The sequence below is a fragment of the Nonomuraea sp. NPDC049750 genome, from assembly GCF_040659625.1.
In the GTDB taxonomy this organism is placed as follows: Bacteria; Actinomycetota; Actinomycetes; order Streptosporangiales; family Streptosporangiaceae; genus Nonomuraea.
Genome location: NZ_JBFANB010000018.1, coordinates 54473 through 112143, shown reverse-complemented (window position 1 = coordinate 112143; position 57671 = coordinate 54473). Strand labels below are relative to the sequence as shown.

Genomic DNA, 57671 nt, shown 5'->3' with positions numbered 1-57671 from the left:
TGGCCGCGTACGTCCGCGACAAGCGCATCCCCCTGGAGATGTGCCCCACCTCCAACCTGCAGACCGGAGCCGCCGACTCCATCGCCGACCACCCGATCGGGCTGCTGCGCCGCCTGCACTTCAGGGTGACGGTCAACACCGACAACCGGCTGATGAGCCGCACCAACGTGTCGCTGGAGTTCGACAAGCTGGTGGAGGCGTTCGGCTATGGCTGGGATGATCTGCAGTGGTTCACGGTCAATGCGATGAAGTCGGCGTTCATCCCCTTCGATGAGCGGCTGGCGCTGATCAACGGTGTGATCAAGCCCGGATTCGCGCGGATGAAGTGGCAGCCGTGAAAGAGACCTACCGTTCTAAGACCGCCTTCGTGCTCGGCTGGGTGTGGCTGGCGTTCGTCGCCTTCAACATCTGGGATCTGACCGCCCGCTACAACGGCAAGCCCTCGCTGGTGGCGGGTGCCGTGCTGGGCGCGCTGACCGCCGTGGTCTACCTGGTCGCGCTCCGCCCCGCGACCGTGGTGACCGAGGAGGGGCTGGTGGGGCGCAACCCGCTCCGCTCGACGTTCGTGCCGTGGGCCTCGGTGAACGACGTGGTGGTCTCCCACACCATCAACGTCCGCTACGGCGCCGAGCAGGTGTTGCGCCTGTGGACGCCGATGAGCACGGCGCGCGAGCGGGCCAGGGCGCAGCGCCGGGCCACGCCCAGGCAGGAACGCGGTCGCTTCAAGACCGAGCCCACGCTGAGCAAGGCGGAGCAGGCGGCCGCGGAGGCGTTCGCCGGGAAGACGCACGCCGACTGGGTGGGGCAGCAGATCACCGAGCGGGCGGAGTCGGCCAAGCGCCGCGACGTGCAGGTCCCGCCCGCCCGCGCCAGCTGGGCGATCGACTCGTTCGCGGTGCTGGCCGCGGCGATCGCGCTCGTGGTGATGGCGGTCGTGATCGGCTAACGGTGGTGATCGGCTGACCCGGTCGAGCCACGGTCGTGATGGGGTGAGCCGTCGAGCCACGGTCGTGCTGGGGTGACCGGCCGAGGTTGTTGACCCTGACACCGTGTCAGGCCCTACACCTGGAGGGGTCATGTTCAGTATTGGAGACTTCGCCAGGCTCGGGCTCGTGTCCGTGCGCATGCTGCGCCACTACGACGCGATCGGACTGCTGCGCCCCGCGCACGTGGACCCGGCCACCGGCTACCGCTCATACCAGGCGGCGCAGCTGTCCAGGCTCAACCGCATCGTCGCGATCAAGGACCTCGGCTTCACGCTGGAGCAGGTCAGGGCGATCCTCGACGACAAGGTCAGCACGGAAGAACTGCACGGCATGGTACGCCTGCGCCGCGCCCAGTTGGAGGCGCGGATCAGCGCCGACCTGGCCAGGCTGCGCGGTGTCGAGGCGAGGCTCCGGACCATCGAGACGGAGGGGCACATGCAGACGGATGAGGTCGTGCTCAAGGAGATCGCCGCGACCAGGGTCGCCGAACTCAGCGCGCGGGCCGCCAGCTACGAGGGCGAGGACATCGGGCCGGTCATCAAGCCGCTGTTCGTCGAGCTCTGCGGGCGGCTGGAGGCGGCGCGGGTGACCATCGCGGGTCCCGGCATCGCGTACTACATCCCCGAGGACGACGGCGCGGTGATGGTGCACGTCGCGTTCCCCTTCACGGCGGAAGAGAAGGACGAGTACGACGTCCAGTTCGTCACTTTGCCGCGCATCGAGACGGCGGCGACGATCATCCATCATGGCCCGATGGAGGAGGTGGGCCCGACGTTCCAGGCGCTGGCGCACTGGATCGAGGCGAACGACTACCGGTCGAGCGGCCTGGCCAGGGAGATCTCCCTGCACTGCCCGGACGACCTGGCCGAATGGGTGACGGAGCTCCAGATCGAGGTGTCCCCGGCCTAGTGGAGAAGGACATAACAATGCCGAACATCATTGACCACCCCGACCGCCCCTACGTGGGGGTCCGCGGGACCATCAGCATGACCACCTTCGGTCTGGTGGCCGACCGCATCGGCGAGCTGATCGGCTGGCTGGCCGAGCGTGGCGTGGCACCCGCCGGGGCGCCGTTCCTCAGGTACCTCGCCATCGACATGCCGGCCGACCGGCTGGAGGTCGAGGCGGGCGTGCCGGTCGCGGCCCCGGTGGCGGGTGAGGGGGACATCTTCGCGGCTCACCTCCCGGCCGGGCGCTACGCGACGGTACGCCACCACGGCCACCCCGACCAGCTCAGAGGCGTCATCGAGAACCTCCTGACCTGGGGCTCCGAGCAGGGCCTCAAGTGGGACATGACGCGGGACGGCGACACCGAGCTGTGGGGCTGCCGCCTGGAGCTCTACCAGACGGATCCCCGAGTCGAGTCCGACCTCAACAACTGGGACACCGACCTGGAGCTCCGCCTGACCTGAGCGCTTCAGGGCGTGGGGGCGCCTAGAGGCCGAGTGCGGCGCCGACGTCCGCTTTCAGGGCGTCGAGCTCTCGTACGGCCAGCGCTCGGGCATCCCCCACCGGGCCGGCCACCGGAACGACCACCTCCAGGTAGCACTTGAGCTTGGGCTCGGTCCCCGAAGGCCGGACCACCACCCGGGCGTCACCGGACAGCACGTACCGCAGCCCGTCGGTGGGCGGCAGCCCGCCGTCACCCAGGCTCAGGTCGTCAGCCCGTTCGACCGCCCGGCCGCCCAGCGCGGCCGGGGGGTCGGCGCGCAGCCGGGCCATGGCATCGGAGATGAGCGACAGGTCCTCGACCCGGACGGACAGCTGCGCGGTGGCGTGCAGCCCGTAGCGCCGGGCCTGCTCGTCGAGCAGGTCGAGCAGGGTCCGCCCGGCGCGCTTGGCCGCCGCGGCGATGCCGGCCACGGTCAGCGCGGCGCCGATGCCGTCCTTGTCGTGGACGGGCAGCCCGGCGTCGGAGCCGACGCTGTAGCCGATTGCCTCCTCGTAGCCGAAGACCAGCCCGGGGCCCGCTTTGATGATCCACTTGAAGCCGGTCAGCGTCTCGCCGTAGCGGACGCCGTGGGCGGCGGCGATCTTGCTCAGCAGCGTCGAGGAGACGATCGTGGTGGCCACCAGGCGATCGCCGGACGTGTGCGTGATGACGTGCTCGGCCAGCAGGCCGCCCACCTCGTCGCCGGTCAGCATGCGCCAGGAGCCGTCGCCCAGCGGCACGGCCACGGCGCATCGGTCGGCGTCGGGGTCATTCGCCAGGACGAGATCGGCGTTGATCTTCCTGGCCAGCGCCACGGCCAGGTCGATCGCGCCGGGTTCCTCCGGGTTGGGGAACGCCACCGTCGGGAAGGCCGGGTCGGGGTTGCGCTGCTCCTCGACGGCCATCGGGGTCTCGAACCCGGCGGCCAGGAATGCCCCGGTCAGCGTGCCCGACCCGACGCCGTGCAGCGGCGTGTAGGCGATCCGCAGCTCGCGGGCGTCGCCGAGCGGCAGCGCGGTCACCGCGTCGATGTAGTCGTCGATGATGCTCTCGCCCAGCTCGGTCAGCGTGCCGGGCGTGTTGAGCGGCAACCGGTCGACGCGGCCCACCGCCTCGATGGCGGCGGAGATCTCGGCGTCGATCGGCGGCACGATCTGGGAGCCGTCGCCCCAGTAGACCTTGTAGCCGTTGTCACGGGGCGGGTTGTGGCTGGCGGTGACCATCACACCGGCGTCGGCGCCGAGATGGCGGACGGCGAAGGCGAGAATGGGCGTCGGCAGCGGGCAGGGCAGCAGCGAGGCGTGCAGCCCGGCGCCGGTCAGCACGGCCGCGGTGTCCCGGGCGAACACGTCGGACTTGTGGCGGGCGTCGTAGCCGATGACGACGTGCCTGCCGGGGCCGAGCACCTGGGCCAGACCGGCCGCGGCCCGCATGACGGTCACCCGGTTCATCCGATTGGGGCCCGCGCCCAGCTCACCGCGCAGACCGGCCGTACCGAACGCGAGGCCGGCACCGAAGCGGTCGCGCAGCGCCTCGAGGTCGCCGGAGTCGAGCAGGGCGGACAGCTCGGCCCGGGTCTCAGGATCAGGATCCTGCGCCAGCCAGAGACGGGCCTCCTGGACCAGGTCGGCGGCTGTGCGAGCGTCGGCGGACACGGAGGCGTCCGCGGTCGGCTCGGCGGTCGCGGAGCCGTCGCCGGTCGGGTCGCCGGCCGCTGGGGACGAGGGTGCCGGGTCGCCGGTCACAGACGCTCCACGATCTTGGCCAGCAGGGTGCCCATGCGGGCGGCCGTCGCGCGGCCGACCTGGAGGACCTCCTCGTGGTTGAGCGGCTCGTCCGCCAGCCCCGCCCCCGGGTTGGTGACCAGGGAGACGCCCAGCACCTCGAGACCGGCCTCGCGGGCCGCGATGGCCTCCAGGACGGTGGACATGCCGATCATGTCGCCGCCCAGCGTGCGCAGCATGCGGATCTCGGCGGGCGTCTCGTAGGTGGGGCCGCGGAAGGCCACGTAGACGCCCTCGGCGATGGTCGGGTCCACCTCCTGTACGAGCGCGCGCAGCCGCCGCGAGTAGACCTCAGTGAGGTCGATGAACGTGGTGCCGGTGATCGGGTTGGCCCCGGTCATGTTGATGTGGTCGCTGATCAGCACCGGGTCGCCGACCTGCTGCGTCTCGGGGCGCAGCCCGCCGGCCGCGTTGGTCAGCACGATCGTGCCGACCCCCGCGGCGGCCGCGGTGCGTACGCCGTGAACGACGGAGTCGACGCCCCGCCCCTCGTAGAGGTGGCTCCGACCGAGGAAGACGAGCGCGTGCCGCCCACCGGGGGTGCGGAGGACGCGGATCTTGCCGCCGTGCCCGGCCACGGCCGGAGCGGAGAAGCCGGGCAGGTCGGTGAAGGGGATCTCCGTGACCGTCTCGCCGATCGCGTCCGCGGCCGGCACCCAGCCGGACCCCATGACGAGGGCGACGTCGAAGGTGCCGAGGCCGCAGGCGCTCTTCAGCGCCTCGGCGGCGGCTCTGGCCAGGGTGTACGGGTTGTTGGTCACCATGCACCTCCAGCGTGGATGCCTCGTCCGTCCGGGTAGCGAGGAAATGTAGAACGGTCGGGCACGATGGTCTCCTGGTTTTGTCGGTGACAGTCGGTAGTTTGATCGGCGTGTCCCGTTACCGCCTCCAGCCGTCGCCTGGCCAAGAGAGAGCGTTGCTGGAGCACTGCGCGCATGCCCGATTCGTCTGGAATCTGGCGGTGGAGCAGCACGCCCATTGGAAGGCAGGCCGCGTGTCCGCTCCGGGGTTCGCCGAGCACTGCCGCCAGTTGACCGAAGCGAGGGCGGCCTTCGAGTGGCTGCGTGCCGGGTCGATCATCGTGCAGCAGCAGGCGTTGAAAGACTTCGCCCAAGCGATGGCGAATTTCTTCGGCAAGACGCACCGCCGCCCGACCTGGCGCAGGCGCGGCCGCGATGAGGGTTTTCGGATCGTCGCGGTGAAGACGAGTGAGGTGCGTCGCCTGTCGCGGCGGGTGGGCGAGTTGCGGGTGCCGAAGATCGGCTGGGTCCGCTTTCGCTGGTCGCGGGCTGTGCCGGAGGGGGTGAAGTCCTACCGGGTCACCCGTGATGCGCTGGGCCGCTGGCATGTCGCGTTCGCCGTGATCCCTGACCCGATCCCAGCACCAGGGACGGGCGCCGTGGTAGGCGTGGACCGGGGCGTGACGGTGGCGGCGGCCTTGTCCACCGGCGAACTGCTGACTGTGCCAGCCCTGCGCGAGGCAGAGCAGACGCGCCTGCGGCGACTGCGGCGCAAGCTGGCCAAGGCGAAGCGCGGATCCAACCGGCGCGGCAGGGTCAAGCAGGCGATCGCCCGATTGAGAGCCCGCGAGAGCGACCGACGCAAGGATTGGGTGGAAAAGACCAGCACCGACCTGGCCCGCCGCTTCGATGTGATCGCAGTGGAAGACCTGAAGATTGCCGCCATGACGAGGTCGGCAAAGGGCAGCATGCAGGAGCTCGGCCGCAACGTCCGGCAGAAAGCCGGGCTGAATCGGGGCATTCTCGCCAACGGGTGGGGTGCTCTGGTGAAGCGGCTGGAGCAGAAGGCTCCGAGCCGCGTCCGAAAGGTTAACCCGCGCTACACGTCGCAGACCTGCAACGGCTGTGGGCATCGCGCGGCGGAATCGAGAGAGAGCCAATCTCGCTTCCGCTGTGTCGCCTGCGGTTGGCGGGACAACGCCGACGTGAACGCGGCCAAGAACGTCCGAGATACCGCCGCAGGGCATGCGGTGGCTGCGCGGGGAGGTTTGCCGCTGGGCGAACCTGCGAACCGTGAACCTCAGCGTGACCTCCTCCTCGTGGAGTAGACACCGTTGGAATCCCCCACTTTCAAGCGGGGGAGGATGCCAAGTCAGTAGTTTAGGAGGAGCCTGTCGAGCACTCGTACCCCGAACTGGAGCGCGTCCACCGGCACCCGCTCGTCCACGCCGTGGAACATCGACGCGAAGTCCATGTCCCCGGGCAGTCGCAGCGGCACGAACCCGAACCCGCGTACGCCCAGGTCGGCGAAGAAGGTCTTGTTGTCGGTGCCGCCGGACATGCAGTACGGCACGGCCCGCGCCGTGGGGTCCTCGGCCTTCAGCGCCGCGATCATCGACTCGACCAGGGCGCCGTCGAACGTGGTCTCCAGCGCGATGTCGTGGTGCACGAACTCGCGGCGGACGTTCGACCCGATCAGCGAGTCGATCGTCTTGAAGAACTCGTCCTCGTGGCCCGGCAGGAAGCGGCCGTCGATCACGGCGGTGGCCTGGCCGGGGATGACGTTGGACTTGTAGCCGGCGTTGAGCTGGGTCGGGTTGGCGGTGTGGCTCAGCGTCGCGCCGACGAAGCGGACCAGCGGCCCGATCTTGTCCAGGATGGGCGCCGGGTCGTCCTCGTCGAAGGGCAGGCCGAAGGCATCCGCGACCTCGGTGAGGAACTGGCGGACCGTCGGGGTGAGGGTGATCGGCCACTCGTGGGCGCCGACCCTGGCCACGGCCTTGGCCACCTCGGTGACCGCGTTGTCGGTGTTGAGCATCGAGCCGTGCCCGGCGGTGCCGTCGGCGATGAGCTTCATCCAGCCGAGGCCCTTCTGCGCGGTCTCGATCAGGTAGAGCCGCAGGGACGGGTCCACCTCCAGGGAGTAGCCGCCGACCTCGCTGATCGCCTCGGTGACGCCCTCGAACAGCTCCGGGTGGTGCGCGGTGAGGTGCTTGGCGCCGTAGTTGCCGCCCGCCTCCTCGTCGGCGACCCAGGCGAAGACGAGGTCGCGGCGCGGCTTGCGGCCCTCGCGGGTGAGCTGGCGGAGTACGGCCAGCATCATCGCGTCCATGTCCTTCATGTCCACCGCGCCCCGGCCCCAGATGTAGCCGTCGCGTACCTCGCCGCCGAACGGGTCGACGGACCAGTCGGCCGCGTTGGCGGGCACCACGTCGAGGTGGCCGTGGACCAGGAGCGCGGGCAGCGACGGGTCGGTGCCCGCGACGCGGGTGATGACGTTGCCCCGGCCCGGCTCGCTCTCGATGTAGGTGGCCTCGATGCCGACCTCGTCCAGCCTGGCCATGACGGCCTCGGCGGCGGCCCGCTCGCCGGGGCCGGTGCCGTCCCCGTAGTTGCTGCTGTCGACGCGGATGAGTTCGGCGCAGAGTTCGGCGACTTCGTTCTCGGCGGGCGTCATGGTGTCCTCTCCAGGGTGAGCAGGCCGGATTTGTGGAGGTGACCGCGTTTGTAGGCGCGGGTGATGAGGGTGACGTCCATGTCGGTGACCTCGTCGAGCGGGCCGACGACACCCGTCAGGAAACGGTAGAGGTCGGCCTCATGGGCCACCGCGACCTGGACGATCAGGGAATGGGTGCCCGAGGTGGCCGCGCAGTAACGCACGCTGGGGTGCGCGGCGAGCCGCTGGCCGACCAGGTCGAGCCCGTGCGGCCGTACCTTGAGCCAGAGCTTGCCCTCCACCTCCAGGCCGAGCAGCGCGGGCTCGACCTCGGCCCGCAGCAGCAGGAGCCGCCGTTCGAGCAGCGAGGACACTCGCCTGCGGGCGGTCGGCACCGAGATGTCGAGCCGCTCGGCGATCGCCGTGAACGCGATCCTGCCGTCACCGGCCAGCAGCTCGGCGATCTCCTGCTCCAGAGGCGAAAGACCGTCCTCGTCGGGAAGGAGTTCGAAGACCGGGGGCGGACGCAGCTGGGCCGTCTCCTGCTCGCTGAGGTAGGGCGCGTGCCACTCGGCGACCGTCCTGAAGGTGTGCAGGACGACCTGGGTCTGTGTCTGCAGCACCCCGTCGATCTCGCTGATCTCCGCGGTGAGGATGTCGTGCAGCTCCTCCCGCGACCGGGCGACCAGCTCGCAGGCGAGGTCGGCCGCCCCGGTCAGCGAGTAGACCGAGCGCGTGTCGGGCCGGTCGGCCAGCGCCTTGGCGACCTGCGCCGCCGTACCCGGACGAACCTGGACATGCAGGTGCACGGGCCGGCCGTGGCCCGAGCGCAGGTCGTCATAGATCGCGGTGACGCGCACCATCCCGTCGGCGATCAGGCGCTGTAACCGGCGCGCGACCGTGCGCTCGTGCTCGCCGACGGCCCTGCCGATCTCGCCCCACGACGCGCGGGGGCTGATCTGGAGGGCGGCGACCAGGCGCCGGTCGAGAACATCCACGGGGAGCCGTCTCTATGTCGGGTTTGTAAATATGTTGCCAGAAATTTGACTGTTTCGGTCGTCCGAATGCACAGTAGGCCATCATCGCAGTTGTCAGCAAAGGAGCCCCCCGTGGCGACCTCCCCCGTGGCGCCATCGCCACTCGGCATCCCCAAAAGCCGTGTCCGACAGCTCATGGCGGCCAGCATCGGCAACGTCGTCGAGTGGTTCGACTGGTACACCTACAGCTTCCTGACCGTCTACTTCGCCGACCAGATCTTCCCCAAGTCCGGCACGAACAGTCTGGTCCCGGTGCTGAGCGCCTTCGCGGTGTTCGCGGTCGGCTTCTTCATGCGCCCGCTGGGCGGCCTGGTGGTGGGCGCGTTCGCCGACCGGTTCGGCCGCAAGTCTGCGATGACCTTCACGATCATCCTGATGGGTGGCGGCTCGCTGCTGCTGGCGATCACGCCGACCTACGAGGCGGCGGGTGTGCTCGCGCCGATCATCCTGACGCTGGCGCGGTTGATCCAGGGCCTCTCGGTCGGCGGTGAGTTCGCCGCGGCGACCACGTTCCTGGTCGAGTCGGCCCCTCCCGGGCGTCGCGGGTTGTTCTCGAGCTTCCAGTACGTCAGCACCACCATCGGCCAGCTCTTCGCCTCCGGCCTGGCCGCCCTGCTGGCCGCCAACCTCGCCGAAGCCGACATGAGCTCCTACGGCTGGCGCATCCCGTTCGTGGTGGGCGCGGTGATCAGCCTCGTGGGCCTGTGGATCCGCAAGGGCGCCGAGGAGACCAGCGCCGTGGTCAGCGAGATCCAGGAGGGCAAGACCGAGCGTCCGGGCATGTTCGAGTTCCTGGTCCGCTACCCGACCAAGGCCGCCATGATCGTCGGCATCACCGTGGCGGGCACGGTCGCCTACTACACCTGGACGACCTTCCTGCCGACCTACGCCCAGCAGAACGTGGGCTTCGACAAGGGTCAGTCGCTCACGGTCAGCACGATCGCGCTGGTCTTCTTCATGATCCTGCAGCCGCTGCTCGGCATGCTGTCGGACCGGGTCGGGCGCCGGCCCATGCTGATCACCTTCGGCCTGGCGTTCACGATCCTGCCGGTGCCGCTGCTCGGCATGCTGACGAACTCCTTCTCCAGCCTGCTGCTCATCCAGTGCCTCGGCATGATCTTCCTCGGCTGCTTCACCTCGGTCTCGGCCGCGGTCAACTCCGAGTTGTTCCCGACTCGGGTGCGGGCGGCGGGGGCGGGCTTCCCGTACTCGCTGACCGTCGCCATCTTCGGCGGCACCGCGCCGCTCATCGGCACGGCGCTGAAGGACGCGGGTAACTCGGGGCTCTTCCCGTGGTACATGTCGGCGCTCGCCCTGGTCTCCACACTGGTGTACGTCTTCGCGCTGAAGGAGACCAAGGACCAGCCGCTCAGCTAGTCGCCGATCGATTTGCAGGGGCGTCCCCGCAGCTCCTTGACGTAGTCGTCGGGGGCGCCCGCCCGCTCGGCGGCGTCGGCCAGGATGCCCAGGTAGCGGGCGGAGGGCAGGCCGCCCTCGTAGCCGTCGAGCACGTAGAACCAGGCCACCTGCTCGCCGTCGAGGGTCTGCACCCGCAGCCGCACCTTGTGGTAGAGGCCGCGGACCGCGCCCTCCCACTGGTCGAGCGAGTTGGCGTCCCACTCGGGCACGTCATAGAGGACGACGAAGACGTGCTCGTCGGGGTCTTCGACGATGGTGGAGAGCGCGCCCTCCCAGCCGAAGTAGTCGCCGCCGAACGTCAGGCGCCAACCCTGCAGCCAGCCCACGCCCCGGATCGGGGAATGAGGGGCGCGCATGGCCATCTGCTCGGGGTCCATGTTGCTGCCGTAGGCCGCGTATACAGGCACAGCAGATAAGAGTAGCGCGCGACCGGCCGCCCCGTTCGTCGTCAGCGCGCGCCATGCGGGACAATAGGCACGTGACGAGGATCGTGATCATCGGTGGCGGGCCAGGCGGCTACGAGGCGGCTCTGGTGGCGGCGCAGCTAGGCGCGCAGGTCACCATGGTCGAACAGGACGGGCCTGGCGGCGCCTGCGTGCTGACCGACTGCGTGCCGTCCAAGACGCTCATCGCCACCTCCGTGCGTAAACAGGCCCTGCTCGACGCGCCCTCGCTGGGCGTCGGATTCACCGGCGGGCTCGATGGCGACGTCGGCGTGGCGAGCGTCGATCTGCCGCTGGTCAACAAGCGGGTCAAGGAGCTGGCGCAGGCCCAGTCGGCCGACATCGAGACCCGGGTCGCCGCCGAGGGCGTCGAGATCATCAAGGCCCGCGGGCGGCTGGTCGACCCGCAGCTGGTCAAGGCGGGCGACCGCGCGATCAAGGCCGACGTGGTCATCGTGGCGACCGGCGCGACGCCGCGCATCCTGCCGGGGGCCGAGCCCGACGGCGAGCGCGTCCTGACCTGGCGCCAGCTTTATGACCTCGACGCGCTGCCCGAGCACCTGATCGTGGTCGGCTCCGGGGTGACGGGCGCCGAGTTCGCGGGCGCCTACCGCTCGCTGGGCGCCGAGGTCACGCTGGTCTCCAGCCGCGACCGGATGATGCCCAACGAGGACGCCGACGGCGCCGAGGTGCTCGAAGAGGTCTACCGGCGCCGCGGCATGAACGTCATGGGCCGCTCGCGTGCCGCCTCCGTCAAGCGGACCGCCGACGGCGTCGTGGTCACGCTCGAAGACGGCCGCACGGCCGAGGGCTCCCACGCGCTGATGACGGTCGGCATGGTGCCCAACACGGGCGGCATCGGCCTGGAGGAGGCCGGGGTCCAGCTCGACAGGAACGGCTTCATCAAGGTCGACAAGGTCTCCCGCACCTCCGCGCCGGGCGTCTACGCTGCGGGTGACTGCACCGGCGTGCTCATGCTCGCCTCGGTCGCCGCCATGCAGGGCCGCATCGGGGTCTGGCACGCGCTGGGCGAGGCGGTCCAGCCGCTCCGGCTGGCCACGGTGGCCTCCAACATCTTCACCGATCCGGAGATCGCCGCGGTCGGCGTGGCACAGCGCTCGATCGAGGCCGGCGAGATCGAGGCCAACGTGGTCAAGCTGCCGCTGGCCACCAACGCCCGCGCCAAGATGCAGGGGTTCAACGACGGCTTCGTCAAGCTGTTCTGCCGTCCGCACACCGGCATCGTGCTGGGCGGGGTCGTGGTGGCGCCGCGGGCCTCCGAGCTGATCCTGGCGCTCTCGGTGGCGGTGCAGCAGCGGCTCACGGTGGATCAGCTGGCCCACACCTTCGCGGTTTATCCGTCTTTGTCGGGATCCATCACCGAGGCAGCCCGGCGGTTGATGCAGCCTGAGGCGCAGATCGGGATCTGACCGAGCTTCGACGGCTTCCACGAAAACGGGCGCGCCCCCCGAAGGGAACGCGCCCGGTCATTCGCTGGTCGCTTTACCAGTCGCCGCCGCCGAAGTCGCCACCACCGAAGTCGCCGCCGCCGCCGAAGTCGCCCCAGCCGCCGCCACCTCCGCCGCCGAAGTCGCCGCCACCACTGAAGTCGCCACCGCCACCGCCGTCGGAGAAGCCCTCGGTGTAACCGGCGCCGTAGCCGCCGAAACCGCCGCCGAGCATGCTGCCCATCATGGTGCCGATGAACATGCCGGTCATGATGTCGCCGAAGCCGCCGTAGTAGCCGTAGGCGTAAGGCTGGTAGGCCGGGCCCGCGTCGTAGTAGGGACGCCGCTGGCCGTCGACCATGACCTCGCGCATCTGCGGGTCGAAGCCGCGCTCCACGGCCTCGGCGTCGCTCGCGCAGGCGGGTACGTCGCGCACCGCGCCACCGGGCGGCGCCCAGCGCACGTCACGTACGGACGGGCCGTGCTGCGGGTTGAAGAAGCAGGGCGCCCGCCGCTCGGGGATCGGCTGGTTGTTGACCTTGGCCTTCACCACGGCCAGCGCGTAGCGGCCGTCCTCCAGCGTCTGGGTCACCTCGCGGACCTGGTCGGCCCGCTGCACCGCCGCGAGCTGCGTCTTGGCCTTCTCGTAGGAGTCGAGCGCCTGCTGCCACTCGGTGATGTGCTGCCCGCTCTGGCCGGAGAGCGCGACGTCGGTGTCCAGCGCGGTGATCTCCTCGCCGAGCTTGGTGACGTCCTCCTCCACGGTCTGCTTGACCGCGGCCAGGTCCTTGGCGTCCTGGATGGCCTGCTTCTTCTTCTTGTTCTTGGAGTAGACGAAGTAGCCGCCGCCGCCGACCACGACGAGCGCGCCCAGGGCGATCAGCGCGCCGCTGCCGCCGCCACTGCCGCCCACCGGGCCGGAGTCGAGCGCGGCCTTCTTGCCCTGGGAGGCGAGGTTGATGCGCTCGACAAAGTCATTCATGCCGGACACGACGTCGTCGTGGTTACGCACCGCGAGCTGGGACAGCCGGTTGGTGAGACCGGGCTTGCCGAAGTTGGACTCCGCGAACAGGGAGTTGCCGTCGAGCACCGCCACGGTGACCTGGCCCCCACCCTTCGCGGCCGCGGTGGCCTCGCCAAGGGAGGTGACGTACTGCTTGGCGTTGGCCGCCGTCAACGTGCCGTCGGGCAGAGCCGCGACGTAGATGTCACTCTTGGAACCCTTCAACGTGTCGCGGATCTCGGACTGCTGGTCCGAGGTCAGCGGCGATCCCGACTGCACGAATAGCGGATCCTTCTTGTCCTTCCAATAGGACACAACGCTCGATGCGTCAGGGGGTGCGGCCGCCGCGTTGGCGGCAGGGGACAGCGCAAGGACGACGAAAAGACCGGCGATCAGAGCCGCGATCGCGGCCCCTGCTCGGCGCAGCGAATGGGTCATTGGCAGCAAGCCTCCTTCGCCCAGGATGACGAACGGGCACTCGACAAAGTTCCTCTACAGCGCACGTTACCCGTATGGAGTCGGTCGAGCGCGGGGCGTGGTCAAGGATCTTCGAGACTCCGGCACGATCAAGCGAGAGGTCGAGCGACGTCAAGCGACGTCAAGCGACGTCAAGCGACGTCAAGCGACGTGAAACATCGTCAGGCGTCCTTGATCTCGCAGATCGTGGCGCCCGACGTGACGGTCTGCCCGACCGCGGCGGTCAGGCCCGTGACGGTGCCCGCCTTGTGCGCGGTCAGTGGCTGCTCCATCTTCATGGCCTCCAGCACCACGATCGCGTCGCCCTCGGCCACCGTGTCGCCGTCGGCCGCGACGATCTTGACGATGGTGCCCTGCATCGGGCTGACCAGCGCGTCGCCGCCCGCCGCGGGCTTGTTCGCGCCGCCGCGTCTGGGCTTCCTGGCCGCGGGCGGCGCGGAGCCTCTGGCGGTCGTACCGAGGCCGGAGGGGAGGACCACTTCGAGGCGCTTGCCGCCGACCTCGACCGTCACCGACTCCCGGGCGGCGGGCTCGTCGGCGGAGCCGTCGCCCGAGTAGGGCGGGATCGTGTTGTCGAACTCGGTCTCGATCCACCGGGTGTGGACGGCGAACGGCTCGGCGGTGAAGGCCGGGTCCGACACGACCGCGCGGTGGAAGGGCAGCACGGTCGGCATGCCGTCGATCTCGAACTCGGCCAGTGCCCGGCGCGAGCGCTCCAGCGCCTCCGTACGCGTACGGCCGGTCACGATCAGCTTGGCCACGAGCGAGTCGAACGTCTGCGGCACGGTCATCCCGGCCTCGAACCCCGAGTCGAGCCGCACCCCGGGACCCGACGGCGGCCGCATGACGGTGAGGGTGCCCGGAGCGGGCAGGAAGTTGCGGCCGGCGTCCTCGGCGTTGACCCGGAACTCGATCGAGTGGCCGCGCGGCCGCGGGTCGGCGTAGCCGAGTGTCCCGCCGTCGGCGATGCGGAACATCTCACGGACCAGGTCGAGGCCCGAGACCTCCTCGCTGACCGGATGCTCGACCTGCAGACGGGTGTTGACCTCCAGGAAGGAGATCGTGCCGTCCTGGCCGACGAGGAACTCGCAGGTGCCCGCGCCGACGTAGCCGGCCTCGCGCAGGATCGCCTTGGAGCTGGTGTAGAGGATCTCGACCTGCGACTCGGACAGGAACGGCGCGGGTGCCTCCTCCACCAGCTTCTGGTGGCGGCGCTGGAGCGAGCAGTCGCGGGTGCCGACCACGACCACGTTGCCGTCGTGGTCGGCCAGGCACTGGGTCTCGACGTGCCGCGGGCGGTCGAGGTAGCGCTCCACGAAGCACTCGCCGCGGCCGAACGCGGCGGTCGCCTCGCGTACGGCCGAGTCGTAGAGCTCGGCGACCTCCTCCAGCCGGCGGGCGACCTTGATGCCCCGGCCGCCGCCGCCATAGGCGGCCTTGATCGCGATGGGCAGCCCGTGCTCCTCGGCGAAGGCGACCACCTCGGCCGCCCCAGACACCGGGTCCTTGGTGCCGGCGACCAGCGGCGCGCCGACCTTCTGCGCGATGTGCCTGGCCTGGACCTTGTCGCCGAGCGCGGCGATGGCGGCGGGCGGCGGCCCGATCCAGATCAGGCCCGCGTCGATGACGGCCTGGGCGAAGCCGGCGTTCTCGGCCAGGAAGCCGTAGCCGGGGTGCACGGCGTCGGCGCCGGAGCGCCGGGCGATCTCCAGCAGCTTGCCGATGTCGAGGTAGGTCTCGGCGGGGGACCGGCCGCCCAGCGCGTACGCCTCGTCGGCGATCTTCGCGTGCAGGGAGTCGAGGTCCTGGTCGGCGTAGACGGCCACACTGCCGATCCCGGCGTCCTTGCATGCCCGTGCGATCCGGACGGCGATCTCACCCCGATTGGCGATCAGAACCTTCTGCACTGACCTAAGTCCTTCCGACGCCCTTCCTCGACAAGGCCCGTCTTCCACAAGCACTGAACGGAGTGTAGGTGCTCGTTGTCGGCCGATCCTCAGCGACCCAAGTACGCCCCGCCGTTCACATGGAGCACCTGCCCCGTCAGGTGCCGCGCACCCGGAGTGGCGAGGAACAGAACAGTGTCGGCCACGTCAGATGGGGTGCCGGGGCGGCCGTTGCGGGTGTTCTCGACGCGGGCCCTGATGCCCTCCTCGGTCAGGCGGCCGCGGAAGAACTCGGTGTCGACCACCAGGCCGGGGGAGACCACGTTGGCGGTGACACCTCGGGGGCCGAGCTGGGCGGCCAGGTCGGCGGTCCACGCCTCGACGGCCGCCTTGGCCGCGCCGTACGAGCCGGAGCCCGTACCGCGGGCGGCGATCGAGCCGATCGTGATGATCCGCCCGCCCTTGGCGAAGCGCGGCAGCAGCGCGGTCGTGACGAGCACGGCGGACAGCAGGTTGGCGTTGAGGTTGGCCAGCCATCCCTCGGCCACGTCCAGCAGGTCGTCGGACTGCCGCCGGTCGAGGTTGGTGTTGCCGCCCGCGTTGTTGACCAGGACGTCGACGCGCTCGGGCAGGCGGCCGGCCGCCTCCCTCACGGCGGCGGGGTTCGCGGCGTCGAAGGGCAGGAAGTCGGCGCCGAGCCGGGACGCGGCCTCCTTCAGCACATGCTCGCGACGCCCGGTGATCGTGACCCGGTCGCCCGCGGAGACGAACGCCGCCGCGACCGCGTAGCCGATCCCGGTGCCACCGCCGGTGACCACAACCTCGCGCATGGCCGGCTGCTCCTTAGATCCGAATATTCCTCTGGAAGACCATAGCCGCTCGGCATAACAGGAGCGAGGTGTGAGTGACGCGTCTATGTTGAGGGCGCTTTCAGTCGATCCAGGAGGTATGCATGAGCCAGAGCCTGCTCGGTGGCGACCCCGCGGAAATGCAGCAGATGGCCACCCAATTCACCCAGCAGTCCGAGGCGGTGCGCACCACGATGACCGCGCTGGACCGCGAGGCCGCCAAGGTCGGCACCGCTTGGACGGGTCCGGGAGCCGAGCGCTTCCAAGGGGCCTGGCAGAACTACCGGACGGCCTTCCAGCGCATGACGGAAGAGCTCCAGGAGGCCTCCCGGGTGATCAACACCTACCGGGGCAACATCGAGTCCGCGACCCGCTGAGTCTCGCGGAGGGGCCCCGGCCTGAACGCCGGGGCTTCTTTCGTTCAGGGGCGACCAGGACATTCAGGGACGACCAGGGTGTTCAGGGGCGACCAGGGCTTCTTTCGTTCAGGTCGGCAGGCTACGCTCTTCCGCCATGATCGGACGGACTCTCGCGGCGGTCGTGCTCGCCCTGCAGCTCACCTCGGCCCCCGCCCTCGCCGCGGTGCCGGCGGAGAGGTCAGCGCCTGTCGAGTGCAAGCCGCGCAAGGGGACGACGCAGTTGCCCGGCACCGAGCCGTGGGCACAGCGAAGGCTCGACATCAAGAACGTGTGGCGCCTCACCCGGGGCGCGGGCGTGAAGGTCGCCGTCGTCGACAGCGGCGTCGACTACCAGCACCCGCAGATCCAGATCTCCAAGTTCATCGACATCACCCACACCGGCTACCGCGACTGCGTGGGGCACGGCACCGCCGTCGCGGGCATCATCGCCGGCCGCTACCTCGCGGGGGTCCCCTTCCACGGCGTCGCCCCCGAAGCCCAGCTCATCTCGGTGAAGCAGAGCAACAGCGAGGAGGGTGAGGTCGCCGATCTGGTCAAGGGGATCAAGGAGGCGGTGGACCGCAAGGCGGATGTGATCAACGTCTCGGTGCGGGCCGCCGACCATCCCGACCTGAGGGCGGTCATCCAGTACGCGCTGGACAGGGACATCGTGGTCGTGGCCGCTGCCGGCAACATCACCAAGGAGGACGGGCCGCCCGAGCCCGCCTACCCCGCGGCCTACGACGGCGTGCTCGCCGTCGGCTCCGCCAACAGCAACGGCCAGCGCGCCGACTCCTCCAACACGGCCACGCCGGTCGGCGTGCTCGGGCCGGGCGTGGACATCACCGCCCCGTGGACGGGCAAGAGCTACATGCGCGGCCTGGAGGGCACCAGCTTCGCCGCGCCGTACGTGGCCGGGGTCGCCGCGCTCGTCCGCGCCCGCTTCCCCAAGCTCGACCAGGAGCAGGTACGCCACCGCATCACCGCCACGGCCGACGGCTCGGTGGGCACGGGCACCGGAGCCGGGATGGTCAACCCGCTGCTCGCCGTCACCGCGACGCTGTCCTTCGACCCGGCCGGCGCCCCGGTGGTCGCCGCGCCCCCGCCCTCGCCGCTGCCCGCCGACGTGGTGGCCAAGGTCCCGGCGCCCGACGAGCACGCGACGAACGTCTCTCTCCTGGTGACGGTCGGCGCTCTGGCCATCGCCGCGGTAGGGGCGGCCTGCGTGCTGCTCGTCCCGCTGGGTCGACGGCGCGGATGGCGTCCCGGTCGTCCGGCGGCCTGATGTCCTGACGGTTAAATGTCAGGTTGCGTCCGAAACTACTGATGCAAAAGTGACAGGTTTGGTTGAATGTACTGCAGATCGCGTTTTGAGGTGAAGGGAAAGAAATGCACCCTCTGCAGCCGGGTGATCCAGAGCGTTTAGGAGCTCACACCCTCTTTGGACGGCTGGACGAGGGCCCGCGCGGAGTCGCGTACCTCGGCAAGGAGTCCGAGGACGGACCCACCCGAGTGATCAAGCTGCTCCCGGCCGTTCCGGACGCGGGGCCGCAGGACGCCGAGCGGTACAAGGGCGTCCAGCGCATTTCGAGTGTGTACGTCGCCAGGACCCTGGACGCCGGCATGCACGGCGAGCAGCCGTACATCGTGCGCGAGCACATCGAGGGCCGCAGCCTGGCCGAGACGGTGGCGGCCGAAGGCCCGCTCGACGGCGACACCCTGGAGCGGGTGGCCGTGGGCGTGCTGACCGCCCTGACCGCCGTCCACCTCGCCGGGGTCACGCATCGCGGGCTCACCCCGCACAACGTACTTCTCGCCGCCGACGGCCCGCGTGTGACGGACATCGACCTCGGCGAGGCCGCCGGCGAGCTGGGTTACCGCTCGCCCGAGCAGCTCAGCGGCCTGGGTTACGGTCCTTACGCCGACGTGTTCGCCTGGGCCGCGACGATCGTCTTCGCCGCGACCGGGCAGCCGCCCTTCGGGCACGACGCCCAGGCGGTGCTCAACGAGGAGCCCGAGGTCGGCGCGCTCGCCGAGCCGCTGCGCCGGGTGGTCCTCTCCGCGCTGTCCAAGGACGTCACCCAGCGGCCGACCACGTACACGGCGCTGCTGCAGCTCCTGGGGGACAAGAGTGGCGGGGCCGCCGCGCCGCGGGTAGGCGTTGTCGCCACCGTGTCGCCGCCGGAGCCGATCCCGGCACCGCAGGACGAGCTCTTCCCGCCGCAGACCATCCAGCTTCCGCCGCTGCAGGTGCCGGTCGAGCACCAGCAGCCGCTGGAAGGGGTGCCGGTCCCGCAGCAGACGTGGGGCCCGCCGCCCGTGCCGCAGCAGGGAGCCACGTGGGAAGGGGCGCCCGGCGGGCAGCCGCCTGCCCAGGTGTGGCAGGTACCGGCCCAGGGCGGCGCCGCCGCCCCCCGGCGCAAGTCGTTCCCCATCGGGCTCGCCGCGGCCGTCATGGCCGTCATGCTGCTGTCCGGTGTGGGGCTGTGGGGCGCCGGCCACTACGCCAAGCTGGAGCCCGTCTCCAACTCCGCGTCGGAGGCCACGAAGAGCGGTGGCACCCTCGCGATCGGCGGTGGCGGCGGTGACTCCTCCACGCAGCAACAGCAGCAGCAGCCCGGCCAGCCCGATCCTCAGCCGTCACAGGCCGATGTGACGGTGCCTTGGGCGTCGGCCAGCCCCGACCCGACCGACGTGGTCCCGCTGGTGCTGCCGACCGACTATCCCTCGCAGGCGCCCACGGCTCCGGAGTTCAGCACGGTCCCGACGCCGCAGCCGATCCTCACGCAGCCGGTGACCCAGCCGACGGTGACGCAGCCCGCCACCCAGCCGACCGCGACGCAGCCCGCCGCGACCGAGCGCAAGAGCAGGAAGCGCCACACGCCGACGCCGACCCCGACCGAGTCGAAGCAGGAGCCGACGCCGACGCCGACGCCGACGAAGACCAAGGAGCCGGAGCCGACGCCGGAGCCGAGCAAGACCAAGGAGCCGGAGCCGGAGCCGACGAGGACGACTGAGGCGCCGAAGCCGACGCCGACGAAGACCACTCAGAAGCCGACGCCGAAGCCGACCACTCAGTCGCCCAAGCCGACGCCGACGAAGACCACGGCCAAGCCGACGCCCACCAAGACCACCGCCAAGCCGACGCCGACGCCGCCCAAGACGAACCCCTACACGCCGACGCAGGTGTGCGGATCCGGGTTCAGCGTGCAGCGCAGCGGTTCGTTCGCGGGCGGGGTGACCTACCAGCTCTACAACAGCGGCAGCGGTGAGAACTGCGTGGTCACCATGAAGACCACGAACGTGGGTGTGAAGAGCCAGGTCAGCGCCACCCTCGACGTGCAGGGCGGGGGGAGCAGGACCGACTCCGGCAGCTACGACTACTACGCGGGCCCGGTCAAGCTTCCCGCCAAGGGCAAGTGCGTGAAGTTCTCGGGCAGCACCGCCTCGGGCAGCACCAGCGCCCCGTACGGCAACTGCGGCTGAGACAGCGCGAAAAGCGGGGCCGGTGAGGATCACTCCACACCGGCCCCGCTGCTGTCCGGGGGTCAGCCCTCCCAGGCGCGCTGGGTGCGGCGCATCCCTTCGAGCCGTTCGCCGGTCTCGCGGGCGTAGGCGTCCTGCAGCTCGTCCAGGTCGCGCTTGAACGTGCCCAGCAGATCCTGCTCGCCGGGCACCGTCCCGAGCCCGAGCAGGTCGCGGGCCTGCCGCTCGTGGTCCTCCTGAGCCGCGCGTACGGCCTCGACCACGTCACGCCCCAGCTCCTCCGGGTCCAGCCGCATGGCCCGGTGGGTGATCCGCACGTCGACCAGCCTGCTGTCGGCGTCCACACGCGCGGAGACCGTTCCGCCACGGCTCTCGCCCGAGCCGCTCAGCTGACGTAGCTCCCGCGTGGCCTGTTCGAGCTCGCGCATCGTCCGTTCGCTGGCCTGTACGAGCCGGTCGAGCTCCACGAGGCGGGGGTCACTGGAATCCATGCGCCCCACGCCACCGGCAGCAGGTTAACGAATGCCAATCGGGAGCCGTCCAGTCGTCTAACTGATCATTAAGAGTGCCATGAGAGTGGGGAGACCAGACCCGACATCAGGAAGAATTCGTACATATGACGATGAAAGCGGCTGCGCCGGGGCAGGAGATCTATGTCACCTCCACGGCCATCGGTCACCTGCGTGATCGGGTGGACGACGAGCTGAAGGTGGCTATGTCCTTCGTCAGGAGCCTGGTCGGCACGGTCGGGGTCGAGTCCCCGGGCTTCGGCGTACTCGGGGAGATGGTGCTGGGCGGCACCTACGACGGCATGTGCCGGTGGGCCGACAGCACGCTGGGCGAGGCGGAGAAGACGATCGACAGCTGGTCGGGGGCGCTCGCGCAGGGCGAGCGCAACTGGCGCGCCGCCGAGAAGGCCAGCGCCGTGAGGTACCGCAAATGAGCGAATACGGGAACCTGCGGCACCCCGCCTACAACCCGCCCTCCACCGCGAACTCCGGTTACTCGCCCTACAGGTATCCCGGCTACAACGCGCCCAACACACCGGGCTACAACGCCTACAAGCCGCCCACCTTCGGCCCGCCTCCGCAGATGCCGGAGCCGATCGGGCCCAAGGTGCTGGAGTCGATCAAGAAGCTGGGCCGGATGTCGGCTTGGCTGGTCCCCGCCGTGATCGTCGCGGGTACGGCCATCGCCAACGAGCCGGGCATGGCGCAGGCGGCCGCGAACTGGAAGAACGGCATCTCCAACCGGCTCGACGACGGGGTCAAGCAACTGCTGCCCCAGCTCGTCGCCACGTCGCGGAGCGGCTGGATCGCCCTCGACCAGCAGGAGTTCGAACGGGTCGTGTGGATCTTCCACCGGGAGATCGGCGCGCTGCGCGGTGTGCTCGGCGACGTCGGCGGCATGGTCGACGAGGTGGCGGCGGGGTACCGGAGCTACTGGGTCAAGCTGGCCACGCTGGGCGTGACGACGGCCACTCTGCTTCTGTTCGCCAAGCAGCTGCAGGCATTTCCCCACACCAAGCTGTATGGCGGCCTGCTGGAGAAGTTCATCGCCTCAGGCACCAACGGCGCGGTGGCCGTGCTGACCTTGACACTGGTGTCGGGCCTGCGCGGGGCGGGCGACATCATGTCCACCGTGATCAAGAAGGAGCACCAGTTCGGCTACATCAAGCCGGGCGGCGCCGCCGCGATCGACTTCGAGCAGGCGACCATCAACGCCGCGAAGTTCCCGCCGTTCCAGGCCCCGGCCAAGCCCGGTCAGCTGCCTCCGGGCGCCGACAAGTTCGACTGGGTGGAGCCCAACCAGGAGACCACTTAGTAGGCGAGGTACCCGCCGCCCCTCGCCATTGAGGCGAGGCCCCGGTGCTGGGCGAGCGATCCGTACTCCTTGTACGTGTACAGGACCCCGGCGATGATGTTGTCCACCGGCTCCAGGATCTGCTTGTGTCCCGGCAGGCTGTTGGCGTTGAATACGGGCGGGATGGTCTGCATCAGTCCCTGCGACGGTATGCCGTTCTTGGCGTTGATGTCCCAGTTGTTGATGGCGCTCGGGTTGCCGCTGGACTCGTGGTAGATGATGGTCCAGATCTGCTGGATGTCGTTGGGGTCGTCTGGGTCGAGTTCCTGGATCTTCTCCAGCAGCCCTCTGGCCCGCAGCGTGTCGGCCATCTCCGGTGACTTGATGATCCGGAGGGCCTCTTTGATCCACCCCACCACTTCGGCCTTGGGCGCCGGCGCGTTGCCGGCCGAGGAGACGCCGCCGCTGTAGGCGTAGCCGGCGCCGCCGCTCGCACCGCCGCCGTCGCTGCCGCCGGCGGCGGCCGCCGACTCCAGCGAGGTGCGCTTGTCCTCGAACGGCGTCCTGACCCACTCGACCTTGTGGTCGCCCGGCTCGAAGTCGGCCCCGTCCGGCTGGGGGACCTTGGTGAAGAAGCCGAACTCGCCGTCCTCGCCGAGCTCCTTGGCCAGCGCCTTCTTGGCGTCCTCCAGGTCGCCTTCGGCCTTCTCGACCAGCTTCTCGGCCTTCGTGACGTTGCCGCTGACGATCGTCGTCTTGGCCAGAGCGTCCTCGGCGTCCTGGGCGGTGGCCTTCGGGTTCAGCTTCGCGTACTGGGTCTTGTACTCCGCCGCGCGTTCGACCGCGTCCTGGCAGAGGGCGTTCACCTTGCCGTGGGCGTCCTCCAGCGAGGTGGCCGCCTTGTCGAGAGCGTCGGCGCAGGCCGACAGCGCGTCATTGAGACCGGTGCTCGCCCGCGGGTAGGCGGCCATGTGCTTGGTGAAGGCGTCGGCCGAGCCGCCCTGCCAGGCCTTGTCCACCTCGCCGACGGACTTGGTCAGGGAGTTGGTCGACCTGGCGACGTGACCGGCGGCCGTCCGCCACGCGTTCGCGGTGCTCCTGATCGCCTGCGGATTGCCGGTCACCTTGGCGAGGAGCGCGGCCAGCCGGCCACCCCCGGGCAGATCGCCGACGCCGCTCATCCGCCGGAGGCCTTCGAGGCCTTGCGCAGATTGGTCTCCACCTGGTCGATCGCCTTCTCGACGTTGTTCAGCCGGCTCTTGCCCGCCTGCAGTTCGTCCTTGAGCGCCCGCCAGACCTTGTCGACGTCCGTGGCCAGGCCACCGGAGTCCTTGAGATCACCGAAGGTCTTCGACGAGGTCCCCCCGGTCGGCGCGGCGGACTTGGTGCCCTCGAACGCGTCGTCCAGGTCGAACATGTTCGCCACCTTGCGGGCCCGTCTCCCACATTCTTCGAGCGCCTGGTAGTGCACATCGACCCAGCCGCTCATGGGACCCCCAGACGTATTGCTGCGAAGTGCACGAAACATGAGCATAGTGGACAGTTATCGGGGATGTCCCTGAGGAAGGAGAAACTATTGGGGCAGCAAGACGGCTACTCCGCGCAGTGGACAAAAATCCGTCGCGGGGCCGAAAAGGCGCGGGAGGAGGCCGAGCACGTGCGCGAGGTGCGTGAGGAGCTGCGCCAGGTGTTCGCCGCCGAAGGCCGGCCCATGGGTGACGACCAGTACGGCGCGGAGTTCGAGAAGAGCTTTCCCAACCGGACGAAGGCCATCTTCAAGGGCTTCGACAACTACATCGACGAGCTGGAAGGTACCCGGGACGGGATGCACGTCACCGCCAACACGTACGAGGTAGCCGAAAACGACACTCGAGGCTGACGTTCGTGCTGCTCGATGGGATACCCGTGCCCGCTTGGGCCCGTCCGTGGGCGGGCTGGGTGCTGGGGACGGACTGGCCCAAAGGCGATGAGGGCGGTCTGTTCAGGCTCGCCGACGCGCTGGTGAAGGCGGCCCGGGGTGTGGCCCGCGGAGCCGACGGGGACGGGATCCGGCTGTACGCCGACGGGTGGGACGGGCCCGCGCTGCGGGCGTTCACCCGCAAGGTGTCCCAGGAGGTGGGCGGTCGCCAGGCGGCTCTGGTGCGGTCCCTGGTGGACCTGGCGTTCGCGTGCAACGAGCTGGGCGTGCAGCTCCAGTTCACCAAGCGGATGATGCGGCTGGCCGTACTGCTGCTGGTGGTGCAGCTGGCGTGGCTGACGTGGGCGCTGGTGTCGCCCGCGGGCGGCCTGGCGCTGCGGCTGATCGGCGTACGCGCGCAGGCGGCGCGGTGGACGGTACGCCAGTTCGCCCGCCGGCTGATGATCAACATCGCGCTGTTCGGCGGGTTGCTCGGCGGGATGGACCTCCTGGTCCAGCTGACGCAGTCGCGCCGCGAGGGGGTGGACTGGCGGCAGGTGGGGACGTCGGCGGCCACCGGAGCGCTGACCGGCGGGTTGCTGACCGGGCTGGCGTGGGCGTTCCCGACGCGCTCACTGTGGATGCTGATGGGCCAGTCAGGGGTGGCGAACGCGGGCGCCGTGCTGGGCACGGAGCTGTGGAGCGGTGACGGGTCGGTCGATTGGACGCTGGTGCTGAAGGGCCTGTCGTCGGGCGTGGCGGGCGGCGCCGACGCGCATTGGGCGAGCTGGAGCCCGGGCGGCGGCCACCCCGGGCCCAGGGGGCTGGACGAGCACGCGCGCTTCGACGATCCGGGCGACCACGGCCCACGGAACGGCACGGGGCCGGACGACGCGGACGGGAACGGGCGGACGAGGCTGGCCGACGCCGGCGATACCCGTGCCCTGGCCGACGGTGAGCAAGCCCGGCCGCGCCCGTACGAGGAGCGGAACATCTTCCGGCGCAGCGTCGACCAGCTGATCAACTGGGCGCGCCCGGCCGAGACCGGACCCGTCCGGCTCAGGGACCACGCGACGTTCGCCGAGAGCGCCCGTCGCGGGGTGGTCGCGCGCGAACCGCTGGCCGGCGCGGGCGGCGAGACGGTGAAGGTGGAGAAGGTCCGGCTGGCCGACGGCAGCCACGCCGTCGACAAGGAGTTCTCCGGGACGGATCGGCGGGACCGCGACCATCTCAGCTCACGGCTCGGCCGCGCGATCGGCGCCGACGTCGCCGCGACCCACATCGTCGGCGAGCGACGACTGCTGATCGACTGGGTCGACGGCAAGCAGGTGCCGGTCCAGCACGGGCCCGACGGCAAGTGGCATCTGTCGCGGCTGCACAACACCCGCGAGGGGATCCTCCTCGGCCTGCTCGACGCGCTGACCGGCAACCACGACCGCTTCTCCCCGAAACGCGCCCACCAGGACTTCCTGGAGGGCGTCGACGGCAGGGTCAAGGGCTACGACGGGGACAAGGCCTTCTCCGGGCTGTTACCCGACACGAACAGCCCCTTCAGCCGCCACTTCTTCCGGGACAAGGGCGAATCGGCCGACTGGGCGCCCAACCCGCTCAGCAAGGCCGACATCGAGGCGCTCCGGCCACGCGTGGAGGCGCTGCGGCAGGAGTTCCGGGCGCTCGGGCACACGGACTGGTACAGCAGCGTCGAGTTCGCCTTCGAGAAGATCGCGAAGAACGCCAGCGGCACGGTCTCGGTGCTGGACGCGCCCCCCGGGTCCGTGATCGTGGAGCCGCGGGCGGCCTGCCCGACGTTCGGGGAGCGGCCTCGGACGTTCGAGGGAGCCGCCCCGCCGCGTGCAGTGGAGCCTTTGCCGCAGAACGCTTCCGGCGAGATGAGGGCGCACCCGGCACGCAGCCAGGAGCTCGACCCGGATTATCGGACGCCGCTCCTGCCGATCCACGGCGACAGCGTCACCAGCGGAGTGATGGCCAATGTCATCGACCCGAGGCAGGCGGTCAGGGCGAGCGAGTGGGCCCACCTCAGGAGCAGAGCGACTGCCCACCTGATCGAGAACCGCGTGGGGTACCCGGATCTCGACGCCAGTGCCCGCGTAGAAGCACGCCGCTTCGCGATCCGGGGTGACGGTGGCCAGGTTCGGCGGGTCACCGAGTTCACGGTCACGATCCGGTACGTCGCCAAGGAAGGCATGACGGCCGAGCAGGTGACGCGGCTCAAGTCCAACGCCCTCGACGGCATGGACCTGTACTACAACCACCAGCACCGGCTTTCCGACGGCAGTCAGTTGCATGTCCGGCTCAAATTCGAGGAGGTGCGCACCGCACGGCCCGGCGACCCCGGCGTGGTGACCTTCCGCGCCGGCGGCCATCCCGACATAGTGAACTGGTGCGCCAACACCGACGCGCACCTCCACGCCCACGAGCTCGGACACCATCTCGGGCTGCCGGACGAGTACCGCGACCACCGGACTCAAGGTCGCAGGACGCTCACCGACCAGGGCCTCGAACCAGGCGCCAACCTGATGGGTGACGCGTCCCGCGTGCGCTCGGCCGCCGAAAGCGTCCTGATAGATCACGCGGGCCACGAGGTCCCGCCACGGGCAACGCTGCTCGACCACCACCTGGCTCACTTCTCTGACCTGCTGCCCCGCTCCGACCGCTTCGCCGAGGGCGACGCGGGGTTCCGGCAGCCGGCCGACGAATGGACCCGGCCGGTCCACACCCCCGAGACGCTGCGCCTTCCCCGGTACCTGCGCGACCTGCTCGTCCAGTTCCCCCATCGAGGCGGTGACCTGCTCGACCACGTGCAGGTGCTGGATCGCGCCTACTCCCTGTTCGGCGATCGGGTCACCCAGCGCCACATCGCCTACACCGGCGCGCTCTTCGACGCCGCCCACTCGCTCTACGGCGCCGTCATGGACGCCCCGACCGTACGAGACCTGCGCCGCCTGCACGGCCTGGTCAAGTTCCTCGGCAGGGGGCCGGACTCGGGGTTGCCCGACGCGGCGTGGCTCAAGGCGGAGACCGAGGCGGTCCTGGGCCACAACCAGGTCGCTCCGAGGACCGTCGAGGGCCTGTCGAGGCTCGCGGAATGGTTCGCCTACACCGGCGGACAGCCGCATCCCGGCGAGGCAGGAGCACCGGCCCTGCGCAGGGCGGCCGGAGAGTTCCTCGGCGAGCCCCCGAGCGAGGCCGCCGTCCGCCGCGCCTCGGCCGTGTTCAGCTACGCGGCGGAGCACTCGCCCGTACTGGCCAGCGGATCCGTGGACTTCGTCCGCGTCACCACCGAACTGCGGACCCTGCAGGCGGGGGAATGGCACGGCCTCGCGTTCGACGGTGCGGACTTCGCCCGGCTCGTGGAACGGCTGCACGACGACCCAGGACCCGGGCAGCCCGCCGGGCCGCCCAAGGCTCTTGGGGAGTTCCCGCATACGGGCTCGCACAAGAAGGGGGAGACACGGGACGCGCGAAGGGTGGGCGAGGCGGTCACCGACTGGGGGGCCACACCGCACGGGGGGAAGCCGTACACCTTCCGTCCGGCCGATCTGGTGGCCGCGCGCAAGCGGGCCCTGCCGGTGAACATGGGGGCACGTGACCCGGGGGTCGCGGCCATCGAGCGTCGCGACATGACTGTCAAGGCACGTGACGGAGTGATGTGGCCCGTCACGGAGTACACCGTCAGGTTCGCCTACCGTTCCGATATGTCGCGGGCGGACTTGGGCTACTTCGGCAGGCGCGTGCGGGCGGCTCTCAGCCGGTTCGTCGACGGCGGGTACGTGCTGCCGGACGGCTCGGTGCTGCTCGTCCGGGCGGAGTTCGTGCCTTCAGAACACCGGGGTGTGACGATCGGACACCGCGACGAGGCACCTGGCAGTAGGCCGTTCGACTTCCCCTACGAGGCGTCACACGTCGAGCTGGCGCTCAAGGTCCTCGATCAGCTGGGCGTGGACGACGTGCTCGGCCCACCGCGGACGGCCGAGGCCGCCTCGACCGAACCGGTTCCCCAGCCGGACGTCGTAGCCGCGCGCGAGCGGGCGGCATGGGACGCGCGAAGGGCGGGCGAGGCGGTCACCGACTGGGGGGCCACGCCGCACGGGGGGAAGCCGTACACCTTCCGTCCGGCCGATCTGGTGGCCGCGCGCAGGCAGGTCCAGCCGGTGAACATGGGGGCACGTGACCCGGGGGTCGCGGCCATCGAGCGTCGCGACATGACTGTCAAGGCACGTGACGGAGTGATGCGGCCCGTCACGGAGTACACCGTCAGGTTCGCCTACCGTTCCGATATGTCGCCGCTGGGCCACCTTGGCACGCGCGTGCGGGCAGGTCTCGACCGGTTCGTCAACGGCAGACACGTGCTGCCGGACGGCTCGGTGCTGCTCGTCCGGGCGGAGTTCGTGCCTTCAGAACACCGGGGTGTGACGATCGGACACCGCGACGAGGCACCTGGCAGTAGGTCGTTCGACTTCCCCTACGAGGCGTCACACGTCGAGCTGGCGCTCAAGGTCCTCGATCAGCTGGGCGTGGACGACGTGCTCGGCCCACCGTAGACGGCCGAGGCTGCCTCGACCGAACCGGGCGTGGGACGGTTCGGCCCGTTCTGGGTCACTGCGATTCTGGGGGCGTTAGGCGGCTCAGCCCGTTATGGGTGACCGCGTACAGATCGCTGGACAGGGCGAGCGGGACGTCCCCCAGCCGGGTCCCGCCGACCTGCTCGCCGTCCGGCAGGCGCCACAGCCGTACGGTGCCGTCGTCGCAGCCCACGGCCAGCACATCGGGTCCGTCGGGTCCGTCGGGACTGAGGAAGCGCAGGCACCGGACCGTGCCCGGGTTGCCGCCGAGCACGACGACGTCCTCGCCCGTCTCGGCGTCGCGCACCGGCACCAGCCCGTCATAGCTGCCGGCGGCGAGTACGGCCCGGCCGCCGACCGTGCCGAACGCCAGCGCGTACACCGGCAGCGGATGCCCGTGCACCACCGACAGCGGCCGGCCCGTCGCCGCGTCCCAGGTCCTGACCGCCCGGTCGTACCCGCTGGACGCGATCACGACCCGGCCGCCGACCCGGCCCGTGGCCAGGCACGTAATGCCCGCCGTATGGCCGATCAGGCGGCGCAGCGGCCGGCCCGAGACCGCGTCCCAGGTCCTGACCGTGCCGTCCATGCCGCCCGAGACCAGCAGGTCGCCGTCGAGGGCGAGGGCGAGCACCTGACCGGTGTGCGGGGTCGGCACCGCGACCACGCCGTCCCCCGGCTGATGTACGCGGACGGTGCCACTGTCGGTGCCGCAGACCAGGTTGCCGCCGTCGAACGCCAGACCCGTGACCCCGCCGTCCCCGGAGGCGGCGGCCGTCTCGGGCAGGAAGCCGCCGTCGGCCAGCCGCCAGAACCACGGCGTGCCGCCAGGGGACCCGGCGGCCACGAGCGCCCCGTCGCTGGCGACCGAGGTTGCGACGGCGCCGGTGAGCTCCCGCGACAGGGTGCCATCGGCCGTCCAGACACGCACCCCATCACCCGCGGTAACCAGCCACTCCGACACGGCACCGGTCGCGGCGGCGGCCCGCCCTTCGGGTGTGAGGGTGGATGGTGTGGTGGCCACCTGCCCTTCCGGCGTGATGGCCGGTCCTTCAGACACGGCACCGGCTCCGACGGTGGCCCGCTCTTCAGGCGTGGCGGTGGTGGCCGGTTCTTCGGGTGCGGTGGGTGCTGGTGGGTTCGATGCGACGGCGATGGCGCTGGCCCATTGGCCTGAGTGCCAGGTGGCCAAGAGTGTTCCGGTACGCGGATCGTGGACGGCAACCTGGCCGTCCAGCGCGCAGGACGCCAGCGCCGGGCGCCCCGCCACGCTGAGGAAGGTCAGCCCGGTCACGCTCGCCTCGTGCCCCTCCAGTGCGCGGAGCTCCTGACCGGTGCCCGCGTCCCAGATCCGGATCAACCGGTCAGAGCCCGCCGACGCGACAAGGCTGTCAGCGGCGGCGACCGCGCTCACCCAGCCCGGGTGGCCGGGCAGCGAGTGCAGGGTGCGGCCGTCCGACAGGTCGGTGAGCCGCACGGCCCCGTCGTCGGAGCCGGTGACCAGCAGCGTGCCATCGACGCACACCGCGTTGATCGCGCCCTCGTGCCGCTCCGGCAGCTCGCCCAGCGACCCCGCCGCGTCCCAGACGCGCAGCACGCAGTCGGCGCCGCCGGTGTAGATCAGCCCGCCGGACGCGGCCAGCGCCAGGACCGGGCCGTCGTGGCCGGTCGTGGCGTGGAGCTGCTGCCCGGTGCCGGTGTCCCAAACCCTGATGACCAGGTCGTCGCCACCGGTCGCGACGATCTCCCGGCCACCGGCCGTGCCGAGCGCGACCGCCCGGGTGGGCGCGTCGGTGACGGTGGCGCTGCCCAGGTCCTCGCCGTACGGCAGGCCGTACAGGCTGAAAGTGCGCCCGGGACGGGACAGCGCGTACGCCGGCCGCCCGCCCACGGTCCCGAAGGCGGCGGCGGCCGGTTCGCCGGGGTCCGGCGGCGGCAGCGCGCGGTCCAGGGTGGAGCGGTGGGCCAGCCTCGGCAATTCGTTCGCCGTCTCCCGGACGGCACCGTCGCCGACCTGGTACACCAGCGCGTCGAGTATCCGCAGGACCGGCTCCAGCCCCAGCTCGCCACCATCACGCCACCCGAACAGCAACGACCCGCCCGGCACACCGTCCGGACCTCCTGCGCCGTCATCCACGCCTCCGGCGGACCCCGCGACCTCGGCGGTGACCCCAATGGCGACCACCGTCAGTTCGCGCAGCGTGGAGCCCGGTAGCGGCGTAGGCGCCGCCACGTGCGGGAAGCGCGCCGAGCGCAGGCCGTCCACGAGCCACGGCCACACGGCCCGGTCCAGTTCGGCGGTCCAGGCCCGGACCCCGCCCGCGCGCGCGTGCTCAAGCCGGGCCCGACCGTCAGCCCAGACCGTCAGCTCCACAGTGCCGGGGAAGGACGTGCCGGTCAGCCGGTAGCGCACATGTGACACGGGGGACAACCTACGGCGTGTCCAGGAAGGCCGTCTGGATCAGGCGCGCGCCCGACCTCCGGTCCACGTAGAAGCCGCGCCCCTGCGGAAGCGGCTGCGGGCGCACATTGCCGAACAGCGCGCCCTCGTCCTTGTTGCCCGACATGATCAGCGCCGGGCTGGCCATCTCCTTGAGCCGCTGGACGGCCGGGTCGAACATGGACCGGCTCGCGCCACCCATCTGGCGGGAGATGATCAGGTGCAGACCGATGTCGCGGGCCTGCGGCAGCAGCTCGGCCAGGGGCGCCAGCGGGTTGTTCGAGGTGGCGACGAGGTCGTAGTCGTCCACGATGATGTACAGGTCGGAGCCCTGCCACCAGCTGCGCTCCCTGAGCTGCTCGGGCGTGAGGTCGGCCGGGGGCAGCCGCTTGAGCAGCGCGGTACGGGCGTCCTGGATCAGCTCGGCCGCCGCGGTGCTGGAGGCCGCGTACCCGATGCGGTGGTCGGTGACCGCGGTGTCGAGCAGGGCGCGCCGGTAGTCGAGCACGATCATCATGCATTCCTTGGGCGTCTTCCTGGCGACCAGGCCCTCCATGATGAGCTTGAGCACGTTCGACTTGCCGCACTCGGTGTCGCCGAACACGATGAAGTGCGGGTCCACGTCGAAGTCGATCGCGACCGGCGCCAGGGCGGCCTCGTCGATGCCGATGGCGATCCGGTTCGGCCCGGTGAGGGCGGGGTCGGGCAGCGCCGTGGCGGGCAGCAGCGACGGCAGCAGCCGCACGGGGCGGGCGGCGGGACCCTGCCAGGAGGCCCGTACGACCTCCACCAGCGACCGCACGCCGGCGGACAGGTCGTCGGCGCCGCGCACCCCGTCGATGCGCGGCAGCGCGGACAGGAAGTGCATGCCCTCCTTGGTCAGTCCGCGTCCGGGCACTCCTTCCGGTACGGCCAGCGCCGCCTTGCGGCTGACCTCCGACTCGTAGGCGTCACCGAGCTTGAACTCCAGCCGGGTCCCGAACAGGTCCCTGATCCCCGCGCGGAACTCCGACCACTTGTTGGTGGAGGCGACGATGTGGATGCCGTAGCCGAGCCCTCGGGCCGCGATGTCGGTGATGACCCCTTCCAGCGCCTCGAACTCCTGGCGGATGGTCAGCCAGCCGTCGATCAGCAGGAAGATGTCCCCCCAGCCGTCGCCCTCGTACTCTCCGGCGGCGACGAGACGGCGGTAGGTGGCGATCGAGTCGATGCCGCTCGCGGCGAAGTCGCGCTCGCGCTGCTGGAGGACGGCGGCGATCTCGGCGACGGTCCGGCGTACCCGGTCGGCGTCCATGCGGGTGGCCACGCCGCCGACGTGCGGCAGGCCGTCCAGGGCGGCCAGCGCGCCACCGCCGAAGTCCAGGCAGTAGAACTGCACCTCGCGCGGCGTGTGCGTGAGCGCCATGCTGGTCACCAGCGTGCGCAGCACGTTGCTCTTGCCGCTCTGGGTGCCGCCCGCGACGCCGACGTGGCCGGCCGCGCCCGACAGGTCCAGCCAGTACGGGTCGCGACGCTGCTCGAACGGCTTGTCGATGATGCCCACGACCCCGGCGAGGCGGCCCCGGCCGTCCCAGCCGGGCGTGGACAGGCCCAGCTCCGGAGTCACCGACAGCGGAGGCAGCAGGTGCGCGAGGGTCGGCGACTCGCCGAGCGGCGGCAGCCAGATCCGGTGCGCGGCGGGGCCCTGACCGGCCAGACGCTGTACGACGATGTCCAGCAGGCTGCTCCGCGGCCCTCGCTCGTCGTCCGGCTTGGCGACCTCTTTGGCCGGCTCCTCCACGATCGGGAGCGGCGCGTAGGCCGGGCCGTACTCGACGACCTGGCGGATCGTCTTGTCATCGCCTTCGGCTGCCGCGCTGCGGGGGTCGCTCTGGTAGGGACCGGAGACGTACGCGGCCTTGAACCGGGTCATGCCGGTGGTGTCGAACTTGAGGAAGCCGTTGCCCGGCGCGGACGGCAGCTCGTAGGCGTCGGCCACACCGAGCACGACGCGGCTCTCCATGGCCGAGAACGTCCGCAGGCCGATCCGGTAGGACAGGTGCGTGTCCAGGCCGCGCAGCCGCCCCTCCTCCAGCCGCTGGGAGGCCAGCAGCAGGTGCACACCGAGGGAGCGGCCGAGCCGGCCGATCATCACGAACAGCTCGATGAACTCCGGCTTGGCCGACAGCAGTTCGCTGAACTCGTCCAGCACGACGAAGAGCGTCGGCATCGGCGCCAGCGCGGCGCCCTGCTCGCGGGCCCGCTCGTAGTCGCGCAGCGAGGCGTAGTTGCCGGCCGAGCGCAGCAGCTCCTGGCGGCGCACCATCTCGCCGTGCAGCGCGTCGTACATGCGGTCGACCAGCGGGAGCTCGTCCTCCAGGTTGGTGATGACCGCCGAGACGTGGGTGAGCGTGTCGAGCCCGAGGAAGGTGGCGCCGCCCTTGAAGTCGACCAGGACGAAGTTCAGAATCTCCGACGAATGGGTGACGGCCAGGCCGAGCACCAGCGTACGCAGCAGCTCGCTCTTGCCGGAGCCGGTCGCGCCGATGACCAGGCCGTGCGGCCCCATGCCGCCCTGCGCCGACTCCTTGATGTCCAGCTCGACCATCCGGCCGTCGGCGCCCAGGCCGATCGGCACCCGCAGCCGGTTGCGGCCCGCCCGTGGCCGCCAGGTCAGCGCCGGGTCCAGCCGCATGGGGTCGCCGATGCCGAGCAGGTCGGTCAGCGTGGTGTTGACCGCCAGCACGTCCTCGACCTCGCCGCCGCTGGTGGCCGAGGCGCGCAGCGGCGCGAGCTGTCTGGCCAGCCCCTCCACCCGCAGGTAGTCGAGCTTGTCGGGGTTGCCGAGGCGGGTCTTGTTCTCCTTGCCGGCGTGGTCCAGCTTGATCATGTGGAAGCCGTCCGGCTGGATCTCCAGCCGCAGCGTGGCCTTCTCCTCCACCGGCCCCGTGGCCCCGGACAGGTCGATCACCGTGACGCCCTGGATGGCGTCCGTACCGAGCTGTGAGTCGTGCGGCACGTGCCCGCCGTCGACGATGAGCACGTGGTACGGCAGGGAGTCCGCGGGCGAGCCGGGCCGGAACCTGGCCCGCTCCTTGAGCTCGGCGCCCACCAGGCGGTCCAGCTCGCTCATGTTCTCGGCCATCAGCCGCACCGGTCCGGCGGCGTCGACCTCGTCGGGGTGCAGCGCGTGGGGCAGCCACTTGACCCAGTCCCAGTGGCCCATCCACTCCTGGCCGGCGCACACCATGATCCGCAGGTCGTCCGGCGAGTGGAACACCGCCATCTGGGCGATCATGGCCCGCACCAGCTCCCGCATGGCCGCCGGGTCGCCGCTGAGCTTGATGCGCGCGAACGAGCCCAGCGCCACGGCCACGGGCAGCTCCGACACCGTCGCGTGCGCCCTGACGAACCTGCGCAGCGCGCCGGCCGACAGCGCGTCCAGGTCCTCCACCGGCTTGGAGTCCGGGGGGATGAGCTGGATGGCCAGCTTCTGTACGCCGGTGCCGAGCCGTACCGTGCTGAAGTCGTCGTCGCGCGGCCGGCGTTCCCACAGGCGGGGGCCCATCGCGATCCACCAGAGCGCGTCGGGCTCGGGGCCGCTCCACTCCAGCGCCTCGCGCTGCTGCTTGGCCGCCCGCCTGACCTTCTTGCGCACCTGCGACAGGTAGCGGAAGTAGTCACGGCGGGCCCCGTTGAGCTTGTGCTTGCGCTCGCCCGACTGGCGGCCCATCTGTCCGAGCGTCATGCCGAGCATGGAGACCGCGAACATGCCGCTCGCCACGTACATGATCGGGTTGGAGTTGCCGCCCGCGGTGAACATCAGGGCCATCGCCGCGGCACCCGCCACCATGGGCAGGTACGTGAGCACCAGCATGAAGCCCTGCCCCTGGACCTCGGGGATCTCAGGGGGCGATTCGAGCAGGATCTCCCCGCGTGGCGGCTTGGGGCTGGGACGGCGTTCGGGTCGCCGGACAACGACAATGCTCACCGTGGGATGGTCCTCCGTATCGGTTGCTGACCTTCTTACCAGAAGCGACCCGATATGTTCTCTCTTGTCCATGATGCTCGTGGGACGGAGTCCAGCCATGGGATCGATGGTCCACGGACCGGCCGTTCAGGGGCCGTATCCGCAGGGTCCCCCGCGCCTGCCAGGCCCGCCGCACCTGCAGGGTCCCCCGCATCCGCAGGGACCCATGCAGGTGAGCTCGCTCGCCCAGGTGCACGTGCCGCTGCCCGCGCTGTGCCACGTGACGATCGTGGGACCGCGGCGCAAGGCCGACCTGGCGCTGCCCGCCGACATCCCGCTGCCGCACGTACTGCCCGGCCTGCTGCGCGCCCTGGACGAGTTGGGCGGTGAGTCCGCCGCCGCGCCCGGCTGGACGCTGCAGCGGCTCGGCGGCTCCCCGCTCGACCTGGGCCAGAGCCTCGGCGCGCTGGGCATTCTCGACGGCGAGGTGCTCTACCTGAGGCCGCGCGAGGCGATCCTGCCGCCCGCGCTGTACGACGACGTGGCCGACGTGGTCGCGACCGGAGTCAAGAATTCGTCCGGCACCTGGGAGACCAGGCACACCCGGCTGATGGGCGCGAGCGGCGCGCTCGGGGTGCTGGTCCTGGGCGCGATCGCCCTGGCGCTGTCCGGAGCGCCCGCGCTGGTCGTCACGGTGGTGGCCGGGCTGATGGCGCTCGTGGTCGTGGCCACCGGCGCGGCCCTGTCGAGAGCGGTGGGCGACTCCCTGGCGGGTGCCCTGATCGGGCACGGGGCGCTGCCGTACGGCTTCATCGCGGGCCTATTCGCGCCGGCCAGCGGCGGCGTCCTGGCCGGTGTCGGCGCTCCCCACCTGCTGGCCGCGTTCGCCTGCACCGCGCTGGTGGCCACCATCGCGGGCGCGCTGATCTCCGACGGCGTGCCGGGATTCCTCGGTACGGCCGTCGCCACGACGTTCGGGGCGATAGGCGCGGCCGTGGTCATGGTGTGGGGACCGCCACCCGCCGGAGTGGCCGCGGTGACGGTGTCGATCCTGCTGGCGTTGAGCCCGCTGGTCCCCACGCTGTCGTTCCGCCTGGCCAAGGTGCCGCTCCCGGCCATGCCCACCACCGCGGAGGAGCTGCGGGCCGACAACCAGCGCCTGAACAGCGCGGCCATCCAGGAGCGGACGGTCATCGCCCAGCGCTACGCCACCGGCATGATCATCGCGGTCGGTCTGGTGGCGCTGGTCTCCGAGGTCCTGCTGGCCACCTACGGCGGCTGGATCGCCTCCCTCATGACCGGGACGCTCGGGCTGACGCTGATGATGCGGGCCCGGGTCTTCCGTGGGGTACGCCAGCGGCTGTGGCTGATCACCGTCGGTCTGACCGCGTTCGGCCTGCTCGCGCTGACCCTCGGCCCGAAGTCCGGCGTCATCGGCGCCGTGGCCGTGGCGATCGGCATGCTGTGGCTGGCACTGACCGCCGTCGGCATCGGCCTCTGGCTGCCCACGGGCAAGCCGTCGCCGTTCTGGGGCCGCGCGGCGGACATCGTGGACGTCATCCTGATCGTCGAGCTCTTCCCGCTCGCGCTGGGCGTTCTCGAGGTCTATTCCTGGGTGCGCGGTTTGTCCGGGTGATAGGTTGCTGCGCGATTTAACAGTGTTGTGAGAGTGGAGTGAAGATGCAGGAGTTTGGGGACTTCGCGAACATTGACATCGAGAAGCTTCTCAAGGGCGCGGACGAGCAGTTCGCGCGCATCGAAGAGCTCCAGAAGAACATGACCGACCTCGTCGGGCGGGCCCAGGACGACGACGGCCTGGTCACGATCGAGTACGGCAGCGAGGGGCTACGCGAGCTCCAGCTGCACCCCAAGGCGATGCGGCTGAGCTCGGGCGAGCTTTCCGAGCTCATCAAGGAGCAGCTCCAGGCCGCGACCGCGGACCTGCAGCACCAGGTCACCGAGGCTATGGGCCAGGCGTTCGGCGACGAGGACAACCCGATGAAGTACGTCGAGGACCCCGACGCCGCCCTGAACAAGATCAAGGAGGCCGAGTCCGCCTACAACCGGACGTTCGAGGACGTCATGGGCGAGCTCGACCGCATCCGCCGCCGCTTGGACCTCTAGGCGTCCTTCTTCATGCCCAGGGGCTGGCCGTCCTTGTCGAACGTCGGCAGGTTGGGGATGTAGACCTGCTCGAACGCCGGCGTCGACTTGGGATCCGTGGGCGTGACGGCCTTGCTCATGTTCTCCGAGGCGCTCTGGCCCATGTACATGCCCGCCGCCGAGGCGATGCCCGCGGCCGCCATGTAGACGCCTTTGCTCTTGCCCACGATCGACTTCAGCACGGCGAGCGCCGCGACGCTCGAAGCGGTGGCGGTGAGGTCCGTCGCCACCGCCGTGGGTGGGAAGAGCTTGCCCGCGGCGCTGAGGCCGGAGAGGGCGACCAGGATCGAAGCCACCGAGGCACTGGCCACGGCCCCTTGGAAGGAATGTCCGGCGAGTTGGTCGAGTGCCTGCGCGAGCCCTTCGTAGGCCTGTGAGCTGTTCTTCGCCTCCTTGGTGAACTTCTTCACCGCGGAGTCGACGTCCGGACGCGCCATTTTCTCCCAGTCGTCGGAGTCGATGGTGTCGAGGGCGGTGTCGATGGACGCGGCCGCGTCGTTGACCGTCGTGGTCATGTCGCGGGTGTGTCTGGCCGCGCCACGGATGTCACTGGGGCTGGAGAGGATCGTGCCGATGAGCGCCCCGGCGAACCTGCTGATCGTTTGGATCGCGGGGTTCGATGGCAGGCCCGCGGCGATGACGCATTCGGCTATCGCTGTGGTGTAGAGGGTCGTGCCTTGGTCGTAAAAGTCCATGTCGTCCCCGAGGTCATCTCTTCACGGTGCTCTTGTCGTTGGCGTCACGGACGACGTTGGCTCCCTCTCGGAGCTGCGTGTCCCAGACGCCCAGCTGGTTCTTGGCGCTCTTGAGGTAGTCGGCGGCCGACGAGCGGGCCGAGCTGTACGCGGAGCCGAACGACATCGCGCCCACCAGGCCGAACCCCGGGAAGCCGATGTCGATGTTCCGGGCGGTGTTCTCCGCGGCGCCCATGTGGTCGCCCGGGGTGTCGCCGTCGCCGCCTTCGCTGGGGCCGATCTTCTTGCCGAGCTTCTCCATGACCTCGGGGCGGGCCTTGCGCCAGCCGCCGCCGAGCCCGCTTCCGATGAGCTTCTCGTCCGGTGTGGTGCCGCCGGTGTCCTTGTCGCCGGTCTTGCCGTCCTTGCCGTCGGACTTGCCGTCGCCCTGGCCGCCTCCGCCACCGCCGCCTCCGGAGGAGTCGGGGGAGGGGACGGATGGCGTGTCGCCGCCTCCAGCGCCTGGGGTCTCAGCGCTGGGCGTTTCCGGGGTCGGGGTAGCCGGCATGTCGGTGCTCGGCGTTTCGGGGGTGGGCGTTTCGGTGCTCGGCGTCTCGGGAGTGGGTGTTTCCGGCGTTTCCGGGAGGCTGGAGCTGGGGTCTTCGGCGCCGCCGTCGGCCGGTGGGTCCGTCGAGGGAGTCTCGGGGACGGTCGTGTCGTCCTGGCCGCCGGGCTGGCTGGGGTCGGTCTGGCCCGGGTCGCTCTGGCCAGGATCGGTCTGGCCGGGATCGGTCTGGCTCGGGTCGGTCTGGCCGTTCGGGTCGGTTTGCGGGTCCGCGGGGTCTTGCTGGCCGTTCGGGTCTGTCTGGCCTTGGGGGTCGGTCTCGGAGCCGGAGGGGTCCTGCTGGCCGTCGGAGCTGCCGGGGTCGCTCTGCTGGGGGTCCGAGGTGTCGCCCTGGTCGCCGGTGTCCGTGCCGTCTTGGTCGCTCGGGTCGTCCGAGTTCCCGGTGTCGTCCTGGTTCTGCGGGGCGTCCGGGTCCTCGGTCGCGTCGTCCGAGCCGTCAGGGTTGTCCGGGTCGCCATTCTCATCGGCGTCGGAGGGCTCCCACGCCGGGTCACCTTCGGCGGCCTGCGGATCGACCGAGCCGGGCTCGCCGTCGGTCACGTCGTCCACCGACTCGGGCCCGAAGCTCAGCTGGTCGGACTGGATCTCGGCCACCGTCGGATCCCCCTGACCGTCGGCCGGCCCCACCTGATCCGGCGGGATCTGGTCGTTGGCGGGCCCTACCTGGTCGGGTGGGATCGACGGATCGTCAACGGGACCCGCCTGATCCGGCCGCGGAGAGTCGCCGCCACCCGCGACAAGGACGGTCGTATTGCCGTCGACGGAGCCCGGAGGCGCGCCGCCCACCTGAACCTCGCCCGGCCCGTCCTGCGGCGGGGGAGAGCTCCAGTTGAGCAGGCTGTCGATGCTCGGCCGCCCCATACTCCCGAATTCGGCCACCCTGTCGCCCTCCCAGCAATCAACACAGAAGCGGCAAAAGCGTAGCCGTGAGGCTGCTGGGCCGTACAGGTTGTGAGCTTTACGTCCAGCCGCGACCGCAGGCCAGCGGCCGGAGTCAGAAATCGCCGAGCCGCCTACCAGCGCGTTTACCTGAAAGTCGCCTAACGGTGATCTAGCCGTTATGTTAAGTATCTGTTATTTCTGGGGCAGATGGGGGCTAGCATGCCATTTGATGTTGTTTGCGGGGGTACCCGGGTTGACCGGACCTACGGCGCCGCCGTACAGAACCAGACCTTGTTGACCTGGAGGTCCAATGGCAACACTTATGGGTACCGCGCCCACGAAGCTCATCAAGGCCGCGGGCCAGTGCGAGACCACTGCCCAGTACATCGAGGGCATGCGCCAGCGGGTGCAGACCATCAAGGGTGACCTGATGGCCGCGGGCTGGAAGGGCGGCGCCTCCCAGCAGTTCGGCAAGGCGCTCGACGCGTGGGATGTCGACTTCCAGCAAGTCATCAAGATCCTCGAGAGCATCTACGACAAGCTGAACATGGGTGCCGGCGTGTACTCCAACGCCGCGCAGCAGAACATGGACATCTCCAGCGGGCTCAACTCCGCGGGCGCCGGCGGTCGAATCGACTCGCTGATCAACGCGTCGAGTTAAGAAGCCCCCAAAGCACGTAGGTAGGACGGAGACATCATGGCCGACACGTTCACTCCAGAGGACTACACCTACGCCCACTTCCCCAACATGGAAGCGGCGTACGAGCAGCTGAAGTCGATCGTCACCGAGCTGGACCGGGTGACGGACGATCTCTACAACGACGTCAGGACCACCCTCGGCACCGACTGGGAGGGCGAGGCGAAGACGTTCTTCGACGGCAAGAAGGCCCAGTGGGACGCCCTTGAGGTGGAGATGGGCAAGCAGCTGTTCGAAGCGGCCAAGGCCGTCAGCATCGCCAAGGGCAACTACGAGAACGCTGAGCGGCGCAACATCAGCATCTGGACCGACTAGAAGTCCGTTGCGGCGATCGTGCCTCCCTCGGCCGGTGCCTCGAAGCGCCGGCCGGGTTCCTTTTTCCAAGGGGGATGGGGATGACCCAGAAGGACGCAATGGAGGGGCAAGACCCTCTGTACATCGATCCTGATCTGTTCGACTCGGGACCGGGGCGGGAGCATTCCCCCACCCAGATGCGGGCGATCGCCGAAGAGCTCAAGTCGTACCTCGGCGGTATGACGGGACCTGGCTCGGCCGAGGGCTACACCAACGGCTCCGTGAACGGCCTCCTGGACCACTGTCAGCTGTCCGAGGCGCAGATCGGCACGTGGCACGACGCCAGTGCCTTCAGCCAGACTGTCGGCGCCAACAGCGGCGGCAAGAAGTTCGCTCAGGTTTATAAGGAATTCGTCGACGCCTACAAGGACGTGATCGCCGCCGTCGAGGCGAGCGCCGCCAACCATGGCGCCGGTGACAAGGCCAATGAGGGCAAGGGCTGATGGCCGAGGGCAAGGGCGGCCGGCAGGTCGTCGTCATCCTGTCGTTCGACAAGATGCCAGAGGGCGGGACGGTGAACGCATCCAAGGACGAGATCCTGACGATGCTGAACAACACCCAGCCCAGCCAGATCGAGGATGCCGGGTTCGCGTACGACAAGGCGTCGAGCGCGATCGAGTCGGCTGTCAACGCGCTGGAAGAGCACGCGGGCAAGATCCTCACTGTGTGGAAGGGCCCTGACGCCAGCAAGGCGCGCCACGCGCTGCAGATGCTGCACGCCTCCGGCGGCGAGCTGTCCACCAAGCTGGAGATGATGGGCTCCGCCCTGCGCCAGTACGCGGGCTACCTCCCCGAGACGATCGCCAAGGTCGAGGGCATCTCGACGAACAAGAGCTCCGGGAACGACGTCCCGAGCTCCGAGATCATGGTGGACGAGGCCGCCAACGCGAAGGCCGCGAAGGCCGCCGCGGACCGCGAAGCCCAGAAAGCGATGCAGGAGCTCAACAAGAAGATCGTTGATCTCTACAACGTGCAGGTCCCGCACGACGTGTCCTACGAACTGCCCGCCGTCTCGATTCCGGGTGGTACGGGTACGTACCGCGACCCCGGATACCCGACCGGCAAGGGCATCAACGCCGGCGGGAGCGGGAACGGGTCGTCGGACGGCTACGGCGGTTCTTCCGGAGGTACGGGCTCTACGGGCGGCGGTACGGGCTCCGACGGCTCGCGCGGCGGCAGCACGGGCGGCACGGGCACCGGCGACCACAGCGGCTCCGACTCGGGCGGCAAGCCTGGCTCGGACACCGGCAACGGTCAGAACGGTAACGGCCAGAACGGCAGCGACCAGAACGGTAACGGCACCGGAGACCAGAGCGGTAACGGCACCGGCGACCAGAGCGGCACCACGCCGGGCGACGGCACCGGCAGCCAGGACCCCTCGCAGACCGGCGACTCCGGCAAGCAGGACCAGACGGTCCCGCCGGTGCTCGGCCAGGACGACAAGACCAGCAGCGACAACCCCAAGGGCGGCCTGGACCCGAACGGGACGGAAGTGTCGTCCTACTCGCCGACCACGCCGGTCATCACCCCGACCGGCATCGGCCCGACCGGCAATCCGGTGAGCACCATCGCCCCCAACCCGGTGGGTGTCCTCTCACCCACTGGCACGCCGCCCAGCGTCCCCTCGGTGCTCGGCTCGCCGAACGGCGCCATGGGCGCCCCGGGCCAAGGCCTCGCGGCGGGCATGCGGACTTCGGCCAACGGCATGTCCGGCATGCCGTTCATGCCGATGTCCGGTGCCGGCGCGGGCCAGGACCAGGGGGACTTCGAGCGGATGACCTGGCTCCCCGCGGACAAGGACGACTGGAACTCAGCGCACGACGTGACCGACCCGGTCATCTGCTGATCGCGCTACAGGGAGTGGGATGGGCGACTCGAATTCCAGCCAGGCGGCTCAGCTGGCGCAGTTGCAGAACGGCGGCCAGCTGCCGTCGATGTCGTCCGGCGTCTCGTTCAAGACCAGCGCGCTCGACACCAACAGCCAGTCGATAGACGCACACGCTGGGGTCATCTCCCAGCTAGAGGGCAAGACGGAAAACCTGCGCGTTCAGTGGCCGCACTTCGGCGTGATCGGCATGGGCGTCAGCAGCGTCCACGACAAGGCGATCGAACGGCAGGCGGACGCGCTGGCCAAGGGGCGCAAGGCGCTGGAGAGCTGGAAAACCGCGCTCAAGGAGGCCGCCAAGAACTACCAGGCGGCCGAGGATGCCAACGGCGACGGGGTCAAGAACATCGGCTTCGACCCGAACAGCCTCGGCGGCGGGCCCAATGGCCTCGGCAATCTTGGGAACCTCGGCAACTCCGGCCTGCCGGACACCGGCGCCGGACTGCCTGACATGTCCGGCGGAGGCAAGCCGCCAGGGATCGACACCGGTCTACCCAAGACGGATCTTCCGTCGACGGATCTCCCGAAGACCGATCTGCCGAAGACCGATCTGCCGTCGAGCGACCTTCCTTCGACGAACCTGCCCAACACGAACCTGCCGTCGTCTCCTGTGGGGAACCAGCCCGACATGAAAGTGCCGAGTATCGACTCGGCGCTCAACGGCCAGCCGCAGATGCCCGACCAGAAGATGCCCGACGTCGACAGCAAGCTCCCCGACGGCACGCAGCTGTCCCAGTTCGACCCCAATTCGCTGAACACCCCGCAGGTCAAGAACCCCGACCTCAGCACCCTGTCGCCGGACCTGAACGGTTCCGCCACCAGGACCGGCACCGGCTCGGGCATCGGCAGTGGCGGCGGCACCGGTACCGGGTTCGGCACGGGCATCGGGGGAGGAGCGGGTGCGGGCGCGGGTGCCGTACCGGCGGGCCTGCGAGGCGTGAACGGTACGAACGGCATGCCCATGATGCCGATGATGCCGATGAGCGGCGCCGGGACCGGTGGCGACAAGGAGAACGAGCGCCAGAACGCGCTGCTCGGCGAGGACGAGGGCGTCTGGGGCGGCGACGATGAGATCGCGCCCGAAGTGATTGGGCGGGATTCCAGGTGAGTTACGAGTCGGACGCGTCGCTCTACAAGCTGGCGGCGAGCACGGCCTCCGCCGCGGCCGTCGCGATCCTGCAGCCTTGGGCCTTCTACGTCGCCGCCGGCATCGGCGTGCTGGTGTCGAACCCCGGCGCGATGTCGGACGCCGCCAAAGCCTGGCAGAGCATCGACCACGCCGGCCTGATGTCCGAGCTGGACGAGCTGGCCGACGGGCTGGACCACCTCAAGAATCAGCTGAAGACCTCGGGCAAGTGGGATGGCGCGGCCTTCGACACCTTCGAGGGCATCCACACAGCCTTCAAGAATGGCGTCAAGTCCCTCAAGGACACCCGTAACGACACCGGGGACGCCGTCAACTCGGCGGCCAAGGCTTACCACTACGGCGCCCTCGTGGCCCTGGCGGTGGGCACCAGCATGTTCATCATGGGCATGTGGAAGCTGGCCATGGGCGCCACCCCGTGGACCAAGATCATGGCCGAGGGGCTGGCGGCCGTGCGGGGCTCCATCACGCTGCAGGCGGTCAAGAAGCTGCTCGTCAAGCAGGGCTTGATCGTCGCGGGCCTGGGCGGAGTCCTCTACATGTCCGCCCAGCAGACCGAGATGACCGGGAAGCTCTTCCCCATGCTGGAGGCTTCCATCCCGACAGAGATGACCGCGATGAAGTCAGGTGGCATGCCGCCCTTCTCCGACGCCGGCATGACGTACGACGAGAAGATGGGCGGCCTCTCCGTGAAGATGGACGACTCCCTGACCGGGAAGCTGCCCGGCGGCTCCGGCAGCCCCGGCAGGACGGCCGAGGCCTGACTCTCACTCGTCCAGCGGGATCCGCAGCACCTGGCCGGGCTTCAGCTTGCGCGGGTCGTCGCCGATGATGTCCCGGTTGGCGTTGTAGATCTCCTGCCACCGGTTCGGGTCCCCGTACACCTTCTGGGCGATGTCGTACAGCGAGCCGTTGTCGACCGGCCAATAGCCGACCCTCGCCGTGCCGACCCGTGCGGGCGGGGTCGCGTGGCCGTTGGCGACGGGCACATTCGACTGGGGCAGCTCGCCGAAGTCGTGGTTGGTCTGCAGGGGCCGCCACACCCGGAAGAAGGACGTCGGGATGCCACTCCAGAACTGCTTGTGCATGTTGCCCGGTTTCCCGGCGACCCTGGCTCCGGGCAGCTTGTGCTTGATCTGCTCGTAGGCCCAGTTACGCATCCCGACGAAGCCGCCGAAGGCCATGCCGGACTCGCCGACGGCGGCGCCTGTCTTGGTCAGGGTCGCCGCCCAGCTCGCCGCGGTACCGCCCTGGAGGATCCCCTTGCCGAAGAATCCGCCTATGGGGGCGAAGGTGCCCACCAGCGTGGCGCCCGTGGTGATGCGGGCCGCCTGGGTGAAGGTCAGGGGGGCGAGGTTGAAGAGGCTGTGGCCGCTGATGCCCTGGGCCACCATCTGCGTGCCGATGACGCCCGCGTACACGCTGCCGGAGGTCTTGGCGTACGCCTTGAAGTTCGCCGCACCGAACTTCTCGGCGTAGGCCGAGTACTTCTCGAACTTCGCGACCTGCAGTTCCGTCTTCGTCATGGCCGTGGCGGTGCGCGTCGCGCTGCCGAGCTTGGCCACCCACTTCAGCCGGCCGACCACGGGCAGGACTTTGAGGGCGCCAGCGCAGATCCTGAGGACGGATGCGAACCTGGTGAGGACCTGGGCCGCCAGAAGCACGATCTTCGTCGTGCGCATGTAGGCGGCCCCCGCGGCCAGCCATCCGCCCCACATGCCGGCCGCCCACCGAAGGGCGTAGAAGGCGACATACCAGATGATCGCCGTCTCGAGCAGCTCGATGATGGCCTTCCTGGTGTGGGCGGCCGAGTCGGCGACCATCCTGAGGATGTTGGCGATCTCCGTGCAGCTCTTCATGAGCGCGACGCGGTTGTCGTGCCTCAGTACGAGGCCCCAGACCTTCCTGAAGTCGTCGGCGGCCTTGCCCTTCCACTCCTTCACGATCTTGTCGAGGTAGCCTTCGTGCTGGCCGTGGGCGCGCGCGTCGAGGACCTCGAAGACCTTGTTCAGGTTGGTGGCGAGGTTGTCGTGCGCCGCGGCGGCGGCCTTGAGGCGTCCTTCGGTCTCGTCGCCGCCGATGAGCGTGGGGAGCGCGCGCCACATGGACCTGATCGTGTCGAGCAGCGGGGCGGGGTTGAGCAGCGAGCCCCACTTGATCTCGAAGTGCCAGGCCGTCCAGTCCCATTCGAGCGGGTTGATGCTGCCGTGTTGGCTCATCTGGGGCCTCCGACGTCGCTGGCCTGGTGCGCGGCCTTGTAGTTGTACGCCGAGACCTCAAGGGCCGTGGTGATGAACTCCAGGGCCTGGGCCAGGTCGCCGAGGTAGCCGTAGACCGACTCGTACCGCTTGTCCTTGTGCTCGTTCTCCGCGGTGCCGTCGACGTACGCGGCGCCCAGCTCGTCGGCGCCGGGCGCGAGGCCGAAGTCGCTCTTGCTCAGCTTCGCGGGCGCGAAGGCGATCATGGCGTTGCGGACGATCGGGGCCTGCTGGGCGCAGGTCTCCATAGCCTTCTTCAGGTCGGGCGGTATGACCTCATATCCCTCGGCCTTGTCCCCCATGAGCCCCCCACGTATCACAAAGTACTAACTGCACCTTTGATACTAATGTTTACAAGTATTTGCGTCCAGGAAACCCCCTGTTTAGGAGCCGGTGGGGCTCCTGTTCAGGAGCCTGTTGGGCGGATGATCGGGGTGTCCGAGACCGGCGTCCTGGCGGCCGCAGGGTCGAGCGTCGGCCCCTCGGGGATGAGGCGCAGGAGGTGGGCGGGCAGCGGGGCCACGTTCGAGGCGTCGTAACCCAGCTTGGTCAGCACGTCGGGCGTGGCCAGCCGGTATTTCTTCCCCTGGTCGGTGACCAGGTAGAACTGCTGCACGTTGGAGAGCTGGTTCTCGCCGGGCAGCAGCCCCGCCAGGGCGGCCGCGCCCGGGGGCAGCAACACCTGGTCGAACTTCTCCGGATTGCCACTTGACGCCGGTGTCGGAATGCCGATCCGGCTGCCGACCGTGAGCGTGCCCTTCACGGACCCCTTCACGGTGTTGGCGTAGACCATGCACAGCGGTACCGAGCCGGCGGGCACCTGGAAGCGCGGCATCGTCGCCGGCATGCCGCCGCCGGTGATCCGCTGGGCCGAGACCTTCGCCGCGTTGGCGTTCGCCGCGTCGATCGCGATCTCCCGTACGTGCTGCTTGCCGTACGCCGTCTGGCTGGCCGGATCCTGGATCAGCAGCGTGGCCTGCGTCTGGGTGATCGGCGCGAGGCCGTCGGCGAGCATGACGTACCAGCGCGCGGGGGCGCCCGCGACCGCCGCGACCTTGAAGACCTGCCCGACCTTGAACGTCGTACCGCCGGGGCCCTGGATGTTGCGGCCGCGCTGGGGGATCGGCGGCGCGGCGAAGTCCGACCCCTCGGCGATGGCGTTGATCCACGAGATCGGCACCCGCCGGGGCGTCTGGTCGGTGAGCCGGTCCACGTTCCGCACGGCCATGCGCTGGTTGCCCCAGAGCGCCCAGTTCTGCCGTCCGTCGTTGACGACCAGCGCGTCGTTCCCGGCGGGTCTGCCGCCGACGTCGGTCCCGCCCACCAGCGTCACGTACGACTTGCGCCCCCCGGAGGGGTCGGTCGCCTCCACCACGCAGGCGGACCAGGGTGACTTGATGAGCCGCTCGGGCTTGGGCAGCGAGTCGGGAGCGCCCACGATGCCCACCTGCCCGCCGCGCGCGAACCCGGCCAGCGACTCCGCGGACACCGTCTTGACCTTGATGGCGTCGCTGTCCAGCAGGAGCCGGGCGGAGACGTAGTTGGCCACGGGGAGCAGCCGGCCGGTCTGCTGGCTGTAGACGTAGGCGGCGCCGGTCTCCTCCTCGACGATGAGCTGACCGGCGTCTCTCAGGTTGGTCGCGCCGCCCGGCTTGAGCATGCCCCAGATGCCGAACCCCGCGATGATGAGAACGCCGACCATGATCCCGGCGAACGTCGCCACGTTGTGCCGCCGCATCGGCGACTCGGGCAGGTCTGGCTCGCCCTGCAACAGGGCCATACCCAGGCGCTGGGTCATGAGCCGATGTGCCTGGTAGAGATCCTTGCGGGTCTGCATCCCACTCCGTTCCGGTCCGGCCTGAGGACAGCATAGAAGTGTTGCCTATGGGGGTAGTGGGGGTTATGTCGCAAATGAGGCCATGAGATCGTGATATGCGAGTAAACTTCGTTACCCGTAGTGTTCGGGGAGGGTGCTGTGTCAGATCCCGATAAGTTGAGTCCGCCGCCGGCCCAGGGCTGGCGTCTGGAGTCGGATTGGGCCGGGCTCGATCCCGACCGCGAGGGCGTCACGTACAGCGCCAGCAAGCTCAAGAAGCTCGCCGAGCAGCTCACGGATGAGTTCGCCAAGTTCGTCGGGGACAAGCCCGGGTCGGTCAACGACCTGGACATGAAGGCCAACCTCCTCAGCCTGAAGATGGCCGTCGAGCAGATCAAGCGATGGGAAGGCGGGCAGACCTTCGTCGCCACGGTCCAGAACGGCCACAAAGAGTTCACCGAGGCTTATCGCGAGATCGCCGAGAAGACGCGGATCGCCATCGAACTGATCAACGCGGGCGCGGGCAACTACGAGCGCGTGGACATCGCCAACGTCGGCACGAAGGACGTGTAGGAGCCCTCATGGCCGAGGACAAGAAGCTCAAGATCCAGAAAAAGACGCACATGATCAAGACGTCGTGCCCGCCTCTTGAGGTGGACGACGACGGCAGGAGCGTCGCCGAGATCAAGAACTTCATCAAGTCGCTGGACCCGTCGGCCGTCAAGCAGGCGGGCAACGCCTACCTCGACGCCTGCTCGACCCTGGCCGGCGCCCAGAAGGTCATTGAGCAGATCAACGTCGAGATGGCCAAGTGCTGGGGAGGCAAGGCGTCGGTCGAGGCGCAGGAGGCCCTCCGGGTGCTGCACGCGACGGTCCGCGAGGTGTCGGACAAGCTCAACTGGATGGGCCGCCCGCTGCAGTCCCTCGGTGACAGGCTGGTCGAGCATCAGGAGTTCATGGACCAGACGGGCTTGGCCTGGAGCGACAACACGTTCACCTTCGACGACTCCAGCCCCGGCGTGTATCGCACCATGGACAAGGGCAAGGAATGGGGCTCCCAGGACGAACTCGCCGGCCAGCACCTGCGCCTGCTGAACGACGACCTCACCCAGACCTACCAGCAACTGCCGGACTCCTTCCACAAAGAGATCCCGGACATCAAGGACCCCACAGCCGTACCCCCTCCCGTCACGCCCCTGAACACGGACTTCTCCAACCCCGGAGGCACCCGCGGATTGGGAGACGGCTACAACGGCCCGGGCGGCTACAACGGCACGGGTGACAACGGCAGCCAGGGCGGCATCGACTCTGACAGCTCGAACCGGAACGGCGTCGACACCCCCACCACGCCCAAGCCCTCGACCGACACACAGACCCCCGACCCGACCGGCAACGGCACCACAGACCCGACCAAGGGCACCACGGATCCAGGGGCGACGGATCCGACAAAGGGTGCGAGTGTCCCCACGGGCAGCGTCACGGACCCCACCAAGGGGATGACGGACCCGACGAAGGGCATGACGGACCCCACGTCCGGCCTGACCGACCCCACCAAGGGCCTGTCCACCCCCACCTCCACCAAGCTGGAGGACTTCCAGCGCCCCTCGGACTGGAACCAGACCAACACCCCCATCCCCAACTCCCACGCCAACCCCACGAGCACCGGCCCGAACGTCAACTCCCCGAGTTCCCCGAACTCCTTCTCCCCTTCATCCGGCCCCGTCACAAGCGCCCGAGGCGACAGCGGCATGGTCTCGGGCCTGTCGAACACCGCGGGCATGCCCAAGGCAGGCACCGGCGGGAACGGGATGGGCGGCATGCCGTTCATGCCCATGGGCGGCGCCGGCGCCGGTGCCCAGGAGAGCACCAATGAGGGCAGCACCTGGTTGACCGAGGACGACGACGTGTGGGGCGGCGAAACCGACGGCGTAGTCACCGACCGCATCGGCTGACCCTCACAAAGGGCTCGCCATCGGCGCTTCGCGCTCCTGGAAGCTCGGCGCCCTCCCCGGAGGCTTCGGCTCCTTCCCTGCGAGGGCAAGCCCTCGCGCTCCCTCGCTTCGCCACGGCCAAACCATGGAAGCCAGGGTGGGAGGCCATGGCGGCCCTGCCGACCGGATGGTGGCCGCTACTGCAACGCTCGTGCCAGTGACGGCGCCAGACTGGCTGCGTGACCGCCGCCGGTGACGGAGAACGGCTTACTGGGTAGTGACAGCGAACCCCAGACTGTTCCGCCGGTCGCCCGCGCGATGCGGAGTTCGCTGCCAAACACCGTCGCCGGGACCGACGAGCGGGCCAATGAGGGCGGCACCTGGTTGACCGAGGACGACAACGTGGGGCCGGCGAGACCGACGCCGTCGTCAGCGACCGCAACGGCTGACAGCTTCCGTGGCGAGACGACGCAGGGCGGCATCGTAAGCGACTGGAATGGCCGACAGTTTCCGTGGCGAGGCAGCGGAGGGTGCCGACAGTTTCCGTGGCGAGGCAGCGGAGGGTGCCGACAGTTTCCGTGGCGAGGCAGCGGAGGGTGCCGTCAGTGCCTGGATCGGCTGATGAGTTAGTGGCGAGATAGTGGGGGCGGCGTCATCAACGACTGGATCAGCTGACGACCTCGCGGGCGGCCAGGTCACGCGTACGCAGCACCAGCCTCTTGTCCAGTACAGCGGACAACCCCACGGTCCCGAGCGCGGCGACCCCGAGCCCGGCCCCGATCCAGGCCACCACCGGATATCCGAACCCCGCCCCGATCGCCAGCCCGCCCACCCACGGCCCCACGGTGATCCCGACGTTGAACGCCGAGAAGTTGGTGGCGGCGGCCAGCGTCGGAGCATCCTTGCCCACGGTGAACACCCGCGTGTTCAAGGCCGGATTCGTGGAAAACCCGAACGCCCCCAGCAGGAAGATCAGCCCGATGGCCATCCCCGGCATCCCGGCGAACATTCCCAAACCTGCCGAGATAACAACAACTCCCGCTACACCCACGTACAACGTCGTAAAAGGCTGCGCGTCAGCATGACGTCCGCCCAGGCCGATGCCGATCAGCGACCCCACCCCGTACAACGCCAGCACCGCGGGAACCCACCCCGCCGCCAGCCCGGTGGTGTCGACGAGCATCGCACCGAGATAGCTGAACGTGACCAGCACCGCGCCGGTCGCCAGCGCCGTCGTCCCGTATGAGAGCCAGAGCCGCGAGTTGAGCATGTTCCGCAGCTCCTGCCCCAGTTGCGGCACGCTCCCCGGCTCGGGCCGCCCGCCGGGAATGGTGGCCACCACTCCGATCGCCGCCAAGCCCGACAGCACTGTGACCGCCCAGAACGCCGCCCGCCATCCGAACTGCTGCCCGATGACCGTCCCCGCGGGCAGCCCCACGATGGTGGCCACGGTAAGTCCGCCCGCCACGATGCTCATGGCCTTGCCCCGCGCCCCTTCCGGAACGAGCCCCACGGCTGTCACCGCGGCCACCGCCCAGAAGCCCGCGTACACGAACGCTCCCACCACCCGCGTCCCGAACAGCACCCCATAGCTCGGCGTCACCGCCCCTACGACATGAGTAAGGGCAAAGATCGCCAGAAACGTCAGCAGCGCCGTACGACGCGGCCACCGCAAGGTCACCACGGCCAGCACCGGCGACCCCACCAGCATCCCGAGCGCGAACCCGGAGATCAGCAACCCCGCCTGGGGGACGGATACCCCCAGGTCGGCCGCCATTTCGGGCAACAGCCCGGCGAGCAAGAGCTCGGAAGTGCCCTGGGCGAATATCGACAACCCCAGGATGTACACGGCCAACGGCATAGGAACTCTTCCTGGTTTTGGATGGAACAGTGCAAAATCAAGAGACGCGAAACGACGCGTGCTCGTCTGGAGCGGTGGGCCCCTGTCCGGCCTGCTCGCGCGCGGCCGCGTCAGGCTGCTCGCGCGCAGCTGCGTCAAGCTGCTCGCGTGGGGCGTGTCCAGGGTGCCGGCTGCTCGGGTGGAGCGGTCCGGGCGTCAGAAAAGCGCGTCGAGCGTGATCTTCGCGACCGACTCCAACGCCGCCCGATCCGAATCCCCGCGCGCCATCACCCGCATGCCACTGATCGCCGCGACCACGAAATGCGCCAGCGCGACCGGATCCTTACCGGCTGGCAACTCGCCCCGGCTCTGCCCGAGCTCAAACGCCGCCCGAAGCGCCGCCAGCCGCCGCTCACCGTCCCGCCGAAGCTGCTCGGCCACCGCCGGATCTCGCGGCGCCAACTCCACCAGCGAGTTGACCACCAGGCACCCGACCGGATCGCTGGTCTCAACATCGACGGCCTGCCACAACAGAGTCCGCACCTTCTCCCGAACCGGAAGATCGCCTTCGAGCAACTCGATCAGCCAGGCGGTCTTGCTGTCCATGTAGTGCCGCAGGGCCTTGTCGAACAGATCATGCTTGCTCTTGAACGTGTTGTAGATGCTGCTCCGCCCCAGCCCGGTGGCCTCGCACAGGTCCTGGGTCGAGGTTCCTTCATAGCCCGCGCTCCAGAATGCCCGCATGGCCGCCTCGATCGCCCGCTCCTCCTCAAACTCCCTCGGTCGCGCCATACCGCGACGGTAGCACGTTTTGGACAGATCAGTGCAATATGGCCTCCGGCCCGGTCTTTGCGCCCGTCCCCCTCACGGATCCCGAAGCCAGACGCACCACGGACCCGAGTGCCCACCGAGAATGGCCAGCTCCGCAAGCACCGCTCCCACGAACAGTGCTTCCGGCCGCTCCCGCGAACAGCGCTCCCGCGAACAGCGCTCCCGCGAACAGCGCTCCCGCGAACAGCGCTCCCGCGAACAGCGCTCCCGCGAACAGCGCTCTAGCGAACAGCGCTCTAGCGAACAGCGCTCTAGCGAACAGCGCCCTCGCGAACAGCGCCCTCGCGAACACCGTCTCTGCCAGGACTCCCTCGAACGGCGCCCTTCGCAAGCGTCGCCCCAGCGCCCCGGGGACCCCACCGCATCGTCGTAGCCCTACAGCCGCTCCACCGAGCGGGCCCCGAAGTCCGCATTGTCACCACGACCAGTGCTCCTGGGGCGGTGCTGGGCACGGCGCTTCTGCGGAGGGGGAGGGCAGGTGCAGGGTGGAAGGCGCCCGTTTCCCGAGGTCTCAGGTGGTGGGGAGCGCCCGTTTCCCGAGGTCTCCGGTGGTGCGGAGCACCCGTTCCTCGCGGTCTCAGGTGGTGGAGGGCACTCGTGCCCCAAGGCTCCAAGTGGTGGGGGCACCCAGACACCGAGGTGTTTGGCGCTCAGCCGGAGATCCGGTCAGCCTGGTTCTACGGTGGGCCGGTGTCCGAGATGGCCGCTTGGATGGGGGTTGTGTTGCCCATGGTGATCAGCAGGCCGCGTCCTGGTGGGCCTCCGACGGCGCCGCGCGGCAGGCGGACCGTGAACAGGTCGCCGTCGGCCGGGCTCTGCACTGACAGGAGTACGCCGGTGCGCGACTTGCGGGTTTCGGCGACGAAGCCTCGATAGGCCGTCGCCAGGTCGCCTGTCGCGCCCGCGATGATGAGGCCGTGATCTCCGTCTCGGCCTGAACGGAGGACTTCTTCCAGGACCGTCCCAAGGGGGGAGTCCGGGTTGATCAGCTCGGCGTCGTCCACGATCACCACGTAGCGTTCACGGTCGGCGAGCAGTTCCTGTAGTCCCGCTCCGTCGCCGCCGAGGATGGCGAGGGCGCCCTCCAGCGTACGTAGCGGGCTACGCCGGGGAGCGATGGCGATTACCGGCGTGCCATACGAGATGAGCGATCTGGCGGCCGTGACCAGCACCGAGGAGCGACCGGAGCGGGCCGGTCCAGCGACGACGGCGCCGGGGCCGTGGGCGAGGAGGTCCAGGCCCATCGGAGCCAGGGCGTCGCCGCCTGCGCCGATCAGGGCCCACAGCGGCGATGGATGGGTGAAGTTCGGTTCCAGGTCCATGGCCTGGCCGGCGGTGATACGCATGGGAAGCGCGTCGACCCGAAGCGGCGGCTCTCCCTCCCAGAGCCACGCGCCGCGTCCCAGCCGAGTCGATCGACCTCTTCCGCCCGACCCCGCTGGCAGATCGCCCCGGAAGCCGACACCCGACGTTCCGTCTGAGGCGCCACTTGCCATGCCACCTGGAATGTTGTCGTCCGAGGTGCCACCCGGAATGTTGTCGTACGAGGTGCTGCCTGGCGTGCTATCTGAGGTGCCGCCTGGCGTGCCACCCGAGGTGCCACTTGGCGCGTCACCTGTGGCGCCGCCCGCGACGTTGCCAGCTGACGCGCCCGCGTTGCCCGTTGCACCGCCTGACAAGCTGTTCGGGACGCCGTCCGGGAGGTCGCCGTGTGGGGAGCCCGCGCTGGCTGGCATCCCCCTCGATGTGCCCCCTGATGGGCCGTCTGGGGCGCCCACCAGGGCCCCGCGGAGGCTTGTCGCAGATGTCGCAGAGGCGGGCTGGGGGGTGGCTCTCCCGGGTGAAGCCGTGGACGCGTACGTCGGGACGCTGCGGAGCGGGGCCGCGGCGCGGGCGAGAGACTGGAGGGCGGCTACCTGGGCTGGGCCCGACGGGTCGTGGGTCAAGAGGGCGATTTGGCTCTCGATGATGCCGTGTTCGCCGATCGAGAGGGCGCGGCCGGCGGGCATCGACGCGGGCAGGCCCTTCATCGGCAGACCGGCCAGCCCGTAGTCGGCCGGGTCCGCCAGACGGAGGAGGAGGCGGTCGTCGAAGACCGTGGAGACCTGGCCGAGTAGGCACGAACGGTCACCCGTCACCACCGCCCGCAGGCCCACCGCCGGACCCTCTCTGAGGAGTTGCAGGAGCGCCTCCGTGAGGCGGCCGTAGTCGTAGCCCTCGAAGGCCGCCACGTAGCCCTCCCAGCGGTCGACCATGAGCACCAGCCAGGGGAGGCGGTGGCCCGCCTGGCGGTATTCGGCCAGTGAGGCGTGTCCGGCCTCGGCGAGCAGTTGCTGGCGGCGGCCCACCTCGGCGCGGAGGCGGGACAGCAGGCGTTCGACGCGGTCGAGTTGGTCGCGGGTGACGACCGCGCCACAGTGCGGCATGGCCATCAGCGGGAGCAGCGCGCCCGATCCGCAGTCGATGGCGTGCAGGTGGACATCGGCGGGGGAGGCTTGTGCGGCGATGGCGCCCGCGATCGTCCGTAGCGCGGTGGATCTGCCGCTGCGGGCCGCTCCCGCGATGAGCAGGTGGCCGCCCTGGGCCAGGTCCAGCGCGAGCGGGCGCCGATCCTGCGCCCAGGGCCGATCGATCATCCCGAAGGCCAGCGGACCGACTTCGGCGAATGTCCCCGATCCGGTGGACGTTTTCAGCGGCCCAGTCGTCAAGGCGGTGGTGACCTCGTCGAGGGTCACGGCCGAGGGCAGCGGCTCCAGCCAAGGGCTTGGTTGCTCCGGTACGCCGGTCAGGCGCGCGGCCTCGATGAGCGCGTCGGCGAGGACGGTGAGGTCGGTGATCGTCGACCCCTCCGGCGGCTCCGGAAGCGGCGGCAGCGCCCTGCCCAAGGACCGCCAGTCCACGTCGACCACCCGCAGTTGACCGCCCGCGCCCGCCAAGCCGCCCGCCAAGGCGCCTGCCAGGCCGCCCGCGCCCGCCAAGCTACCGCCGCTCGTCAGACCGCCGCCCGCGCCCGCCAAGGGGCCTGGGCCGAGGGTCGAACCCGGGCCGAGCATCGCACCTGGGCCGAGTGTCGCGCCCGCGCCTGTCGGGTCGGCTCTGAGCGAGGCGCTTGCCACCGGGCTGCGCCCGCCCACCCGGGCCGTCTGTACGGCCGCCGCCGCGCCCACCCCTGACTTCACGTAGCACCGGCCAGGCGTCGACTTGGAGATGTGCGCCGCGTCCGGCAGGTCGATGACGTCGGAGGATTCGGCGGGCTCGGTGACCCGCAGCGCGATCCGCAGCGAGGTGTTGGCCTGGATGTCGGCCGTGACCACGCCCGCCGGCCGCTGGGTGGCCAGGATCAGGTGGATGCCGAGCGAACGGCCCCTGCGGGCGATGTCGACCAGCCCGTTGACGAAGTCGGGCAGCTCCGCCACCAGGGCGGCGAACTCGTCGATGATCAGCACGAGCCTGGGCAGCGGCTCGCCGGTGTAGTCGTCGATGTCCTTGGCGCCCGCGGCCAGCAGCAGGCGTTCGCGGCGCCGGATCTCGGCGGCCAGGGAGTCGAGGGCCCGCTGCGTCAGGTGCCCGTCGAGGTCGCTGACCATGCCGACCGTGTGCGGCAGCCGTACACACTCCTTGAACGCGGCCCCGCCCTTGTAGTCGACCAGCACGAACGTCAGCTGGTCCGGCCGGTTGGCCACCGCCAGCGAGCAGATGAGCGTCTGCAGCAGCTCTGACTTGCCCGCGCCCGTGGTGCCGGCGATCAGGCCGTGCGGACCGTCCACGCGCAGGTCGACCGAGAACGGGCCGTCGGGGCCGATGCCGATGACCGCCTTCGTGGAGCCGTGGCCGTGCCAGCGGGTGGCGAGGTCGTGGCCGGAGGGGGCGGGCAGGCGCAGGAGGTCGAGGAGGCGGACCGCCTCGGGGAGGTGGCCGGCCGGGTCGTCCCTGCTCACGTCGCGGATCGGGCCGAGCGCCCTGGCCACGCGGTCGCACCACGACGGTGAGACCAGGTCGGCCAGAACCGGGCCGATGACCTCCAGGCCGCCGCCGAGGAGGCGCACCTGACCGTCGGCGGCGCACGCGGCGACGGTGGCGCACTCCTCGGGGAGCAGGCGCTGGTCGTCGTCGATGGCGAGGGTGAAGACGCCCGAGCGGGGGCCTTGGCGCAGGATCTGCGGCATGCCGGGTAGGCCACGCAGGACCTGGGCGCCGTCGAGCACGACCAGGACGTCGTAGGGGCGTACGTCATAGGAGGTCAGAGCCGGGGTCTCCGGGCCGCCCAGGTCGTCCCAGCCGGTGGGGATCTTGCCGAGCTCTGGGATGGCGGTGTTCTGGCGTTCGTCGATGAGGGCGGCCAGTTCGGCGACGCGGTGGGCGGCGGACTCCGGGTCGGTGCCGACCAGGGCCACGCAGTCCTCGCCGCCGCGCGGGGCGCAGTGCGGCAGCCAGCGGACCCAGCCCCAGCGGCGCTCGCCGTCGGCGTGCGCGGACAGGACCACGATGGCCAGGTCACGGGGGCTGTGCAGGGTCGCCGCCTGGCCGATCAGCCAGCCGGCCAGGCCGGTCGCGGTGTCGCGCGGGCCGGTGACGCCCGCCACGCCGAGCCTGCGCATGGCCAGGGCCACCGGCACGGACCGGCAGATCGGCGGGGAGATCGCGCCGCCCTTCTCCTCGGACAGCTCCAGGTTGGCCGGCAGGTCGGCCAGCCCGACCCTGAGCCGCAGCGCGTCGGGATCGTGGATGCGGCGCTCCCACAGCCGCCGGCGCGGGCCGGTGGCGGTGAGCAGCACCTGCGCCGGGTCGGGCGCGTCGGATCGGCGGATCAGCTCGTCCTCGGCCCTGGCCTGCTCGACCGCCAGCTCGTACGCCTCCAGCCGCTCCTTGTATTTCTTGGTGGCCTTCCGGTGCTGCTTCTTGCCGTGGCGGCGATCGCTCCACCACTGCCCGATCATGATGAGGGGGGTCATCAGGGCGATGAGCAGGTAGTAGGGCTGGCGCATGACGTAGGCCAGCGTGACGCCCATCACCGCGGGCAGGAGCGCGGCCAGCAACTGCAGGCGCATCCCCTCGGCACGGCTGGGCTCCAGGGGGCGTTCGAAGGTGCGCTCGGGCTCCGGCCTGCGCAGCCGCGGCGGCCGGTTGTAGGCGACGCCGCCCTCTGGGAGAGGCGCCAGGTGCGCGTCCTGCGGCTCGATCGCGGTCAGCGTGAACACCGAGGAACCACAGGTCAGCAGCGCGTGCTCGGCCCAGTCGGCAGCTTCGGTGAGAGTCTGGGCGGCCAGCTCGGGCGGCTCGTAGTGGACGGGCTCCGCCTCCGCCGCCTCGCGCTCGGCGACCCGGGCGGTGAGCTCGGCGACCTCGTCGGCCCACCGGCCCTTGAGCTTGAGTCGCTGCGCCTGCTGGGGCGCGCGGTGCCGGGCCGGCTCGACCGTGATCGCGTCGGGGGTCACGCGCAGGATGGCGGCCTCGGGGGCGAGGGACGGGTCGGCGACGGTCATCGCGCACATCGGGTCGGATCCGATGACGTGCACACCCAGGCCCAGGCGGTGTACGGCGCCCGCGGCCGGACCGCCCACCACCCGCACCTCGGCCACACCGCCGGGCTCCTCGATGATCGTGGCGCGGGCGAGATGGGCGTCGAGGGTGACCTTGTCGCCGTCGCGCAGCACCGCCCCGGCCAGGGCACGCGGGTCGAGCGGCCGCCCGTTGCGCCAGAGCACGGCGCCCGCCCGGCCGAACCCATCGCCCGCCCGGCCAATTCCGTCGCGAGACCTGCCGATTCCGTCGCCCCGATCCCGGATGGACGCGGGGCCGACGTCACCCGGACCAAGATTGGACGCGCCGCCGACGCCACGCGGACCAGACTCGGAC

Annotated in this window: 45 protein-coding genes (2 of these 45 running past the window's edge); 24 read left to right on the top strand and 21 right to left on the bottom strand. The window is 70.0% G+C overall.

Going from position 1 to position 57671, the window contains the following annotated elements:
* From AB0J16_RS37315 to AB0J16_RS37300, 4 genes are all read left to right on the top strand, one after another.
* A protein-coding gene (locus tag AB0J16_RS37315) for an adenosine deaminase (protein ID WP_358548643.1) crosses the window boundary here: on the top strand, positions 1-338 show its 3' end. The gene continues 736 nt to the left of window position 1, outside the view; 338 of the gene's 1074 nt are visible here — the last part of the coding sequence; its start codon lies off the left edge, out of view; its stop codon occupies positions 336-338.
* Positions 335-946 (top strand): PH domain-containing protein, encoded by a 612-nt coding sequence (locus AB0J16_RS37310; protein ID WP_358548640.1) that lies wholly within the window; start codon positions 335-337, stop codon positions 944-946. The genes AB0J16_RS37315 and AB0J16_RS37310 overlap by 4 nt, the downstream gene beginning before the upstream one ends.
* A gap of 130 nt (positions 947-1076) precedes the next feature.
* Complete coding sequence (locus AB0J16_RS37305) at positions 1077-1895, top strand: MerR family transcriptional regulator (RefSeq protein WP_358548638.1); 819 nt, start codon at positions 1077-1079, stop codon at positions 1893-1895.
* Between the two features lie 17 nt (positions 1896-1912).
* Positions 1913-2398, top strand: a complete 486-nt coding sequence (locus AB0J16_RS37300) for a GyrI-like domain-containing protein (RefSeq protein ID WP_358548636.1) — start codon at positions 1913-1915, stop codon at positions 2396-2398.
* Between the two features lie 22 nt (positions 2399-2420).
* Here the strand turns inward: AB0J16_RS37300 and AB0J16_RS37295 are convergent, their stop codons facing one another.
* The gene (locus AB0J16_RS37295; protein ID WP_358548858.1) at positions 2421-4073 is read right to left on the bottom strand and encodes a phospho-sugar mutase; all 1653 of its coding nucleotides are present in this window, start codon (positions 4071-4073) and stop codon (positions 2421-2423) included.
* An 86-nt stretch (positions 4074-4159) separates the two neighbouring features.
* Complete coding sequence (locus AB0J16_RS37290) at positions 4160-4963, bottom strand: purine-nucleoside phosphorylase (RefSeq protein ID WP_358548855.1); 804 nt, start codon at positions 4961-4963, stop codon at positions 4160-4162.
* A gap of 14 nt (positions 4964-4977) precedes the next feature.
* Between AB0J16_RS37290 and AB0J16_RS37285 the strand changes: the two genes are divergently transcribed.
* Positions 4978-6270 carry a transposase gene (locus AB0J16_RS37285; protein WP_358548633.1) on the top strand — a complete coding sequence of 431 codons (1293 nt, stop codon included), beginning with the start codon at positions 4978-4980 and terminating at the stop codon, positions 6268-6270.
* Between the two features lie 44 nt (positions 6271-6314).
* Here AB0J16_RS37285 and AB0J16_RS37280 read toward each other — a convergent pair whose 3' ends face one another.
* Both AB0J16_RS37280 and AB0J16_RS37275 read right to left on the bottom strand, forming a co-directional pair.
* Positions 6315-7619, bottom strand: a complete 1305-nt coding sequence (locus tag AB0J16_RS37280) for a M20/M25/M40 family metallo-hydrolase (RefSeq protein ID WP_358548631.1) — start codon at positions 7617-7619, stop codon at positions 6315-6317.
* Complete coding sequence (locus AB0J16_RS37275; protein WP_358548629.1) at positions 7616-8596, bottom strand: Lrp/AsnC family transcriptional regulator; 981 nt, start codon at positions 8594-8596, stop codon at positions 7616-7618. Before AB0J16_RS37275 ends, AB0J16_RS37280 begins: the two co-directional genes overlap by 4 nt.
* A 111-nt stretch (positions 8597-8707) precedes the next feature.
* Here AB0J16_RS37275 and AB0J16_RS37270 point away from each other — a divergent pair, with 111 nt between their 5' ends.
* The gene (locus AB0J16_RS37270; RefSeq protein ID WP_358548626.1) at positions 8708-10012 is read left to right on the top strand and encodes an MFS transporter; all 1305 of its coding nucleotides are present in this window, start codon (positions 8708-8710) and stop codon (positions 10010-10012) included.
* On the opposite strand, the gene AB0J16_RS37265 is transcribed toward AB0J16_RS37270, so the two are convergent.
* On the bottom strand, positions 10009-10461 hold the full coding sequence (locus tag AB0J16_RS37265) for a gamma-glutamylcyclotransferase (protein ID WP_358548624.1): 453 nt from the start codon (positions 10459-10461) through the stop codon (positions 10009-10011). The genes AB0J16_RS37270 and AB0J16_RS37265 overlap by 4 nt on opposite strands.
* Positions 10462-10532: 71 nt before the next feature.
* Between AB0J16_RS37265 and AB0J16_RS37260 the strand changes: the two genes are divergently transcribed.
* Positions 10533-11927, top strand: a complete 1395-nt coding sequence (locus AB0J16_RS37260) for an NAD(P)H-quinone dehydrogenase (RefSeq protein ID WP_358548621.1) — start codon at positions 10533-10535, stop codon at positions 11925-11927.
* Between the two features lie 73 nt (positions 11928-12000).
* Here the strand turns inward: AB0J16_RS37260 and AB0J16_RS37255 are convergent, their stop codons facing one another.
* The 3 genes from AB0J16_RS37255 to AB0J16_RS37245 form a co-directional block, all read right to left on the bottom strand.
* Positions 12001-13386, bottom strand: coding sequence for a hypothetical protein (locus tag AB0J16_RS37255; RefSeq protein WP_358548618.1), 1386 nt, complete (start codon positions 13384-13386; stop codon positions 12001-12003).
* Positions 13387-13586: 200 nt separating this feature from the next.
* Entirely contained in the window at positions 13587-15332 is a 1746-nt protein-coding gene (locus AB0J16_RS37250) for a biotin carboxylase N-terminal domain-containing protein (RefSeq protein ID WP_358548615.1), read from the bottom strand.
* An 89-nt stretch (positions 15333-15421) separates the two neighbouring features.
* Entirely contained in the window at positions 15422-16141 is a 720-nt protein-coding gene (locus AB0J16_RS37245; protein WP_358548612.1) for an SDR family oxidoreductase, read from the bottom strand.
* Positions 16142-16263: 122 nt separating this feature from the next.
* On the opposite strand from AB0J16_RS37245, the gene AB0J16_RS37240 reads away from it, so the two are divergent.
* The 3 genes from AB0J16_RS37240 to AB0J16_RS37230 all read left to right on the top strand — a co-directional run bounded on the left by AB0J16_RS37240 (position 16264) and on the right by AB0J16_RS37230 (position 20043).
* A complete protein-coding gene (locus tag AB0J16_RS37240) occupies positions 16264-16536 on the top strand; it encodes a WXG100 family type VII secretion target (protein WP_214633406.1) in 273 nt (90 codons plus the stop codon).
* Between the two features lie 136 nt (positions 16537-16672).
* Entirely contained in the window at positions 16673-17842 is a 1170-nt protein-coding gene (locus AB0J16_RS37235; RefSeq protein WP_358548610.1) for a S8 family serine peptidase, read from the top strand.
* A 104-nt stretch (positions 17843-17946) separates the two neighbouring features.
* Complete coding sequence (locus tag AB0J16_RS37230) at positions 17947-20043, top strand: serine/threonine protein kinase (RefSeq protein WP_358548607.1); 2097 nt, start codon at positions 17947-17949, stop codon at positions 20041-20043.
* A gap of 62 nt (positions 20044-20105) precedes the next feature.
* Here the strand turns inward: AB0J16_RS37230 and AB0J16_RS37225 are convergent, their stop codons facing one another.
* A complete protein-coding gene (locus AB0J16_RS37225) occupies positions 20106-20534 on the bottom strand; it encodes a YbaB/EbfC family nucleoid-associated protein (protein WP_358548605.1) in 429 nt (142 codons plus the stop codon).
* A gap of 125 nt (positions 20535-20659) precedes the next feature.
* On the opposite strand from AB0J16_RS37225, the gene AB0J16_RS37220 reads away from it, so the two are divergent.
* Together AB0J16_RS37220 and AB0J16_RS37215 are read left to right on the top strand one after the other, a co-directional pair.
* Entirely contained in the window at positions 20660-20986 is a 327-nt protein-coding gene (locus AB0J16_RS37220) for a hypothetical protein (protein ID WP_358179666.1), read from the top strand.
* Complete coding sequence (locus tag AB0J16_RS37215; protein ID WP_358548603.1) at positions 20983-21867, top strand: hypothetical protein; 885 nt, start codon at positions 20983-20985, stop codon at positions 21865-21867. Before AB0J16_RS37220 ends, AB0J16_RS37215 begins: the two co-directional genes overlap by 4 nt.
* Here AB0J16_RS37215 and AB0J16_RS37210 read toward each other — a convergent pair.
* A complete protein-coding gene (locus AB0J16_RS37210; protein ID WP_358548600.1) occupies positions 21864-23027 on the bottom strand; it encodes a WXG100 family type VII secretion target in 1164 nt (387 codons plus the stop codon). The two genes, AB0J16_RS37215 and AB0J16_RS37210, sit on opposite strands and share 4 nt — an antisense overlap.
* Entirely contained in the window at positions 23024-23335 is a 312-nt protein-coding gene (locus AB0J16_RS37205) for a hypothetical protein (RefSeq protein WP_357948710.1), read from the bottom strand. The genes AB0J16_RS37210 and AB0J16_RS37205 overlap by 4 nt, the downstream gene beginning before the upstream one ends.
* A gap of 87 nt (positions 23336-23422) precedes the next feature.
* Here AB0J16_RS37205 and AB0J16_RS37200 point away from each other — a divergent pair, with 87 nt between their 5' ends.
* Positions 23423-23725, top strand: a complete 303-nt coding sequence (locus tag AB0J16_RS37200) for a hypothetical protein (protein ID WP_358548597.1) — start codon at positions 23423-23425, stop codon at positions 23723-23725.
* 5 nt (positions 23726-23730) lie between these two features.
* Positions 23731-28305 (top strand): hypothetical protein, encoded by a 4575-nt coding sequence (locus AB0J16_RS37195; protein WP_358548594.1) that lies wholly within the window; start codon positions 23731-23733, stop codon positions 28303-28305.
* Positions 28306-28360: 55 nt separating this feature from the next.
* Here the strand turns inward: AB0J16_RS37195 and AB0J16_RS37190 are convergent, their stop codons facing one another.
* Both AB0J16_RS37190 and eccCa read right to left on the bottom strand, forming a co-directional pair.
* On the bottom strand, positions 28361-30748 hold the full coding sequence (locus AB0J16_RS37190; RefSeq protein ID WP_358548591.1) for a WD40 repeat domain-containing protein: 2388 nt from the start codon (positions 30746-30748) through the stop codon (positions 28361-28363).
* A 10-nt stretch (positions 30749-30758) separates the two neighbouring features.
* Positions 30759-34736, bottom strand: a complete 3978-nt coding sequence (gene eccCa, locus AB0J16_RS37185; RefSeq protein ID WP_358548588.1) for a type VII secretion protein EccCa — start codon at positions 34734-34736, stop codon at positions 30759-30761.
* A gap of 205 nt (positions 34737-34941) precedes the next feature.
* Here eccCa and eccD point away from each other — a divergent pair, with 205 nt between their 5' ends.
* Entirely contained in the window at positions 34942-36351 is a 1410-nt protein-coding gene (eccD, locus tag AB0J16_RS37180; protein WP_358548852.1) for a type VII secretion integral membrane protein EccD, read from the top strand.
* A gap of 44 nt (positions 36352-36395) precedes the next feature.
* The gene (locus AB0J16_RS37175) at positions 36396-36839 is read left to right on the top strand and encodes a YbaB/EbfC family nucleoid-associated protein (RefSeq protein ID WP_358548585.1); all 444 of its coding nucleotides are present in this window, start codon (positions 36396-36398) and stop codon (positions 36837-36839) included.
* Here AB0J16_RS37175 and AB0J16_RS37170 read toward each other — a convergent pair.
* Both AB0J16_RS37170 and AB0J16_RS37165 read right to left on the bottom strand, forming a co-directional pair.
* Positions 36836-37573 carry a WXG100 family type VII secretion target gene (locus AB0J16_RS37170; protein ID WP_358548582.1) on the bottom strand — a complete coding sequence of 246 codons (738 nt, stop codon included), beginning with the start codon at positions 37571-37573 and terminating at the stop codon, positions 36836-36838. The two genes, AB0J16_RS37175 and AB0J16_RS37170, sit on opposite strands and share 4 nt — an antisense overlap.
* Before the next feature lie 13 nt (positions 37574-37586).
* On the bottom strand, positions 37587-39056 hold the full coding sequence (locus tag AB0J16_RS37165) for a hypothetical protein (protein WP_358548580.1): 1470 nt from the start codon (positions 39054-39056) through the stop codon (positions 37587-37589).
* 313 nt (positions 39057-39369) lie between these two features.
* On the opposite strand from AB0J16_RS37165, the gene AB0J16_RS37160 reads away from it, so the two are divergent.
* The 6 genes from AB0J16_RS37160 (at position 39370) to AB0J16_RS37135 (ending at position 43903) form a co-directional block, all read left to right on the top strand.
* Positions 39370-39720 (top strand): WXG100 family type VII secretion target, encoded by a 351-nt coding sequence (locus AB0J16_RS37160; RefSeq protein ID WP_358548577.1) that lies wholly within the window; start codon positions 39370-39372, stop codon positions 39718-39720.
* Between the two features lie 36 nt (positions 39721-39756).
* A complete protein-coding gene (locus tag AB0J16_RS37155; RefSeq protein WP_225293530.1) occupies positions 39757-40071 on the top strand; it encodes a WXG100 family type VII secretion target in 315 nt (104 codons plus the stop codon).
* An 80-nt stretch (positions 40072-40151) separates the two neighbouring features.
* Positions 40152-40553: a hypothetical protein gene (locus AB0J16_RS37150; protein ID WP_358548575.1), complete on the top strand. Its 402-nt coding sequence runs from the start codon at positions 40152-40154 to the stop codon at positions 40551-40553.
* On the top strand, positions 40553-41956 hold the full coding sequence (locus AB0J16_RS37145) for a WXG100 family type VII secretion target (RefSeq protein ID WP_358548573.1): 1404 nt from the start codon (positions 40553-40555) through the stop codon (positions 41954-41956). Before AB0J16_RS37150 ends, AB0J16_RS37145 begins: the two co-directional genes overlap by 1 nt.
* A 19-nt stretch (positions 41957-41975) precedes the next feature.
* Positions 41976-43103, top strand: a complete 1128-nt coding sequence (locus tag AB0J16_RS37140) for a type VII secretion target (RefSeq protein ID WP_358548570.1) — start codon at positions 41976-41978, stop codon at positions 43101-43103.
* Complete coding sequence (locus AB0J16_RS37135) at positions 43100-43903, top strand: WXG100 family type VII secretion target (RefSeq protein WP_358548568.1); 804 nt, start codon at positions 43100-43102, stop codon at positions 43901-43903. Before AB0J16_RS37140 ends, AB0J16_RS37135 begins: the two co-directional genes overlap by 4 nt.
* Positions 43904-43906: 3 nt before the next feature.
* Here the strand turns inward: AB0J16_RS37135 and AB0J16_RS37130 are convergent, their stop codons facing one another.
* From AB0J16_RS37130 to eccB, 3 genes are all read right to left on the bottom strand, one after another.
* Positions 43907-45358, bottom strand: a complete 1452-nt coding sequence (locus AB0J16_RS37130; RefSeq protein ID WP_358548566.1) for a hypothetical protein — start codon at positions 45356-45358, stop codon at positions 43907-43909.
* On the bottom strand, positions 45355-45699 hold the full coding sequence (locus AB0J16_RS37125; protein WP_358548563.1) for a hypothetical protein: 345 nt from the start codon (positions 45697-45699) through the stop codon (positions 45355-45357). Before AB0J16_RS37125 ends, AB0J16_RS37130 begins: the two co-directional genes overlap by 4 nt.
* 104 nt (positions 45700-45803) lie before the next feature.
* Positions 45804-47234, bottom strand: a complete 1431-nt coding sequence (gene eccB / locus AB0J16_RS37120) for a type VII secretion protein EccB (protein WP_358548560.1) — start codon at positions 47232-47234, stop codon at positions 45804-45806.
* A 138-nt stretch (positions 47235-47372) separates the two neighbouring features.
* Between eccB and AB0J16_RS37115 the strand changes: the two genes are divergently transcribed.
* Complete coding sequence (locus AB0J16_RS37115) at positions 47373-47786, top strand: hypothetical protein (RefSeq protein WP_358548558.1); 414 nt, start codon at positions 47373-47375, stop codon at positions 47784-47786.
* A gap of 8 nt (positions 47787-47794) precedes the next feature.
* Positions 47795-49165 (top strand): hypothetical protein, encoded by a 1371-nt coding sequence (locus AB0J16_RS37110; RefSeq protein WP_358548556.1) that lies wholly within the window; start codon positions 47795-47797, stop codon positions 49163-49165.
* Between the two features lie 646 nt (positions 49166-49811).
* Here AB0J16_RS37110 and AB0J16_RS37105 read toward each other — a convergent pair.
* The 3 genes from AB0J16_RS37105 to AB0J16_RS37095 form a co-directional block, all read right to left on the bottom strand.
* Positions 49812-51005: a Cmx/CmrA family chloramphenicol efflux MFS transporter gene (locus tag AB0J16_RS37105; RefSeq protein WP_358548553.1), complete on the bottom strand. Its 1194-nt coding sequence runs from the start codon at positions 51003-51005 to the stop codon at positions 49812-49814.
* Between the two features lie 195 nt (positions 51006-51200).
* The gene (locus tag AB0J16_RS37100) at positions 51201-51728 is read right to left on the bottom strand and encodes a TetR/AcrR family transcriptional regulator (protein ID WP_358548551.1); all 528 of its coding nucleotides are present in this window, start codon (positions 51726-51728) and stop codon (positions 51201-51203) included.
* Between the two features lie 764 nt (positions 51729-52492).
* Positions 52493-57671: the 3' portion of an FtsK/SpoIIIE domain-containing protein gene (locus AB0J16_RS37095; RefSeq protein WP_358548549.1), read on the bottom strand. 302 nt of this gene lie beyond the right edge of the window; 5179 of the gene's 5481 nt are visible here — the last part of the coding sequence; the start codon falls outside the window, past its right edge — the gene reads right to left on this strand; the stop codon is at positions 52493-52495.

Excerpts from the sequence above, each read along its gene's own strand:
- AB0J16_RS37220 (WP_358179666.1), top strand. The coding sequence starts at position 20,660 with ATGACGATGAAAGCGGCTGCGCCGGGGCAGGAGATCTATGTCACCTCC.
- AB0J16_RS37170 (WP_358548582.1), bottom strand. The coding sequence starts at position 37,573 with ATGGACTTTTACGACCAAGGCACGACCCTCTACACCACAGCGATAGCC.
- AB0J16_RS37105 (WP_358548553.1), bottom strand. The coding sequence starts at position 51,005 with ATGCCGTTGGCCGTGTACATCCTGGGGTTGTCGATATTCGCCCAGGGC.
- eccB (WP_358548560.1), bottom strand. The coding sequence starts at position 47,234 with ATGCAGACCCGCAAGGATCTCTACCAGGCACATCGGCTCATGACCCAG.
- AB0J16_RS37215 (WP_358548603.1), top strand. The coding sequence starts at position 20,983 with ATGAGCGAATACGGGAACCTGCGGCACCCCGCCTACAACCCGCCCTCC.
- AB0J16_RS37245 (WP_358548612.1), bottom strand. The coding sequence starts at position 16,141 with ATGCGCGAGGTTGTGGTCACCGGCGGTGGCACCGGGATCGGCTACGCG.
- AB0J16_RS37150 (WP_358548575.1), top strand. The coding sequence starts at position 40,152 with ATGACCCAGAAGGACGCAATGGAGGGGCAAGACCCTCTGTACATCGAT.
- AB0J16_RS37240 (WP_214633406.1), top strand. The coding sequence starts at position 16,264 with ATGAGCCAGAGCCTGCTCGGTGGCGACCCCGCGGAAATGCAGCAGATG.
- AB0J16_RS37130 (WP_358548566.1), bottom strand. The coding sequence starts at position 45,358 with ATGAGCCAACACGGCAGCATCAACCCGCTCGAATGGGACTGGACGGCC.
- AB0J16_RS37155 (WP_225293530.1), top strand. The coding sequence starts at position 39,757 with ATGGCCGACACGTTCACTCCAGAGGACTACACCTACGCCCACTTCCCC.
- AB0J16_RS37160 (WP_358548577.1), top strand. The coding sequence starts at position 39,370 with ATGGCAACACTTATGGGTACCGCGCCCACGAAGCTCATCAAGGCCGCG.
- AB0J16_RS37225 (WP_358548605.1), bottom strand. The coding sequence starts at position 20,534 with ATGGATTCCAGTGACCCCCGCCTCGTGGAGCTCGACCGGCTCGTACAG.
- AB0J16_RS37205 (WP_357948710.1), bottom strand. The coding sequence starts at position 23,335 with ATGAGCGGCTGGGTCGATGTGCACTACCAGGCGCTCGAAGAATGTGGG.
- AB0J16_RS37125 (WP_358548563.1), bottom strand. The coding sequence starts at position 45,699 with ATGGGGGACAAGGCCGAGGGATATGAGGTCATACCGCCCGACCTGAAG.
- AB0J16_RS37235 (WP_358548610.1), top strand. The coding sequence starts at position 16,673 with ATGATCGGACGGACTCTCGCGGCGGTCGTGCTCGCCCTGCAGCTCACC.
- AB0J16_RS37230 (WP_358548607.1), top strand. The coding sequence starts at position 17,947 with ATGCACCCTCTGCAGCCGGGTGATCCAGAGCGTTTAGGAGCTCACACC.
- eccD (WP_358548852.1), top strand. The coding sequence starts at position 34,942 with ATGCAGGTGAGCTCGCTCGCCCAGGTGCACGTGCCGCTGCCCGCGCTG.
- AB0J16_RS37100 (WP_358548551.1), bottom strand. The coding sequence starts at position 51,728 with ATGCGGGCATTCTGGAGCGCGGGCTATGAAGGAACCTCGACCCAGGAC.
- AB0J16_RS37110 (WP_358548556.1), top strand. The coding sequence starts at position 47,795 with ATGGCCGAGGACAAGAAGCTCAAGATCCAGAAAAAGACGCACATGATC.
- AB0J16_RS37255 (WP_358548618.1), bottom strand. The coding sequence starts at position 13,386 with ATGACCCATTCGCTGCGCCGAGCAGGGGCCGCGATCGCGGCTCTGATC.
- AB0J16_RS37175 (WP_358548585.1), top strand. The coding sequence starts at position 36,396 with ATGCAGGAGTTTGGGGACTTCGCGAACATTGACATCGAGAAGCTTCTC.
- AB0J16_RS37145 (WP_358548573.1), top strand. The coding sequence starts at position 40,553 with ATGGCCGAGGGCAAGGGCGGCCGGCAGGTCGTCGTCATCCTGTCGTTC.
- AB0J16_RS37280 (WP_358548631.1), bottom strand. The coding sequence starts at position 7,619 with ATGACGCCCGCCGAGAACGAAGTCGCCGAACTCTGCGCCGAACTCATC.
- AB0J16_RS37305 (WP_358548638.1), top strand. The coding sequence starts at position 1,077 with ATGTTCAGTATTGGAGACTTCGCCAGGCTCGGGCTCGTGTCCGTGCGC.
- AB0J16_RS37140 (WP_358548570.1), top strand. The coding sequence starts at position 41,976 with ATGGGCGACTCGAATTCCAGCCAGGCGGCTCAGCTGGCGCAGTTGCAG.
- AB0J16_RS37210 (WP_358548600.1), bottom strand. The coding sequence starts at position 23,027 with ATGAGCGGCGTCGGCGATCTGCCCGGGGGTGGCCGGCTGGCCGCGCTC.
- AB0J16_RS37300 (WP_358548636.1), top strand. The coding sequence starts at position 1,913 with ATGCCGAACATCATTGACCACCCCGACCGCCCCTACGTGGGGGTCCGC.